Origin of the sequence: Paludibaculum fermentans (assembly GCF_051172195.1) — a bacterium.
Lineage (GTDB): Bacteria > Acidobacteriota > Terriglobia > Bryobacterales > Bryobacteraceae > Paludibaculum > Paludibaculum fermentans_A.
This window is the reverse complement of record NZ_JBPJAQ010000002.1, coordinates 979,482-1,036,741: the sequence shown is the minus strand read 5'-3', so window position 1 is coordinate 1,036,741 and position 57,260 is coordinate 979,482. Positions and strand designations below refer to the sequence as shown.

Sequence of the window (57,260 nt, the reverse complement as noted above, 5' to 3'; positions counted from 1 at the left end):
GAGTCGCCCTCCAGGATGGTCGAGTCCAGAAAGAAGACCCGGATCCCCTCCAGCTTTGACTTGACGCCGCTCTCGGCCAGCACGAACCGTCCGGTGACCAGCGGCGCGGGACTCATTGCGACAACGACGCCGTCGATATCGCCAGCAACACTGAGGGTTCCACGGCCGTATGCCTCCGGTCCGCCGGAGTTCACGTTGGCACGGATATCGTATTCGCCGGGCGGGACGGCCAAGTCAAATTCGTAGTCTGGCCCGCGGGTGGAAACGGAACCGCCATCCAGAGCGCCCTCCTCCCGAGGCACGAAGGCAACGGAAATGGTGGCCTGCGCTCCAGAGGGGGCGCCAATGACTTTTCCTTTGACATGCACCAAGCGGGAACGGGCCACCTTGACGAAGCGGATATCGATGCCGCCCACCTCGGCCCCAATGGCCACCTGGACCGGAGTGGCCGATTGACGGGAGAGCGAGTTGGGGTGGTAGACGGGCACGAAGGAAGCAGGCCTGGTGCCGGGTTGAGCGGGGTCGCCGTAGTGACTGTTAGCCTGCATCCGCCGGTTGACGGCCTGGAGGAGATAGGTACCCGGTGCAAGAGCGGGAACTCGGTATTCCCCCGCCTCATTGGCGGCTGCGGGCGTCTCGAGACGCTCCCAACGTTTCCGGCCCTGGCGATAGACCTGCCGGTACACCCAGACCAGTGCCCCCGGCGCAGGCTCGTCGTCGTCCTCCAGCACCCGGCCGCTGATTACACCTTGCGGCCGCAGACGGATGGCGGGCGCCGCGGCGTGGCCGGTCGATGCGAGCGTCACAGTGACCCTGGTTGGCCGCGGCAAATACCCGGCGTGGCTGGCGGTAAGCTGGTAAATCCCCGTGGGCAGCCCGGTGAACTGGAACTGCCCGGCTGCATCGGTGTCGGCGTTGAGAAGGATCGATCCGGCGGGTTGCGTGAGGGTGACGATCGCCTTGCGGATGGGGGCTGCGGTGAGCGAATTCACCACGAGGCCGTCGACTGACCCAAAGTAGGAGTTGGACTGTGCGAACGCTTGGACAACCGCGAACCCAGCCAGCAGGAGGCGCGTCATTTGGTGCTAATTTTATGACTAATGCCGCAGGATTGTCGAGGATCTCGGCAAAGCCATGAACACGGTTGGGGTCCAGCCGTGGAGTGCTTCCGGCGGAAGAGGCTGGCCGGCTACTCAGCCCGTAACGCCGACATTGGATCGATTCGTGTGGCTCGCCGTGCCGGCAGGCAGGTAGCCAGCAGAGTTACCAGTAATACGAGAAGGCCCGCGATGGCGTACACTTCGGGGCCGGCGAGGTCGAGGCCGGATTCGACGGTACTCGAGACCACCCGGGCGGCCGCGATGGCGGCGGCCACACCAGCGAACAGCCCCGTCAGCGTCAAGACCAGGGCATTGTTCAGCACCATCGCGAACACCTGCCGCCGCTGCGCCCCCAGGGCCATGCGCACACCGATCTCCCTCGTGCGTTCATTGACTGCATAAGCCATCACGCTGTACAGCCCGACCGCGGCCAGCAGCAGGGCCAGCAGGGCGAGAGCGGAGAGCATCGCGGCGGCGACGCGCTCGCCAAACAGGCCCGCCTGGGTCTGCTCGGCCAGCGTCGAAGGCTCATACAACGCACGGTTGCTGTCCATCGCCTGGACTTCCCGCCGCAGCGTTTCGCGGGCAGAGTCGAAGTCGCGGGTGCGGATGAAAAGGAAATTGTTGTGGCCGGAGTAGAAACTCTGGCCGAATGACGCGAAGACTGCCGGCGTTGCGCCTTCGCGAGGACTGCGGATTTTGCTGTCCCTCGCGATGCCGATGACGGTGCATTCGTCATTGTTCACGCGCAGCTTGCGGCCGATGGCGTTCAGGCCCGGGAAGAAACGCTGGGCCAGGGTCTGGTTGACGATGACGACCCGGGGGTGCGTGGCGTCATCCTGTGCGGCGAAATCGCGGCCCTCCAAGAGCGGAATCTTCATCAGGTCGAAGTAGCCAGGGGAGACCGCGGTCGCATAGACCGAGACCACACCCTGCGTATTTGCCGTGCCGGGGACGCGAATCCGATCGCTGGTGGAACCGAAGATGGACAGCGGCATCCCGTTGGCGTAGGCCACCTGGTCGATGCCCGGGGCAGACCGCAGGCGGGCACTGAGCTGCTGGGAGAAGGCCCGCTCCTGCTTGAGCGAATAGCCATTGGTGGAGAGGTGGAACTGCGCCGTCAGCACGTTGCGGGGCTCAAAGCCGAGGCGGGCGCGGGACAGCTTCTGGAAGGCATTGACGGCCAGGCCCGCCCCCACCAGGGCCATGGAGGCGAGGGCCACCTCGGCCACCACGAGCACGGCGCGGGCACGGTGGGTGCGGACACCAGGGGTGCCGCTTCGCGAGCCGTCCTTTAGAGATTCGTTGACATCCACCCGGGCGGCGTACAGCGCAGGCAGGAGGGTGGAGCAAAAGGCGGCCACGATCGCCACCAGGGCCGAAAAGGCAAGGACCATTGGACGCGGCTCCGGGCGCAGCAGCGGCTCGATCGCCTCGCGGAGCGTCGGGTCGAAGATGGGCATCACCTGGAATAGCGATTCGCCCAGCCACTGCGCCAGCAGAACTCCGACCACGGCTCCGGCACCCGCCAGGACGAGCACTTCAAAGAAGATCTGCCGCAGCAGCGCGGTGCGGCCGGCACCGAGGGCGATGCGGATGCCGAACTCCCGCTGGCGGCTCACGGAACGCGCCATCAGCAGGTTGGCCACATTGGCGCAGGCAATCATCAGGACCAGTGCGCATACTGCCATCAACAGGCGGAGGGGACTGCCGAGGCTGGCCTGCAGTCCAAAGGTGGCATCGGCCATGGGAACGACCGTGGCCCCAATGCCGCGGTGCGTATCGGGAAAGGCGGCGGCGATGCGCGCCCCGACCGCCGCAGCTTCCGCCCGGACCTGGGCCAGTGAGGCGTCGGACTTGCGGCGGATGATGACATCCAGGAAGCGGGCATTGCGGTCAGCGGCGGCCCACGTATTCAGGGCGCCGGCCTCCACAATGCGGCTGAGTGGAATCCAAACGTCGAACGCGGCTCCGCCATAGGTGCCGGCGAAGTTGGCTGGCGCGACGCCCACGATCACATACTGCTGGCCGTTGATGCGGGCCGACCGCCCCACCACGCCGGGATCGCCGCGGAAGTAGCTCACCCAGAAACGGTGGCTGATCACGGCGACGGCGTAGGCGCCTTTTTCGTCCCGGTCCTCCGCGGTGAGCAGCATGCGGCCGAGGGCCGGTTTGACCCCGAGGACATCGAAGTAGTTGGCCGACACCACTTGTCCCAGTACGCGCCGAGGATGGTCGACGGGGCCTACGGTGAAGAAGGCCAGGTGGGAAGCGACGACGCCGGCGGCGGACGTCATCTGGCGCTGGAAATCGCGGAAGTCAGGATGCTGGAGCTGGCCAATGCGGGGGTTGGTGGGCGAAGAGGCCTCGACGGCAAGCAATTCGTCAGGCTGGACGACACCCGGAATCGGCCGCAGCAGGAGCGAATCCACCCAGGCGAAAACCGTGGTGTTGGCGGCAATGCCCAGGGCTAGCGTGCCCACGACGATCGCCGAGAAGGCAGGCCGATTGCGCAGCAGGCGAATGGCAGAACCGAATTGCGTCCAAAGGTACCACATGTCACTAATTCAGACCGGCACGTCTGCTGCCACCATCTTATCTATTGATTCTATTGAGCTGAGAGGCGACGAAAGTGTGCGATTCCGGGACGCCGCCGTTCAGTTGCGCAGAGCGGCCGGCGCGTGCGGACGGCCCAGGCCGGTAGCTGGCCCGGTGGGTCAGAGTCCGGCCAGGAACTCCAGAAGCAGCCGATTCACCTCGTTGGGGCGCTCCTGCTGCGTCCAGTGACCCGCGCCGGGCAGCAGGACCTTTTTCGTCAAGTTCGGCACGTTTTCTTCCAGCGCATCATATTCGGGACGGAGAAACTCCAGTACAGGATCCTGCTCGCCGGCGATGAACAGCGCGGGCTGCAGGATCTTCGCACCGTCCAGAAACGGCGTCAGCGCCCAATTGCGATCCATGTTGCGGTAGTAGTTGAGGCCACCGGTGAAGCCGGTGCGCTGGAACTCGCCGGCGAAGACATCCACGTCTTCCTCGGTGATCCACGAAGGGCACTTGGCAGGAGGGGGGCTGGACGGAGGACCGGGTTCGCGAACCGGCTGAAAGCGCTCCTCGGGACCTGCTTCCGCGGACAGCGAATAGAGCCCGCGCAGAATGCTGGCACGGACATCGTATTTCAGGTACTGGTCGACCATCGGCGACCGGAGCCCGGCCTGATAGAAGACCTTGCCCGGGTAGGCCTGCTGTTCCCACTGGGTCTGATTTACTGGACGGCGCGGGACATAGGGCACGCTGAGCAGCGCAAGCGCGCGGAACATGTCCTGGCGCAGCAGGGCGAGGTGGGCAGCGATCCAGGCGCCCCAGTCGTGCCCAACGATGACGGCTGTCGATTCGCCCAAAGCATGGACCAGGCCGACGATGTCACCCGTGAGTTGAAAGATGTCGTAGGCCTCCAGCGGCTCGGGACAGCTGGTTTGGCCGTAGCCCCGCAGATCGGGTGCGACGACGCGGTAGCCCGCCGCGACGAGCGGCTCAAACTGGTGACGCCATGCGTACCAGAGTTCGGGGAAGCCGTGCAGGAGCAGAACCAGGGGTCCAGAGCCCTGCTGGGCATAGTGCATGCGAATGCCATTGGTTTCGGCAAATCGATGAGCGGGAAGCATGGGGGTCCAGATCCACAGGATAATCGCCGCAGCACGCGCGCTGCCACTCTGAGTTCAGAGCGGCCGCAGGGGCAGACACATCTCGATGTGGTAGCGGCCTTCCGGGTCCGTATCCGGATTGTTGAGATAGAACTCCATCGCAGGCCGGTGATCGGGCTGATAACCGCTGGCGGGCAGCCAGTCCGCGACCAGGGCATCCCACTGGGCGGCATAGTCCTGCAATTGGACGCGGACCTGCGCGGTGGCGTAGAGACCGCCCTCCAAGGTCCGGACCCCAATCTCGCCGCTGGGCGCCGTGCCCGCAGGCACCACGAGGGCAACTTCCAGGCGCTGCCTGGCGGCGGGTGTGAGGTTGGGGTTGTCCTGAAACAGGCTGAGGTAACGGAAGTCCGGCGGCATGAGGCCGCGCGGTCCGGCCCAAGTGAAGAGCTTGGTGAAGAGGCGGCGGAACAGCTCGGTGTCGCCCTTGTAGGCGCCGATGTGGCGGAGGTAGGCAATGGTGAGCGGCGCCAGGCGGCGCACTTGAACGTGCAGGGTAGTGTTGGTCATGGGATGCTCCTGGTGGCGGGCGGGATGGCCCGGCAGTTTCGAGAATCCCAGGGATGCAGGCGTTTCCGCTTCGCACGGCTTGCTATTCGTTTGACAGATCTTGCGATTCCGCCATTCGCCGGCGGGTACACCGTAGCCGGCCTTGAAGGCGCGGGCAAAGGCACTGGCACTGGAGAAGCCGCATTCCACGGCGATGTCCGAGATGCTGCGGAGGCGATGGAATACCAGCAATTGAGCCGCGCGCTCCAGGCGCAGCCTATGCACAAACGACTGCAGGGTCTCGCCCATCCAGGCGCTAAACAGGCGATGGAAGTGAAAGGGGCTGAAGCAGGCGACAGCCGCCAGGCGCTCCAAATCGAGGGGTTCGGTGAGATGGGCCTGGACGTGGTCCACCACCCTGTTCATCCGCGCGGCATATTCACGCCGGGTGGATTCAGAAACTCCTTCGACCATCCATCCACCATATCAATGCGGGGGTGCCGCGCTCCAAGCAGGCGGCCTCCGCGCAGCCTTTGCGGGATCTCTGCGTCGATGATCAAGCGGCGGCGTTGGTCGACCCCGGTGACTGTCGCGCCACCGGAGAGTCCTCCCCCGCGCGCTCCGCTGTTTCGGGCCGCTGCTTGATCCGAGCCACGAGCTTCATGCCTTCCACGATCCACAACACGCTGCTGGCGACGGCAATGGAGCGGAACCAATCCCCGCCACTCAACCTCACCGTGCCAAAAGCGGCCTGCAGAAATGGCACATAGATGACCAGGAAGTGCAGGGCAATAGACAACCCCACGGCAGCCCACATCCAGCCATTCCGAAATAGTCCGCGGAAAGCGCTCTGCGCATCCGATCGCGCGTTGAAGGCGTTGAACAACTGGAACAGCATCAGGGTGGTGAAGGCCATGGTCCGCCCGTACTCGATACCACCGGGCCCTTCAAAGAAACCGCCGGGTAGCGCCGCGTCGAAAACCAGCAGCGTACCGGCCGCCATCACCAGGCCCACAATCGCGATGTCCCAGCGCATCTTTGCGTTGATGACACCCTCGCTCCTGGGGCGGGGCGGCCGTCGCATCAGATCCGGCTCAGCAGGGTCGACTCCGAGTGCCAGCGCCGGGGCTCCGTCGGTCAGAAGGTTGATCCAAAGGATCTGTGTGGCCAGCAGCGGCAGGACCAGTGTTCCCTTGTCGCCAAGCCCCAGCGGCCGTGCCAGCACCACGGACAGGAAGACCGTCAGTACCTCGCCTGCGTTCGACGACAACAGGTACTCGAGAAACTTCCGGATGTTGGAAAAGACCGCCCGGCCCTCTTCCACCGCCGCGACGATGGTGGCGAAGTTGTCGTCGGTGAGCACGAGATCCGCCGCTTCCTTCGAGACGTCGGTGCCCGTGATCCCCATGGCTACCCCGATATCGGACGACTTCAGCGCCGGGGCGTCATTCACACCATCGCCGGTCATGGCGACAATCTCGCCATTGCCCTGCAATGCTTTCACAATTCTCAGCTTGTGCTTGGGATTGACGCGCGCATAGACGGAGATCTCTTGGGTGGCCTTTGCCAGTTCCGGCTCGGACATCCGTTCGAGCTCCGTGCCCGTGAGGACTCGATCGTCGGACGAGATGCCTAGCTCCCTGGCGATAGCAACCGCCGTACCGGGGTGGTCGCCGGTAATCAGCATGGGCCGGATCCCGGCAGCCTTCGCCCGCTCGACGGCCGCGCCTGCCTCAGGACGTGGCGGATCGATCATCCCAATCAAGCCCAGAAAGGTGAGGCCGTGCTCGAACTCAGAGGCCTTCCGCCCTGCCTCCTTGGCGGAGTCTTCGGAGTCCAACGACCGGGAGGCGGTGCCCAGTGTGCGCAGGGCCTCCGCCGCCATCTCCTCCGTGATCAGGAGAATCTGCGCCCTACGTTCCGGTGTCAGTGGCACTGCCTTCTCGCCGGAGAGTTCGTGTGTGCAGCGTTCCAGCAGCGTACCCGGTGCGCCTTTCGTGAAGAGGAGGCGGTGTCCAGAGGGTCCGCCGTCCTGATTCACGGTACTCATCAGCTTGCGCTCAGACGAGAACGCCGCTTCCGAGAGCCGCGGAAATCTCCCGCGGGTCTCACCGGCCTCCAGGCCCGCCTTCCGTGCCGCCGAAAGCAGTGCACCTTCGGTTGGATCTCCCTGGATACTCCAGGCACCCTGCTTCTCATTGAGCTGGGCGTTGTTGGCCAGAACGGCCGCCTGCAGCAACTGATCCGTCTCCTGCTTCCAGGCGCCCGATAGCTCCTGCAAGCCCTGCGGCAGCAAAGCTCCCTCAGGCGAGTAGCCCGTACCGGTCACGTCCACTCGCCCGGCCGCGGTGACCAATACCCGCACTGTCATCTCATTCCGAGTCAGCGTGCCGGTCTTGTCAGACGCGATGATGGTGGCGGAGCCCAGCGCTTCCACGGCTGGCAGTTTGCGCACAATCGCGCCGCGCCGAGCCATTCGTTGCACCCCCATCGCCAGCACCACGGTGACCACGGCCGCCAGCCCTTCTGGCGCCGCCGCCACGGCAAGCGCCACGCCGAACATTAGTACCTGAACAACCGTGGCCGCGTCGTGTGCTCCGTACAGCATCAGCAGGGAAGCCACCACCACCGCGGCAATGACAACCACGGTGGTCCCCAGTTGCTTACCCAGCCGGTCGAGCTCCCGCTGTAGCGGCGTCGTAGGGGACTTCGTGGTCTTCAACATGCCGGCGATCCGGCCCAGTTCCGTGCTCATCCCCGTGGCGGTCACCACTGCCCGGCCGTGCCCAAAACTGACGGTGGTGCCGGCGAAGATCATGTTCAGACGGTCGCCGATGCCAGCATCACTCGCTACCGGCTGAGTGCTTTTGGTAACGGGCGAACTCTCGCCGGTGAGAGAAGCCTCCAGCGTCTGCAGTTCGGCCACGGCAAGGAGCCGCGCGTCGGCAGGCACGGTGTCGCCTTCATTGATGATGAGCAAGTCGCCCGGCACCAGGTCGCGGGTGACTAGCCGGCGCTGTACTCCGTCCCGGACCAAACTGGCCTCGGGCGCTGCCATCGCCCGCAAGGAGGCCAAAGCCTTCTCCGCTTGCCCTTCCTGGAGGAATCCGAGAATCGCATTCAGGAGCAGAATCGTGATGATGACCAGGCCCTCGTAGGGCAGACTGGTTTCCCGCTCAACGGCCCAAACGATACACGAGATGACCGCGGCGGCCACCAGCAGCAGGACAAGGGCGTCTTTGAATTGCAGTAGAAACCGCCGCCAGGCGGAGACAGCGGCTTCGCGCTCCAGTTCATTGGCGCCGAGGCGTTCGAGGCGTGCCTGGGCTTCGGATGAGCTCAGTCCGGCGGTGGTGTCGGTACCCATTGCGGAGGCGACATCTGCCGCCACCCTTGCGTGCGGTGCAGTCTCTTCAGCGTTGAGGTTTTCAGGCATTGGGGTCTATAACAGGGCGTGTTTGCGGTAGAACCAGGTCTTCACGACCTGCACGACGAAAAGGTAAGTAATGGCCAGGGCGGTGATCGCGCCCAGCAGTGGCAGCGGAAGTGGGACGAGGCTCAACAGCCCGCCCAGGGGGGTATACGGCAACACAGTTGCGATGGCCACGATCGAAAACACGGCAATCATCAAAGGTGAGCTCGGCCTGCTCTTCAGCGGGTTACCGGCTGTTCGAATGACAAACACGACCAGCGTCTGCGTCGCCAGGGATTCGACAAACCACGCGGTGCGAAACAGCGAGGCGTTGGCCCACGCATGGAAGCCCCAAAGTAGAATTCCGAAGGTCAGGAAGTCGTAGACCGAACTGATGGGGCCAATGATCGTCATGAACTGGCGAATGAAGCCAATCTGCCATCGCTTGGGTTGGCGCAACAGTGCTGGATCGACATTGTCGCTGGGGATACTGATCTGCGAGATGTCGTAGAGGAAGTTATTCAGCAGGACCTGGGTCGGAAGCATCGGAAGAAATGGTAGAAATAGCGATGCGCCTGCCATGCTGAACATGTTACCGAAATTCGAACTCGTGCCCATCACTATGTACTTCATGATGTTCGCGAAGCAGCGGCGCCCCTCCACCACCCCCTCGTTCAACACCGCCAGGTCTTTCTCGAGCAGGATGATCTTGGCCGATTCCTTCGCTACGCCGACGCCATTCATCACGGAGATGCCGACGTCGGCTGTATGCAGGGATGGAGCGTCATTGATCCCGTCCCCCATATAGCCGACAACGTGTCCGCGCGCCTTCAGTGCAAGAATCACCCGGTTCTTCTGCTCTGGAGAGACACGCGCGAAAATTGCACCGTTCTCGGCTTGAACGGCCAAGGCTGCGTCGTCCATTGTGTCCACCTGGCCGCCAGTAACGATGATCTCTGCCGGCAACCCCACATCGCGGGCTACCTTCTGAGTCACATACTGGTTGTCCCCGGTCATCACGACAATCGAGACGCCATTCTGTTTCAGCGATTCGAGCACGGCGTGAATGCCCTCTTTGGGCGGATCGAGGAACGCCGCAAACCCGGCGAGCGTCATCTCCTGCTCCGCGACCGGGGCGTAGCTGGCCTGCCCCTCCACGTTCTTTACCGCCACCCCCAGCACGCGGTATCCGTCAGCACTCAGGCGCTGGAACGTCTCGGCCGCGTTCGCCTGGCGCGCGGCATCGAACGGCTGCACGGCACCATCCACGAGGACCGTCTGGCAGATGCCAAATACGCTCTCGGCCTCGCCTTTGGTCACCAACTGAATCTCTGCCCCGTGCTGCACCACCACAGATAGACGCTTCCGGCTGAAGTCAAAGGGAATCTCGTCGAGCTTTTCGTATTCCACTATCGAAGGACGTTCGTGCTTCAGGACCGCCTCGTCCAGCGGGCTCTTGATGCCGGCCTCGAAGTAGCTGTTCAAGTAGACCAGGCGCAGGACATTGTCATCATCCTTACCGTCCAGGTCCACGTGCCGGTCCAGGACAATCTCTCCTTCTGTGAGCGTCCCCGTCTTGTCGCTGCACAGGATCGTCACACTGCCGAAGTCCTCGATGGCCGAGAGCTGTTTGACCAGCACCTTCTTCTTCGCCATCCGTCTCGCGCCCTGGGCCAGCGTGACGGTAATGATCAACGGCATCATCTCCGGGGTCATGCCAACCGCGAGCGCTACTGCGAACAGGAATGATTCGAGCAGCGGCCGGTGCAGCAGGACATTCACCAGCAGCACAAACAGGACGAGCGCCATGATCACGCGCGTGATCATCATTCCGAACTGGCGTATGCCCCGCCCAAATTCGGTTTCCGGCGGCCGCGCGGCCAGTCGTTGGGCAATCCCGCCCAGGGCTGTGTCGCGTCCGGTGCAGACTACGACAGCCGTACCCAGGCCGGTCTGAACCGCCGTGCTCAGGAACACGCTGTTTCTCGCTTCCACAGCACTGTGCTTTCCAACTGGCAAGTTGTCCGCGGTCTTCTCCACCGGCAGCGATTCTCCGGTGAGGGCGGACTCGCGTACGTGCAGGTCCCTGACATCCAGCAGGCGGCAGTCCGCCGGCACAAGGTCCCCCGCATTCAGCCGGATAATATCGCCTGGAACCAGATCCGCCACCGGCAATTCCTGTTCCTTGCCATCACGCACGACGGCGGCGGTGGTGGCCACCTGCTTGCGGATCTCATCCACGGCGTGCTTCGCCTGGAACTCCATGAAGAAATTCAGCAGCACGCTGAGCAGAACCATGGCAATGATGATCAGGCCGCTCAGAGGGTCACCCATCACCAGCGAGACGGAGCTCGCGGCGATGAGGATGATCACCAGAGGATTGGCGAAACTGCGCAGGATGCTGATCAGCGTGGCGAAACGCGACTCCCGCACCAACGTGTTGGGACCATGTTGCCGCAGCCGCTGCCGCGCTTCCTCTGAATTCAGGCCGGCCGGCGTGGCCTGCAGCTGCTGCAGCAGGTCCGCGAGAGGCCGGTCCCAAAAGCTGTCAAACGGTGTTACTTGACCTTGCATCTCTGTCCAGCTTCAACTTCTCCGGACGCCCCTCTGCAGCTGCCACACACAGCCGGTCCTTCCTTGAGTGCTCGTGCGGACCGGGCACAGCACGTCCGCGGTCGTGGGGAGGCCGGCCACAGCGAAACAGTCTGTTGCCATCTCGAGATACCCTCAAGTCCTACGGAGTAAGCTCCGTTACGCGTGAATCTTCCGGTGTCGAGACGACTCAATTCGACTGCCCCTGATTCCCGAGCGAACTCCATTTCCAAGCCGGCACGGCTGTCCGCCCGTCTTCCTGAAGCGTGGAGAGATGCAATTCGCTCTCCACATCCATGCGTGTCGCGGAGCGCTGCCTGATCGCAGTGGACGTTCGAGTGGTTGCCGCTTCCCAGCCCATGCACCAGGCACACCCTCGGTTGCGGCCATTCTCGTGCTCTTGACAGCGCAGGCATCTACCTCAGTTGACAGCTGGTCACGATCACATATTGATGACTGGGCGGTCTGGAGGAGGGTAGAGTCGTCTCCCCGGCACAAAGCCTTCTATTCGGCGTGCCTATCCCAGGAAACGAAGGGAAGCCCCGCAAGGGGCTTCTCGGCTGAACGGCAAAATCACCTCGCGCGCCATGGATGTCTTTACCCCCACGTCCTGAACCGCGCGCGCGTTGGCCATCTGGCTAGTTCCCGGCCCGCGCATTCGTGCGGGCTGCAACTCACAACCAACCCTGCCCCAACCGTTTTCCAGCGCCCCCTTGCTGCTGCTATCGACCTCAACTGGTCAATTGACCAAATAGGGTCGCGGGATCAGCCTGGCCCACCAGTCTTTGCCGTGCGAGCGGCTACCCCTTCTCAGCCACCCCCTCGCTACGCCCCGCAGTTCCTCGCATTTCAGCAGCAAACTGGTCCGGCCCGTCCTGATCGTTGGCCTCGAACGTGCCCATCAAACCCTCAGTATGCAGAGGAAATCAGCCGCGTTGCTATTGCTTGGATCGTGTGCTTTGGCCGGCTTCGGAGCCTGGGTGTATCTCGAACAGAGCGGCGGCACACAATTCCGGACGGCCGCTGTCGAACACGGGGACATCAACGTAGCCATCTCGGCCACGGGCAGTCCCAACGCGGTGGTCACCGTACAAATCGGTTCGCAGGTTTCAGGCACCATCCAGTCGTTGTACGCCGACTTCAACACAAAGGTGACGAAAGACCAATTGATCGCCCGCATCGATCCGGCGGCCCTGCAGGCCAGGGTCGACCAGGGCCAGGCTAGCCTTGATTCGGCGCGCGAGGGTGTGGCCAACGCTGAGCATCGACGCGCTCCGCTACGAATAGATCGTGCGGCCCGCGGCTAGGGCAGTTCCACTTCGACAAGATCGCCATCCTGCAACGAATACGCATCGCGAAGCCGGATGTCCGTGGCGATTTCGATAAGGTTGCGGGGATGGTGGCCCGTTCCGTTCTCATTCTGGTCCGTCCGGAGCAGGAACGCGGATCGACCGAAAATGCGGCACGGAATGATGTTGACAGAGACCCGCCCGCCGTCCTCATGGGCCTCCAGTCGAAGGGGATCAGGTGGCAGCGAGTAGGGCTCCGGAAGTTCCACATTGAGCGTTCCGGGATATAGACGCATGCCGGTCTTCCGCTCATAATGGTCAGCCAACTGTCCAATCCAGTATCCGAAGTTGCCCAGGCCGCTGACGAGCCTGCCGCGCAGGAGTGGCATGCCACCAGGATATCGGGCACACAAGGCGCCCCGGGCTCCGGGCACGATGCAGCCCTCATTACACTTTGTCTTATTTCGGAGCTTTAACTCTTGAACTGGCGGGAGGCCGGGTATATACTCCACAGCCAGATACGACATGCGCCGCTTCCTTCGACTTCTTGCGGTGTACCTCTGTGGCTGTTTATGCGCCAAGGCAGGGGTCATTTCGCTGACAGGCAATCTCGACCCAGGCAATCCAAACGACGTCCTGCTCTTTGAAATCAACCTCGCGGCTCCGGGTTCCCTGATTGTCGAGAGCTGGGGGTTCGCAGGGGGCACGAATGCCGCAGGAGTTGTGATCCCCGCGGGCGGCTTCGACCCGTATGTCTCACTGTTCCAGGGCGCCGGTCCAGTTGCTGTGTTCCTGACTTCAAACGATGACAAATGCCCGGACCTGGACGACGCCTGCAGGGACTCCCGCTTGGAGTTGAGCGGGCTGGCGCCCGGCGTCTACACGATCGCCCTAGGCGTTTTCCTCAACATGTCCATCGCCGAAAACTATGGCGGCGGAACCCTAGGCGACGGCTTCACCGGCTTGGGCAGCTACTACGATTGGACCACTGGCTCCGATAGGAGCAGCGCGTACGCCATCGATATCACCGGCGACATCACCAGCGTCCCGGAACCATCGCCGCGCTCATCACTGTGCCTGGTTGCCGCCATCAGCCTGATCTGGCTGCGGCGCCACGCCTCCGGTCCTCGGTAAACCTGATTGCACTGATTGAACCGAAGTTCGTGCGCCTTCGTACGAAACCTGTCTTCCGTCTGGAGGACGGACGAGACTTACGCTTTTTCTTGTGGGAGGGAGGAGATTGACATGATGTTCCTGCAGAAAAACATCGGATGGATCGCGTGTGTCTTCGTGATCATCCTGGCTCTCATCCTGGGACTGCCTGGCACAGCCCAGACAGCGTCAGTCAAACCGGTGGTCATTCGCGATCTGGATAACGGCGACCGCGCGGAGCTCTACATTCGCGATATCACGGTTCTGCAATTCGACGGGCTGCGCGCCAGCGATGAGTGTCTGGATCTCGTGCCGGCAGGCAAGCGACTCATCGTGGAGCATGTCACGGCCCGGGTTCGAGTGCCCATCGGGCAATCTGTTTACGCAGGATTGAAGATCGGCGGAATTCGATTCGGCACCTTTGTGCCCCTGGTCTCGCAAGGGATCCTGGATGGGACTCAGCTGCTGGTGAGCTCGACTCCGGCCAAACTCCGCATAGGTGCTGGTGATCGAGGATGCATGCTGCTCGCCCGCGACCTGGCGGTAGGGCAGGCGACGGGCCTGTTCACCCTGTCGGGCTATGTGATCGACGTGCCGTAAACTCGCGACCGGCCCGCAGAGGAGCGGGGGATGGAACTGAAGGCCGCCGCTCGCAAGGAATACCCGGTTTGAGCGAAAATTGAAGTTGGGCTTGCATTCCATTCCCCTGCACATCCGCCCTTGAGGAGTCTATGGCCGTATTGATTGATGCGATCAGCGTGAAGCGTAGAACTTTGTTCGAGCACGAGAACATTCCGTACACCTGCCTGGAGGCAGAGGTCAACACGCCCACCGCGCGGGGCGGCCAGACGCTGGTTCGCCTGAAGATCCGCAACCTGCTCACCAACGCAGTGTTCGAGAAGACCTTTAAGGCGAGCGACAAGTTCAAGGAACCCGATCTGTCAAGAGTCGCAGCCTCGTTTCTCTACAGCACCGGCGACGGCGCGGAGTTCCTCGACCAGGAGAGCTTCGAGACGCATTCGCTCTCTGACGACATGCTCGGCGGAGCCAAGGATTTCCTCATCGCCGGCGCCATCGTGGAGATGCTCAAGTACAACGGCAATCCCATCGGGTTGGAACTGCCGGCCTTCGTCGAACTGGAAGTGACGTCGACTGAGCCTGGAGTGAAGGGCGATTCGTCCAGTGGCACGGTGACCAAGCCGGCCACCCTGGAAACCGGCCTGGAGATCCGCGTCCCACTCTTCATCAAGGAAGGCGAGAAGGTGCGTGTCTCGACGGAGACACGCGGCTTCGCCGGCCGGGCGTAACCCGATTTTCTGAGAGCGGATTGGGCGCGAACGGGCCCACGGAAGCCGCTGGGCTACAATGCGTCCAGAGGATGCAATGACTGCCCACACTGGCTCCGCACTTGGTCTGTTCGCACTCACTCTCGCGCTCCCCGCCCTGGCGGCCGACGTCCCGGGGTCGCAGGATCCCGCCGGGGTCAAGCGCTACACCGGCAGCGAAATCATCGGCTTCCGGGCCGCGAAGTTCGATGAGTTCGTGCTGCCGCTGGGCCCGCCCACCGAAATCAGCCCGCCGAAATTTGCCAAGAGCCTGAAGGTGGACGGGTTGATCAGCCGGTATACCTATGCGGCGCCCGCCGGCCGTTCGCCGGCCGAGGTGTTCCGCAACTACCAGCTCGAGTTTCAGCGACTGGGCCTGACGACGCTCTATCAGAAGGGCACTGCTGAGCGGGGCTGGTTCGGCCCCACCCTGAGCCAGGTCTCGGAGGAAGACCAGATCGGCCAGATCCTGGAGTACAACGAGGCGCAGGAGCGCCTGCTGGTGGCGAAGTCAAAGGACGCCAAGCCCACCTATTTCTACCTGTTCGTCACCAGTTATAAGGATGGGGTGATTCCCGAGCGGCTGCAGAGCGCGGTTCAGAAGGACATCGTGCTGGCCGAACTGATCGTCATTGCCCCGCAGGCGATGGAAAAGAACATGACGCTGCTGAATGCGGCGGAGATGTCGAAGTCGATCGACGATTTGGGCAAGGTCGTGCTCTACGGCATCAACTTCGATCTCGATAAAGATACGCTACGCCCGGATTCTGAGCCGACGCTGAAGGAGATCGGGAAGCTGATGACGGACAACCCGCGACTGAGTATTCATGTCGTGGGCCATACCGACAATCAGGGCAAGCCCGATTACAACCTCGATCTCAGCCGGCGCCGGGCGGCGGCCGTGGCCCGGGAACTCACCTCGAAGTACGGAGTAGCAGCCGCCCGCATGGATTCATTTGGCTGCGGACCTTATGCGCCCGCGGCGTCGAACACGTCGGAAGAGGAACGGGCCAAGAACCGCCGCGTCGAGCTCGTGCGCTGGTAGAGGCGGCGGGCTGGCCGCGTCCGGGCTGCCGCGCCGAAGCAACGTCAGCCTCCGGATGACCGTTTGGAGCCAGATCCAGCGGCTTGCGCGGCTTCGGCGACGCGGCCAAACATGCTCATCAGGACGTCCCATTCGCCCGGCGCCAACGAGGACCGCAGCCGTTCCTGTGCCCGCTGCCAGCCGGGTGTCGCAGCGGCAAGGATTGAGTCCCCCTCCGCCGTCAACCGATAGCCGCGCTCGCGGCGGTCCTCAGACCCGGCCAGTTCAATCCAGCGCCGCCGCAGAAGCACCCTGAGATTCCGCGAAAGCGTAGTCTTGTCGAGCCCCAGCATGCGCCCAAGCCCCGCCTGGCCGGTGGATTTGCTCACCTTGAGGGCAGTCAGCAAAGAGTATTGCGCCGGCTCCAGCGACGCGCTCATTTCCTCGCTGTAGAGTTGCGTCACCAGGCGCGCCGCACGCCTCAGATTGGCGCACATGCAGTGAAGATCGGGCAGCGGACGCGGCTCCGATTTGGCCTTTGGCGGCATCTGGATCCTAACGGGATGGCTGGGCGAGCAGTACGCGCAGCGGCGACAACGGCCCGAGAGGCATGTAGTCGAACGTCACATAGTGCGCCTTCACCAGCGGCAGGGTCTCCAGGATCGCCTTCGCTTCCTCCACCGTCTTGCAGTCCATCAGGAGGACAACACCCTTGCCGTCGCCCCGCGCGTACCATTGCTCGATCTTCCCGTCGAGGTAGAGCTGCACCGTGTCACGCACCTCGTGCTGCATCACAGTCGACACCTGCTCCCTCGTGATCCCGGGATTGACTGAAAGGGTCGCCAGGACGTGGGTCACTTTCGGCGCGGCCGGCGGCTGGGCCCACAAGCAGGTGGAGCCGATCAGCAGAAACAGAATACTGCGAAGATTCGTTAGTTGCATATACAACCAATATCACAGGTCCCAGGGAATTTGAATGAGAATGTGCGGATCGCCGATTTTTGTTGCAATTTTCCGGAAGGGGTGTCGAAATCGCGTGTCTGGCTTCGACTCTATTGCAGTACACGGGGCGCCCATCCGTCCCAGTGCGGGGCATTCGAGGCCCGCTCCCGCAAGGAGAATAGACAATGAATCCGTCCATTTCCAAGGCCCGGCGCGCAGGCGCCATTTTCGCGGGGTTCGTCTTCGTTGTAGTGACGTCCACCGCTGCTGACCTGCTGTTTCATGCCACCGGGGTCTTTCCCCCGATGGGGCAGAGGATGTCCGATCCCCTGTTTGCCTTCGCACTCGCTTACCGCTGCCTGCTCGCCATTGCCGGCAGTTACCTGACGTCGCGGCTGGCGCCAACCTGGGTGCTGCCGCAAGCCACCGTGATGGGGACAGTGGGCCTGGCAGTTTCCACGCTGGGCGCCGCTGTCACCTGGAACAAGGGTCCGGAGTTTGGGCCCCACTGGTACTCCGTCCTGCTCGCCCTGAGTTCGCTGCCGTGTTCCTGGGCGGGCGCAAGACTATTCCTCGTGCTGGGACCGGGCGGCGAAGCCTCACCCGCCCACTCGAGCCATGCATAACCTAACGATTTCAACCCAAGGAGAACCACCATCATGAATAAGATCACTCCCTTTCTCTGGTTCGACAACCAGGCCGAGGAGGCTGCGAAGCTCTATACGTCCCTCTTCAGAAACTCCAGGATCGTGAAGATCTCACGTTATGGCGAAGGGGGCCCCGGCCCGGCGGGCAGCGTCATGACCGTACAGTTCGAACTCGACGGCCAGCTGTTCACCGCACTCAACGGCGGGCCGCACTTCCACTTCACTGAAGCGATCTCATTCACCATCGACTGCAAGACCCAGGAGGAGGTGGACAAGTTCTGGTATGCCCTTTCCGAGGGCGGATCGGAAAGCCAGTGCGGCTGGCTGAAGGATAAGTTCGGCCTCTCGTGGCAGGTGATCCCCGAAGCCCTGGGCCGGCTGCTCAGCGGACCAGACCCGAAAAAGTCGAGGCAAGTCATGCAGGCGATGCTGAAGATGAAGAAATTGGATATCGCGGCGCTCGAAGCCGCGCACGCACAGGAGTAGCAACTGGACCACCGGAGCGGGCGGGGATCCGGCAGCCTGCGAGCCCGCTCCGCGCCGGGGTGCAACGTGATGGCTGTAACGTTTCGCGCCTCCTATTGACGATCGATATCGACCGTCGATATTATCGACCCATGTCAAAGCCCGCCGAGTTGCTGCAAGGCACTCTCGACCTCCTCATTCTCCGCACCGTCGAACCCGGAGCCCTGCACGGAGTCGGCATCTCCGACCGCATCGAACAGGTCACAAACGGCGTGTTTGTCGTGGGCCCCGGTTCGCTCTTCCCCGCCCTGCACCGTCTCGCCGAAAAGGGCTGGCTCGACGGTGAATGGGGCACACTGGAGAGCGGACGCAGGGCCAAGTTCTACTCCCTCACGCCCGAGGGCCGGACTCAGCTCACCCTGGAGAAGCGCAATTGGCGCAAGGTCTTCACCGCCGTGAACCAGGTGCTGGCCGAGGAGGCATAAGCCGTGGCGTGGACCAGCCGAGCCCGAAATCTGCTGCACCGCTGGCTGCGCCGCCGCCAGGTGGAGGACGAACTCGACGAAGAGGTCCGCACTTACTTCGAGATTCATACGGAGCGCCGCATGGCGAAGGGGCAGTCCCGCGAAGACGCACTGCGGGCCACGCGCCTGGAGTATGAGGGTCTGGAACAGGTGAAAGAAAAAGTTAGGGATGCACGCATGGGCTCCGCCATCGAGACGCTGATACAGGATCTGCGCTACGCCGCACGCGTGCTGCGCAAGAGCCCGGGCTTCACGTTCTTCGCTGTGTTCACCATCGCCCTGGCCCTCGGCGCAAACGCTGCCATCTTCAGCCTGGTGGACGGAGTGTTGCTGAAACCGGCCAGCTATCCCGAGCCCGAACGCATTGTGCAGATCTGGGAGAAACCGCCGGGTTACCAGCGAAATGGTGTCGCCGGGGGGAACTACCGCGATTGGGCGAAGCAGAGCCATTCATTCGAAGCGATGGCCGCGCTGACGGGCGGCAGCATGAGCTATTCCGGCGGCGGCGAACCGCGCTCGCTTCATGCGCAGAACGTCTCGGCGCCCTATTTCGAGGTGTTCGGCGCCCACGCGACACTGGGTCGCACGTTCGCCAGGGATGAGGACGAACCGGGCAAGGACAAGGTGGTGGTGGTGACCAACCGCCTCTGGCAGGGTGTCTTCGGCGGTGACCCTGGAGTGGTGGGGCGCCAGGTGAGACTGAATGGCAACTCCTACACTGTCATCGGCGTGCTGCCGGGCGGCACGGAGTACGATCGCGGCTGGGCCGACCTGTACGTACCGCTCGTGGTGGCGCCGGACGCGGCCCGCAACTATCACTACCTGCGCGTCGTCGCCCGCCTGCGCCGGGGCGTCACCATCGAACAGGCGCGTTCGGAAATGGAAACGCTGGCTACGCACATCGCGCACCTCTATCCAGCGGTGGGCAAAACGGATTGGAGTGCTACAATCGACCGCTATCTCGACCGCCTGGTGGGCGATCAGATGCGCAGCACCCTCGTGATCCTCATGTCCGCGGTGTTGGCTGTACTGCTCATCGGCTGTGCGAATCTGGCAAATCTCCTGATGGCGCGCTCGACGCTCAGGTCAAGGGAGATCGCGCTCCGCATGGCGCTGGGGGCGGGCCGCGGCCGCATGATCCGCATGCTGCTGACAGAGAGTCTGCTGCTGTCATCCGTAGGCGCCCTGCTGGGAATCGGGTTAGGCGCCGGCCTGCTGCGCTGGATCCAGAGCGTGCTGCCGCCCTACTATTTCCCGACCGAATCCAGCATCGCCCTGGACGGCCGGGCGCTCCTTTTCCTGGCCGCGGCGACCGTGCTCACCGGCATCGCCTTCGGCCTGACTCCAGCGATCCAGGCAGCCCGCGGCAATACGGCGGAATCGTTGAAAGAAGGCGGCCGCGGAGGCTCAGGCAGTCGCGGAAAGTTCATGGCCCGGCAGTCGTTCGTCTCCATCCAGGTGGCCATGGCGTTCATCCTGCTCACCGGCGGCGGCCTGTTGATGCGCAGCCTCCATCGTCTGCTGAATGTCGATGTGGGTTTCGACGAGACCGGAGTGGTCGCCGGCTTCCTGCCGCAGGACCGGCAGACGAAACCCCAGGCCGCAGAACTGATCCACTACGCGGACCAGGTGGTGGAGGAGGCGCGCAGTATGCCGGGCATCCAGGAGGCGGCATTGGCCAGCGCCCTGCCCATGCAGGGCTGGGGCGACGGTATGCCATTTCACTTTCCTGGAAAAGCCAGGGAAAACCGCTCCATCGGATTCAAAGTCGTCACACCAGGGTATTTTCCAGCCCTGCGCCTGCGTCTCATCGCCGGACGCGTCCTGAACGAACAGGACATCGCCGGCGGTCCACGCGTCATCGTGGTGAACGACTCGTTCGTGCGCAGCTATATGAAGGACCAGAACCCCATCGGCCAGCGCATCGTCGCCAACCGCCTGCTGCCGTCGCGCCGTGAGATCGGAGAAGAGGTCTCCTGGGAGATCGTCGGCGTGGTGAGCAGCGAAAAGAGCAATGGACTCGATGCGGCAACCAATGACGGCTGCTACGCCGCCTTCGCCCAGGTACCCGTGGTCGGCCTGGGCGTCGTCGCGCGCGGCAGCGGCGATCCATCCGTGCTCATCAAGTCGCTGCAGGCTGCCATCTGGCGTGTTGACAGAAACCAGGTGCTGGACCGGCCCATGACCGTGGCCCAGATGAAGGAAGAGATCGTGATGGATCGCCGCCTGCCGGCCCTGCTGCTGGGCGGCTTTGCCGTACTGGCCCTGCTGCTCGCGTGCGCGGGCATCTACGGAGTTCTCTCATTCGTCACAGCCCGGCGCACACAGGAAATGGGGATCCGCTCTGCGATGGGCGCGACGCGCGCCGATCTGATGCGACTGGTCGTCGGCGGCGGATCGGTACCGGTGCTGGCAGGCCTCGCCGCCGGCTTTCTGGGGGCGCTGGCCCTGGCCCGGTTTTTGCAATCCATGCTCTTTGCAACGTCGGTGATGGACGCGCTCACGTTGCTCAGCGTGAGCGCGCTGTTCCTGTGCGTCGCCTTGGCCGCCTGCATCCTGCCCGCCTGGCGCGCGGCACGGGTCGATCCCATGTCGGCGCTGAGGCAGGAGTAAGGCGGTCAAGCCAAACGTCGTTGCAAATTACTTCTGCGAAGCTTCGAGGGCCTGGCCGAGATCCCAGAGCAGATCTTCCAGGTCTTCCAGGCCAACAGACAACCGGATCAGGTCACCCGTCACACCGGCTGCCGTCTGCTGCTCCGGCGAGAGTTGCTGGTGCGTCGTCGAGGACGGGTGGATCACCAGCGACCGCGCATCGCCGACATTCGCCAGATGCGAAAACACCTTCAGGCTGTTGACGAACTTCACGCCCGCGTCATACCCGCCCTTGATGCCGAAGCTGAATACAGCCCCGGCGCCCTTCGGCATGTACTTCCGGGCCAGTGAATTGTACGGGCTGGATTTCAACCCCGCGTATTTCACCCATGCCACGGAAGAGTGCTCTTCCAGCCACTCTGCCACAACCTGGGCGTTGTGGACATGCCGGTCCATGCGCATGCCCAGCGTCTCGATGCCCTGCAGGAACAGGAATGAATTGAACGGGCTCAGCGCGGGACCCAGGTCACGCAGGCCTTCCACCCGCGTCTTCAGGATGAACGCAATGGCGCCGAAGGTCTCAGCGAAGTTCATGCCGTGATAGGCCGGCGAAGGCTGGTTGATCATCGGGAACGGCCCCTTGGACCAGTCGAACTTCGCGCCATCGACAATGATGCCGCCGATGGACGTGCCATGGCCGCCAATGAACTTGGTGAGCGAGTGCAGGACGATGTTCGCGCCCCAGTCGATGGGACGGCACAGATAGGGCGAAGCAAAGGTATTGTCGATCAGGAACGGCAGTCCGGCTTCGGCCGCGATTTTTCCGACAGCTTCGATGTCCAGGACGTTGCCGCGCGGGTTCGAGAGCGTTTCGCCATAGATGGCCCGCGTCTTGGGCGTGATGGCCTTGCGGAAATTCTCTGGATCGTCCGGCTCGACAAAGGTCACGTCGATGCCCATGCGGCGGAATGTAACGTCAAACTGCGTATACGTGCCGCCGTAGAGCGTACTGGACGATACAAAGTGATCGCCGGCCTGCAGCAGCGAGTTCAGCGCCAGGAATTGCGCCGATTGCCCGGAAGCCACGGCCAGTGCGGCTGCGCCATTTTCCAGCGACGCGACGCGCTTCTCCAGCACATCGGTGGTCGGGTTCATGATGCGCGTATAGATGTTGCCGAACTTTTGCAGCGCGAACAACTGGGCGGCATCGGCCGAGTCGTCGAACGCAAACGACGTGGTCTGGTAAATCGGTACGGCGCGCGCCTTCGTCGTCGGGTCAGGGTCGTAACCGGCGTGAAGAGCTCGCGTGTTAAAGCCCAGTTCGCGTTGCAGATCCTTCAGTTTAGACATTGTCCTTATGATGCCATGGCTCAGGACGTCGCGCAGGCACCCCTGTGCCGCCGGGGGCAAAGATACTCTGCGGAGGGGATAGGACCAGGCCTGAGCCCCGCCGCATACTGGGCACATCAGAGAAGCAGACGGGCAACGGACGATCGGAAGGGACGAAAATGCGGAACCTGGTGATCAAACGAGCGCTGTTCATTTTCCTGTTGGTGACTGGTGTGCTGGCGGGCATGGAAGCCTGGCACGTGATGAGGCATCCGAGTACGAGCCTCTTTGTGTTCTCCGGCCTGTTCGTGGCCGGGCCCGTGTATTGGGCACTGTTTGTATGGCTGTGGCTCAAGTATGATCTCACTGGCGCAGTCGCGGAAGTGACTCCGGCCAGCGCGGCCAGCGACGCGGAGGAGACCGAGGATTGGCGCAGATCCTCGGTGCTGGCGATCCGCCACAGCGCCATCCACGGACGGAAGCTGATCGGCTAGCTCCGCCCGTCGGGATGGACCACCGCTCCTCCTCGGGTAAGGAATAAGACTTGCCCGAGGAGCAGCATCTCTTTCAACGACTCCGTGCAGAGCCGCCCGCCTGGACCCGTCCGCCGCTGACCCACGAGTAGTGTGCCTGAACACGGTCCAGACCTGCCGGATCCATCAGGAACGCCGTCAGGAATTCCAGCGTCGCGCGCTGTGTCTCCTCCGGATCCCAGGAACCACCCACGGTGCGCGCCAGCAGCCACTGCCCCGGACGCGAAAAGAACAGCGGGAAATCGCTGAAGCTGTAGTGGCTGTTGCCTCCGAAAGTGTAGCGATACCCGGCAGCGCCCGACAAATTCCGGAGGATCCGCTGGTTGCCTGTCCGGAACGACTCGCTACTCTTCCCCATCGCGGGGTCGCTCACAATCATCATTACGGGACGATCCAGGTGCTTCTCCGGTAGCGATCCATACGGAGTGCCGTCGATGTTCACGGCAGCCTGAATCCGCCGGTCTTCGCCCATGGCCGCCAGGGAACTGGCGCCCCCAAATGAATGGCCGGCCGCCATGAGATGGCCAAAGTCGAGATGGGGCGCAAACTCGGTTTGCGCAATCCTGTCCAGTGCGAAGCGAATGTCCGCAACCCGGATGCCCTGCTGCCGCGTCATGTAGCCGATCAAGTCCGGATCGTTGGGCAGGCGTCTGACCACCGTACCCACCACCTCGCCCCCGGCCAGTTCTGCTACGCCGGCTTCATAGGGATGATCGATCGCCAGCACCACCAGGCCACGGCTCGCCAGTCCGGTAATCAGGCTGGTATAGAACGACCGCGTCGCACCGTACCCCGGCGAGAAGATCACCACGGGCCAGCGCTGCCCGCCTGGGGCGAAGGCCGCACCCGTCACGCTGTGTGTATCGATGCGATCAAAGTTCCTGAGGAGGAATCGAGGCAGCACCGAAACCCGCTCAGGCAGGTTGGAGAGCCCATCCATATAGACGGAATGCGGCCCCGCATCACCCTTATCCGTCGGATAGAAAACCTGTAGGATCACGTTGCGTCGGTCGTGTGGATCCTCTGTCGCCACCTCCGGGCGCGACTCGTCCACCCAGCGGAAGATCCGGGTCCCCACGCCGTACGGCCCGTCCGGTTCAATCATCCGCGGCGCCGGCAGCAGAATCCACACCGCAAGGGCCGCGAACCCCAGGAAGCTCAACACAGAGAAGCGAGTCTTTCGCCAGCGGGCGGGCAGCAGCCACATTGCGGCTATGAGCAGATAGAGCGGCCAGAACTGCCAGCTGAGGAGCATCCACATCTGGATGGATGACGGCCGGAAGTCTCAATTCTTACAGGTGCCGCAAAATTCCCGTCAGCGCTTGTACCCAATCTTTCTCAGCAGGCCGTGCCGCCACTCGACATCTTCCGGGCCTTCCACGCCCTTCGGCTTCTCGCCGTCGATGACGCCCAGCACGCCGCGCCCCTGTTCCGTCTCCGCCACAATCACTTCCAGCGGATTCGCCGTGGCGCAGAACAGCCCCACCACCTCCGGGACTTCCTTGATGCGCGGCAGCAGGTTGATGGGATAACCCTCGCGCATGCAGATGAAGAATGTATGTCCCGCCGCAACCGCCTGGGCATTCTGCACCGCCAGCGCCTTGAGTGCATCATCATTGCCGTCGGCCCGAATCAGGCAGGCGCCCGACGCTTCGCAGAACGCGATCCCGAACTTCATCTGCGGCACCGTATTCACAATGGCTTCGTAGATGTCCTCTACGGTCTTGATGAAGTGACTCTGGCCAACAATAATGTTGCCGTCCTCAGGAATACTCAGGCGCACCGATTTCAGTTCCATGGCAACGAATATGGTAGCGCGTCGGTTATCCTGACTCCATATGCGTCTCGCTCTGCTGCTACTCGCCAGCGCTCTCCTCGTTACCGCGGAAGAGCGCATCAACTCGGACGTCAACCAGAAGCTCCGCAAGGAAGAAGCCGCCAATTCGCAGGTCATGAAGACCCTGCACATCCTCACTGACCGCTATGGCCCGCGCCTTACTGGTTCCCCCAATTACGAGGCGGCGGCCAAGTGGGCGCGCGACAAGATGACCGAGTGGGGTCTCAAGAATGCCCATCTCGAAGCCTGGGAGTTTGGCCACCCCGGCTGGCTGAACGAGCGTGCTACGGGCTTTGTCACCGCTCCGATCAAGGACAACCTCGTGTTCGAGGTTCTCTCCTGGACCCCTTCCACCAAAGGCGCGGCAAAGTCGCTGGCCATCCTGGTGGAACCGCCCAAGACGCCCACGCAGGAAGAGTTCACCGCGTGGCTCGCAGCCAATAAGGATAAGGTGAACGGTCGCATCGTGATGGTGGGCAAACCCACCGTGATCCCCGTCAACTTCACAGCGGTAGCGAAACGCATGGACGACGAAGCCCTGCAACGCAGGCTCTCCGGCCAGGGTGGACCTGGTGGACCGGGCGGCCCCAATCGCACGCCGCCCGCCAAGCCCGAGTCCGGCAAGCTCACCGCCGCCCAGGTGAACACTCAACTGGATGAGTGGCTGGTCGCCAACGGCGCCCTGGTTCGCGTCAATGACGCAGCGATGGCTCACGGCATGGTGCGCGCGTTCAACAACCGCTCCTACGACCTCACGAAGGCAGTGCCCACCGTGGTCCTGCGCAATGAGGATTACGGCCGCATCGCCCGTCTGCTCGAGGATGGCGAAAAGGTGGAGATGGAGTTCGACATTGCCAATCACACCTATCCCGAAGGCAAGACAACTTATAACGTGGTCGCCGAGATTCCGGGCACCGACAAGGCGGACGAAGTCGTCATGCTGGGCGGCCACCTCGACTCATGGCACTCCGCCACCGGCGCGACCGACAACGGCATCGGATCTTCCATGATGATGGAGGCCTCACGGCTCATCCAGGCACTCGGCGTACAGCCCCGCCGCACCATCCGCATCGCCCTCTGGAGCGCCGAAGAACAGGGCCTGCTCGGTTCGCAGGCTTATGTGAAGCAGCACTTTGGTACGTTTGAAGAGCCAAAGGCCGAATTCGGCAAACTAGTCGCCTACTTCAACATCGACTCCGGCACGGGCCGCGTACGCATGGCCAATGTCTTTGGACCGCAGGAAGCAGCCGATGTCCTGAAGTCGGCCCTCGATCCCTTCGCCGACCTCGGCGTAGCAGGCGCTTCAGCCAGCAAGAGCCGCCGCACCGGGGGCACCGACAGCACATCCTTCAATGCAGCCGGCCTCGCGGGCATCGGTCTCGGCCAGGATCCCATCGAGTACTTCGGCACCACCTGGCATACGAATCTCGATACCTATGAACGCATCGTGCCGGAAGACGCCATGAACGCCTCCATCGTGATCGCTGGCGCCGTGTGGCACCTGGCCAATCGCGACGAGGTTCTGCCGCGGTTCACCAAGGAACAGATGCCGGAACCGGTGAAGCCGGGCCGGGATTAGCGGCCATCGCCGCTTCGTCACCCAACTGGAAGCTAGTGAGGGCCGGCCATGCGCCGGCTCTTACTTTTTCTCCTGCGCTTGCGCCGCCTGATACTCTTCGTACGTACCCGGGAAGTCTTCGATCCTGCCGTGGTCGAAGTGCCAGATGCGGGTAGCCACTTCTTCGATCACGTCGTGATCGTGCGTCACCAGCAACACCGTCCCGTCATACTTCTGCAGCGCAATGTTCAAAGCGTTGATCGATTCCAGGTCCAGGTGGTTCGTGGGTTCGTCCAGCACCAGCAGGTTCGGCTTCTGCAGCATCAGCCGGCAGAAGATGATGCGCGCCGCCTCGCCGCCCGACAGCGCCTGCGTCGGCTTCAACGCATCGTCACCGCTAAACAGCATCTGGCCCAGCAACCCGCGCAGCTCTTCCTGCGAAGCCCTCGGATCGAACTGGTACAGCCACTCGATCACCGTCATTCCGTGCTGGATCGACTCGCGATGATCCTGCGCGAAGTAGCCGACCGAAACTTCATGCCCCCAGGTGACCGTACCCGCATCAATCGCGAACGCCTTGTCCGCTTCGTCGATACCACCCGGAGCATTGCGCAGCACGCTGCGCAGCATCGTGGTCTTGCCGCAGCCGTTGCGGCCCATCAACGCGATCTTCTCGCCGCGCGCAATCTTCGCCGAAAACTTGTTGATCACCTTAAGATCGTCGTACGACTTCGACAAACCCTGGATCTCCAGCGGATGCCGTCCGGACGGACGCTCGATCTGGAAGCGGATAAATGGCCGTTGGATGTTCGATCGCGCCAGGTCGGAATTCTGCAGCCGCTCCACTTCCTTCTTGCGCGACGTCACTTGGCTCGATCGCGTACCCGCCGAGAATCGCGCGATGAATTCGTTCAACTGCGCAATCTTCTTCTCACGCTGCTCGTTCTGCGCTTCAATCCGCGACCGGATCTGCATCTTCGCCAGCACCATGTCGTCGTAGCCGCCGGTGTACGTGATCACCGTCTCGTAATCGATGTCGGCCGTGTGTGTGCAGACGCTATTGAGGAAATGCCGGTCATGCGAGATGACGATCAGCAGCCCTTCGTACTTGCACAGGTAATCCTGCAGCCAGTGCACCGAATCCAGGTCCAGGTGGTTTGTCGGTTCGTCCAGCAGCAGTACTTCGGGGTTGCCGAACAACGCCTGCGCCAGCAACACACGGACCTTCTGGCCGCCCTGCAATTCGCCCATCCGGCGCTCGTGCAGTTCGTCATCGACACCCAATCCCGACAGCAGGATCGCCGCATCACTCTCCGCGCTGTAACCGCCCTCTTCGCCGACAATCCCTTCCAACTCACCCAGCCGCATGCCGTCATCATCGGTCAGCAGCGTGTGATCCTTCTCGTACAACGCCTCGCGCTCCTGCATCGCCTGCCACAGCGGAGCGTTCCCCATGATCACCACGTCCAACACGCGATACGCATCGAAGGCGAACTGATCCTGCCGCAACACGCCCATGCGCTTGGGTTTAGTGACCGAGCCCTTAAAGGCATCCAACTCGCCGGTGAAGATCTTCATCAGCGTCGACTTCCCCGCCCCGTTGGGTCCTGAAATGGCATAACGCCGCCCGGGAAGAAACGTAGTGGTGACGTCTTCGAACAGAATCTTGGCGCCGAAGCGCATGGTGAGGTTGTTGACGGAAATCAAGGAAATACCATTTTAGCGAAAAGGCCCGTTTTTCGCTAGTTTTTCCTAAATCGCGGCCGTCAGGCGGCAGCCCGCCGTGGCACTGCCCCCTCGCCCTCCGCCTTACCCTGAAACCAACTCGAAGCGTAGAGCATCCAGCGAGTCAGGTAAAATCGCGCCGCCGCGGTTTCCGGGCAGCCTACTGGGAGGAGTCTTGGACCACAAGTCTTTGCGGGCAAAGACGCAGAAGGGCGCACAGATTCTCACCGGTCGTTTTCGCCGCTTCTTCTCTGAACTCGGACCAGGCCTCATCACTGGCGCCGCCGATGACGACCCCTCCGGCATCTCCACCTATTCCGTCACCGGAGCCGCGTTCGGCTACCAGCCGCTCTGGACCGCACTCTTCACCTTCCCCCTCATGTCCGCGGTGCAGATCATGTGCGCCCGCCTGGGGCAGGTCACCGGCCAGGGACTCGCCAGCCTCATCCGCCGCCGCTACCCGCGCTGGGTCCTGTGGATCGCCTGCGCCCTCTTGCTGGTAGCCAATATCGTCAACATCGCGGCAGATCTCGGCGGCATGGCCGGAGTCACGCAACTCCTCACCGGAATCAACGCCTACTACTGGACGCCCATCTACGCTCTATTCCTCGTCGGCATGCTGTTCTGGACCAGCTACCGCTCCATTGTGCGTATCTTCAAGTGGCTCACCCTGGCCCTGTTCGCCTATGTGGCCGCGGCTCTCCTGGCCCACCCGGATTGGAACGCCGTCCTGCGCGCGACATTCATCCCCAGTGTCCAATGGACCCCCGCCTTCTGGGCCACCTTGGTCGGCATCCTCGGCACCACCATCTCGCCGTACCTGTTCTTCTGGCAGGCCGCGCAGGAGGTGGAGGAGGAAGAGGCCCAAGGCCGCGTCACGGTGGAGCAGCGCAAAGGCGCCTCCCGGCGGGAGCTCAGCCGCTCCAGGAACGACGTGCTCACCGGCATGTTCGTCTCCAACCTGGTGATGTACTTCATCATCCTCACCTCGGCCGCCACGCTGCACGCACACGGCAAGACGTCCATCTCGACAGCCCAGGATGCAGCCGAAGCCCTCCGCCCGCTCGCCGGCGATGGTGCCTACTGGCTCTTCAGCCTCGGCCTGATCGGCGCCGGCATGCTCGGCGTACCCGTGCTCGCCGGCTCGTGCGCCTATGCCATCGCCGAGGCCGCCAACTGGGTGGGTTCCCTGGAAGTGCATCCGCCCCTCGCGCACGGCTTCTATGGCGTAATTGCCGTCGCCATGGCGCTGGGCCTCGGCCTCAACTACGCGGGCCTCGATGCAGTCAGAATGTTGTTCTGGTCTGCTGTCGTCAACGGCGTACTCGCCCCACCCCTGCTGATCCTCGTTATCCTGCTCACCAGCCGCGCCGACATCATGGGTGAACACCGCAACGGGCCCTGGCTGCGCGGCCTCGGGTGGACTTGCGCCATCACCATGATCGCCGCCAGCCTGCTGATGCTCGGCACCTCATTCAACAGTTGAACCAGGCCCGGCCCCGTCCATCCGCGCTAGTCTGAAATACATGACGCTGGTGCTTGCCCAATGATCGGACTCGTCGACATCCAAAAGGCCATGGCCCGCATCCGCGAGTCCATCCGCCTCTCGCCGCTCGTCCACTCCGAGTCCCTCTCCACGCTCTCCGGCAACGAGCTCTACCTCAAGCTCGAAAACCTGCAGCGCACCGGCTCGTTCAAGGAACGCGGCGCCCTCAATAAGATCCTCACCCTCACCGATGTTGAGAAATCGCGCGGCGTCATCGCCGCCTCGGCCGGCAACCATGCCCAGGCAGTCGCCTACCATGCCACCGCCCGCGGCATCCGTTCCCGCATCTGCATGCCGCTCGCCACCCCCCTCGTCAAAGTCTCAGCCACCCGCGGTTATGGCGCCGAAGTCGTGCTCCACGGCCGCAACTACGATGAGGCCTACCAGGAAGCCGTGCGCCAGTGCGAAGCCGAAGGCCTCACCTTCCTTCATCCCTTCGACGACGAAGCAGTCATCGCCGGACAGGGCACCCTCGGCCTGGAGATGCTCGCCCAGAACCCGGCGCTCGACGTCATCATCGCCCCGGCCGGCGGCGGCGGACTGCTGGGCGGCCTGGCCTGCGCCGTGAAAGAGATCAACCCGCGCATCGAGATTGTCGGCGTCGAAGCCGCCCGGCTCCCGTCCATGGCCGCCGCCCTCCACGCCTCGGGCCCCGTCACGGTCGATGCCGCCACCACCATCGCCGACGGTATCGCCGTCCGCCGTGTCGGCGAACTGACACTCCCCCTCGTCCGCAAATACGTCGACTCCATGGTCGTCGTCGAGGAAGAAGAGATCGCCAACGCCATCCTGCTCCTTCTCGAACGCGAGAAGACCCTCGCCGAAGGCGCCGGAGCCGCCGCCCTCGCCGCCGTCCTCCAACACAAAACCGCCTACAAAGGGAAACGCATCGGCCTGCTCGTCTGCGGCGGCAACATCGACGTCACCCTGCTCTCCCGCATCATCGAACGCGGTCTCGTCAAGGATGGCCGCCTCGTCCGCCTGCGCATCCACCTCACAGACCACCCCGGAGCCCTCCGCCGCCTCTGCGAAGTCATCGAGGAACAGAAAGCCAATATCGTCGAGACCATGCACGATCGCGCCTACTACGGCGTCAACCTCGGCGACACCGTCATCGATGTCACCATGGAGACCCGCGGCACCAGCCATATTCAGGAGTTGATGGCCGCCCTCAGCACCGCCGGCTATGTGCATGAACGCGTGCAATGATGTCAAAATGAAGACTTATGCGTCTTCTTCTTTTCCTGTGCGCTCTCAGTGTATGTCTACTGGCCCAGTCGCCATTGGGCACCGTAACAGGCCTGGCCGTCGACCCTAGCGGCGCTCCTATCCCCAGCGCCACCGTAGTCTTAACCAACGAGGCCACCGGCGTCCACGTGGAGACCGCCACCAATACCACGGGCAATTACCTCTTCCCCAACCTCGCCCCCGGCAACTACAAACTCGCCGCCGAAGCCAAGGGCTTCCGCAAGCTCGAGGCCGCCGGACTCTCGCTGGCCGCCTTCCGCACCCTGCGCCAGGACCTCCACTTCGCCCTCGAGTCCGCCTCGGCCGAAGTCACCGTCGCCGAATCCGCCTCCCCCGTCATCCAGACCGAATCGCCCAGCGTCTCGTTCAGCCTCTCCAAACAGCAGATCCAGGAACTGCCTTCCAACCTGCGCAGCGTCTATAACAACTCCGGCGACTCCGGCCTCATCGCCAACCTCATGCCCCTCACCGTACCCGGCGTCGTGCAGATGGGCAGCGGAGCCTATTGGATGGTGCCCGGCGGCGGTCCCAACGGCCTCAAACTCAAAGTCGACGGCATCGAAACCAACTTCGGCAACTTCGGCAGCCCCGATCCCGTCTCCCAACCCTCCATGGAAGCCGTCGAGGAGTTCACCGCCAACCTCACCACCAATCGCGCCGAATTCGGCGGCCTCGGCACCGTCACCACCGTCACGAAGTCCGGCACCAATCAGTATCACGGCGACCTCTTCTGGTATGGCAAGAACGCCGCCCTCGACGCCCGCAACCCCTTCCTCACCGCCCGCCCGTTCCAGAACATCCACGACTTCGGCTTCAGCGCCGGCGGCCCCCTCCGCAAGGACAAAACCTTCGCCTTCCTCACGTTTGAAGAGATCCGCGGCGTCCGCAGCTACCCGTTCACCTCCAGCGTCCCCACACTCGCCCAGCGCGGCGGACAGTTCAGCGCCGCCGTCCGCGACCCCTTCGCCAGCAACGCCCCCTTCACCGACAATAAGATTCCGGTCAGCCGCCTCACCCCCGAAGCACTGAAGGCCCAGGCGCTCCTTTACCCGCTGCCCAACTTCGGCGACGCCGCCCTCACCGCCGGCAACTATCGCGCGGCGTTCAACGGCCCGGAAGTCCACCATCTCTTCGAAACCCGCATCGATCACAACTTCACCAGCGCCCACTCCGCCTTCCTGCGCTACCAGTGGAAGTACGACGACTACGACATCCCCGGCGCCCGCGGCCAGTTGCCACCCGTCACCGAAGGCACCTCCAAGAACCTGCGCCAGATGAACTTCGTCAGCTTCGGCGATATCTGGACGGTCAGCCCCACCCTCTTCAATGAGTTCCGCGCCGGCCTCGTCGCCCTCGAATCGAAATCGTCCGCCGACGTGAAAGGCCAGAGCCTGCTCGACCAGATCGGCATCACCGGCCTGCCTGTCCGCTCCAGCGCCCCCGGCGTGCCGAACTTCGCCGTCACCGGCCTCAGCACCTACACCCAGAGCCTGCTCAACCCCGTCGTCGACAACCACTGGCAACTCGCCGACAACATCACCAAGATCGCCGGCCGCCACACGTTCAAGGCCGGAGCCGAAATGGTCCATTGGATGGTGAACAAGCACGTCACCTCCAACGCCGCCCTGTTCGGCAACTTCTCGTTCCAAAACCGCTACACCGGCCAGCCCTACGGCGACTTCCTGCTCGGCCTGCCCACCACCGTCACCCGCCTCGATCCCTACGCCGCCCAATACTTCCGCTGGACCGATGCCTCGTTCTACGTCCAGGACGACTTCAAGCTCAACGCGCGCCTCAGCCTGAACTACGGCATCCGCTACGAGTACAACCAGCCCGCCGCGGCCCGCGGTAATAACTTCTACAACTTCGACGTCGCCACCGGCTCTGCCGTCCTGCCCACCTCCGCCGCCCGCAGCCTCATCAGCCCCTACTACCCCTCCACCCTGCCCATCATCACAGCCGACTCCATCGGCCTGGGCCGCTCCCTGCGTACCTCCGACAACAACAACTGGGCGCCGCGCGCCGGCTTCTCCTATCGCGTCGACAACTCGGGCAAAACCGTCATCCGCGGCGGCGCCGGCATCTACTACGGCCACTACTCCGTCGGCGCGCTCGGCAGCCAGGTCGCCGGCCCCTTCGCCGTCTCCACCACCAGCAATAACGCCTTCGCCAACGGAGCCCCACTCTTCACCCTGGCCCAGCCCTTCGCCGCCCCGGGCAGCGCCGGCACGTTGAACCTGAATGGCCTGGCGTCCGACCTCAAGAACACCTACTCCCTGCAGTACTCGTTCACGCTCGAGCGCGAACTCTCCCGCGACTTCGGCCTGCGCCTCAGCTACATCGGCTCCAAGGGCACCCAACTGCCCTACATGCGCAACATCAACCAGCCCCGCGCCTCCTCCACCGCCTTTGCCCAGTCGCGCCGCCCCTATCCCATCTATAACAATGTGGTCTTTGCGGAAAACGGAGCCAATAACAGCTACCAGGGCCTCCAGACCGGCATCACCAAACGCATGTCGCGTGGCCTGCAGTTCAACTCCACCTGGGTCTGGGCCAAGGAGCTCAGCGAGGTCGACGACACCAACAATGCCGAAATCAACACCCAGATCGAAGACGCCTACGACCGCCGCCGCGACCGTGCCGATGTCTACTCCATCCCCCGCCATCAGTGGATGAATCAGGCCCTCTGGGAACTCCCCCTCGGCAAAGGCAAGCTCCTGGGCGGCTGGCAGCTCAACGCCCTCATCAACTTCAGCACCGGCAACTGGCTGAATCCGCAGTTCTCCGGCAGCGATCCCTCCAACACCAACACGGTTGGCGGCCGCCCCGACGCCATCAGCGCCGTCGCTTATCCGCAGACGCTCGCGGCCTGGTTCGACCGCACCACCTTCGCCGTGCCCACTGCCGGACGCTTCGGCAACGCCGCCCGCAACTCCGTCGAAGGGCCCGGCTATGTCGTCTTCAACGCCGGCATTATGAAAAAGGCGAGGTTTGAAAAGGCGGGCGAAGTGCAGATCGGGGCTTCGTTCCAGAACCTGCTGAACCACGTCAACTACGGTCAGCCCAACATGACCGTCAACAACGCCAACGGCGGCGTCATCACCAGCACCCACGTCTTCCTGCCGGCCGGCTCACCCCGCCAGGGTCAACTCAATCTGCGCTGGAAGTTCTAACAGAAAGCGGGGCAACCGGACCGCTCCGGCTGCCCCGCCCTCCTCATTGCTTCGAGAACTGGCGGTTCGGCACCACTCGCTGACTCGTCGTCAGCGGCGCTGCCCCGTCACCCGCAATCGACACCGTCACCGCGCGGCTGGTGAATTCCCCCACCCGCACCACCAACGGCACCGCACTGCCCGGTTGGATCTGGTCCGGTACGTGGATCCGGACATAAATCACCGGCCCTAGCAGGCCAGGGCGTCCGCCCGCGTACAAAACCTCCGCATCCACCCCACCAATACTCGCCGTCACCGTCAGCTTCGGCAGCGGGAAATTGAAAGGGACGTACGACTCGTCGATCGTGTCGTTCTGGGGATCCGTAACGCCCACACCGGTGATGAACCCCGAAATGGTCGTCGACGGATAGGCCGGGTTCTCCGGCGAGTTGGCCGTGGCGTCCTCATTGTCAAACGCGCCCGCCCCCACACCAGACCCATCCATCGTGGCGATGCCCGGATGCGCCTCCACCACCTCCAGCGTCTGCGGTTCCGTGGTCAACCCATCGTGCTGCAGGGTCACCGTCACATTGCCTTTGCCGATCACTGAATACGGCACCACCGCCACTGCCTTGGTGGAGGAAGCATAGACGATCGACGCCGGTTGGTCGTCGAACATCACCCGCACTCCACCCAGGATCTGCGGCAGCGTACCCGTGCTCGTGTCATCCGCCTTATACTCGACAGCCGTGGCCGGACCAATCCCGGTGCCCGTGATGGCCACCAGTTCTCCCGGCGATACCGCCCCGCCCTGCATACTGAACGCATTCGCCACGCTGATCTCGGAAAGCCCGTTGGTGCCGCCCGACCTCAGCCCGTACACGGCAATCTGGTTCGAGAAGGTCGGCACGTACACGCGCCCATTCGCCACCGTCGGGTTCCCGAACTTGGCAAAACTCGGCAACGTGTCACCGGCCGCCATGTCGCTGTTCCACAGCTCCTGCGTCAGGTCCGTGGCGTCGAACGCGTGAAACACGCCCGGCCAGGGCCGCCCCACGTTGCCGCCATCCGTGCTCGTGGTCCACAGGATCGCCGTCGACGGATCATCCTGGTTCGACGAGACCGTCATCCCCAGAAACGGGATCCCGCCCGAGTTCACCGATTCGTTCACCGGCGTCGTGTCGAACTTCCCGTCCTTCAACTGATAGGCCCGCACCGGGGCGCCGAATCCCTGCACAAACAGCAGCGGAGCCCCCGGCCGGTTCCAGTAGGCCATGTTGTACAAGCCCGCCTCGGCAATCCGGAAACTCTGCACCGCCAGCGGGTTGCCCTCGCTCATTTGGCCCATGTTGCCGCGCTTGATCACGTACAACACGCCCTCTTTACCGCCGCCGATCAGCAGGTCCGTGCCCGGCAGCGGAATCGGCGTGGTCGAGCCCAGGTCGTTGTCCACATCGTTCAGATACTGCCAGTTGTCCGGCGTGAACGTGTCCAGGATCCCCAGGTTGGCGTCCATCTTGAGGAAGCTCTGCCCGAAGTTCCGCTGCCCGTCGAAGGCGCCATTCGCCGTGGCTGTATAAATGTTGCCGTCTTCGTCCACCGACGGTCCGTGACCGGTCATCCAGAACGATGAACCTTCCCCGTCGGGCGACGCGTTCATGATCGAAACCTGCTGCGACAGGTTCGCCGCACTGTAGCCAAACAGCCAGCCGTGGTAAATTCCGGAATCGCCGTGCGACCCAAAGCCCACGTAAACCACGCCGTTGTGCAGCAGCAGCGCCGGACGCTGGATGTGCGCAAACGGCACGAACGGCACCACTCCGTCCTTGTTATCGCTGCCCATACCCGGCACTTCACCCGAAATGGTCACCGGTCCACCCGCCACCTGGATTCCGGTGGCCAGGTCCAGGCCGTGCAGCTTGAAGGAGTACGCCCGGTCGCTGTACGTAGCCGCGACCAGATAAATCGTCTTCGTCGTTGCGTCAATCACGGGCGTCGACAGAATGCCGACTTCCGGGCTGATGTCCGTGTAGTAGTACTCAATGCTGTAGTTCGCCGAAGGCACCGGCGTACCCAGGTTGACCTTCCAGAGCGGCGGAGTGGTGGGCGGAGCCGCCGCATCGAACGCATACACCGAGTTGTGCATCGTGGCCACAACCAGGATGTTCCGCTGTCCGTACCCCGGCACATCGACACCGGAAACGTAGAGCGGTTGGGCGTAAACCTGGCCATCCACCTGCAATGAGTAGAGTTTCCCAAACTGGTTTGCGTTGACGTTCGAGTGCTGCAAAACCGTCTCCGAATTCGTGGAATTCGTCCGGAAAGAATCGTAATTTGCAGTCAGAACGTTTACTTGAGCGTAGAGAGATCCCGATATTGCGCAGAGCGCCAGCAACGGAGCGAACCCCAGGCTTCGACGCCTGAAGACACCCCGGGTAGTCTGAAGAACATGCATGCTTCTTCATAAGACGCGGAAGAGGATGCGAACGGTGACAGGTAATTGTAATTAAAAGGTAAAGCTGCTGTCTGACATGACTATCTACCGATAGTCCCTATTGGAAGACTGCACTCACTTCCGCCGAAAACACCGAAGCCAATCCAGCCCCGGGCTGCCCCGTCAGGCGCTGCTCAAACACTTCAGCCAGTGACTGGTAATACCAGCGCTGCTGCTCGCGTCCGCGCCGGAACCGCTTCCAGGCATCTTCTCCGCGCAGGGCAATATCTTCACGGATTGACCGGATATTGTCGATTTTGTCCGCGATCGCCACCATCAGCAGATCTTCGTTGGCGCTCCGCAGCAGCTCGATCGTGTGCTCCTTGCGATGCTCCCACGAGGCCGCCTTGTCCGGTTCGCTCGCCCCGCGCACCAGCTCCGCCACCTCCGCGCCGAACAGCGCTTCAATCTGCTCGTAGGTGACGAAACAATCCTCCACCGTATCGTGCAGCATCGCCGCCACGGCCACGGTCTCACGGCATCCGGCGTCCAGCAAGGTGGCTGCCGCCCGCATCGGGTGGATCAGGTAAGGCACATTCGTGCCCTTGCGATACTGTCCCGAATGCGCAGCCGCCGCAAACTGGATCGCAAAAAAGATCAGGGGAGAATCCATCGCTGCTGTAACAACCAGTAAACCACAGGTACCGAGAACAGGCTCGAATCCACCCGGTCCAGCCAGCCGCCATGGCCCGGCAACAGGTTGCCGCTGTCCTTCACACCGGCCCCGCGCTTGATGGCGGATTCACACAAATCCCCCACCTGTCCCGCCACATTCGCCGCCAGGCACAGCAGCAGTGCCGGACCCAGGGCCACCTCCGGGAACTTCCAGTGCAGGAACAACGCGCCCAAAGCCATCGACGAGACGGTCGATGCGATCGTCCCCTCCCACGACTTACCCGGGCTAATCGATGGAGCCAGCTTGTGGCGTCCGAAGTTCTTCCCGAAATAAAACGCGAAAGTGTCGCCAATCCAGTTGATCGCCACGCCGAACAGCATCCACCACGGGCTCCGTCCATGCAGGAATACGGCACACCGCCACGCTCCGAAGATATACAGAACCCCCAGCACGCTCATCGAGGCGATCGGCAGAACCTGCGGCAGGGGCCGCCGCCGCATCGCCAGCACCCAGGCCAGCAGCGCAAACAGCGTCAGGTACAGGGCTTCGCTATTGGGCAGCACCAGCAGCAGCACACCCGCCAGGTAGCCGATGGGGCTGTGGCGTGGATCCGGCCCACTGCCCGGGAAGTGCGCGCCCACTATCCCTTGATACTCGTAATAACAGAGAGAGCCGACTACCGCCAGGACCGCCAGAAAGAACCAGTCCGGTGCGAAAACGACTGCATAGAAAAAGAACGGGGTAATGATCAGACCAGTGAGAAGCCGCTTCATCGAGTGGGTAAGCTGACGGCTTCCAACACGGGTTCGTCAGCGGCCGGTTGCGCCGGCGCCTGTCGAATGCCCCCGAAGCGGCGGTCGCGTTTCTGGTACGCCTTCAGGGCCTCCAGCAGCGCGATCCGATTGAAATCCGGCCAGTAAGTCTCCGTAACATAGAGCTCGGCGTACGCAATCTGCCAAAGCAGGAAGTTCGAGATCCGCATTTCGCCGGAGGTGCGGATCAGCAGGTCGGGTTCGGGCTGCCCGGCCGTGTACAGGTGGTTGCCCAGGGCGTCCTCGTCCACCTTCAATTCATCCAGGCGGCCCGCCCGCCTGGCTTCGTCGATCATGCGGTTCACCGCGTCGACAATCTCGCTCCGGCCGCCATAGTTGATAGCCAGGTTCAGAATCAGGCCGCTGTTGCCCGAAGTCGCCGCGATCGCCGAATCCAACTCTTTCCGGATCTCGACCGATAGTTCATCCAACCGGCCGATCGCCCACAACCGGATGTTGTTCTGCATCAGGTGCGCGACTTCCTTGCGCAGGTAGTACCGCAACAGACGCCACAACGTCTCCACTTCCGTGCGCGGGCGCTTCCAGTTCTCCACCGAAAACGCGTATAGCGTCAGGCTGTGAACATTCAGTTGCGCGCAGGTCTCCACCGTCATCCGCACCGGTTCAACCCCGGCTTTGTGTCCGGCCGCACGCGGCAGACTACGGCTGTTGGCCCAGCGGCCGTTGCCGTCCATGATCACTCCGATATGTGCGGGAAGACGCGCCGGATCCAGCGACCGCGCTAATACCCATTCGGGTGAGCCCGGCTTTAGCGTCTGCAGTAGCGCCTGCATGAATAAGGATTCTTTCACATCTTATCGCATCCGGCTCGCATAAGCCCCAATCCGGCGACTCAGTGGTCTCAGCAGACCACCTTAGGGCCCCAGCCTGAGCCAACTACATGAATCTTCTATCATTTCCGCAGATTTGTATTGTATTCGAAAACTCATTGTCACAGGATTTAAACAGGAGACAAAAATGTCCTTTTATCGCGTACTCTGCCTCGTTGGCGCCGCCCTCTCGGCCCACGCGGCGCAGGCTTCGCGAGTGGGCATCCTCGTCAGCGTTCCGCCCACCACCCCCGCCTCCGTCGTCGAGGCGCTGCAAGCCGAAACCGAAGAGGCCCTCAGGAACAACGGCGTGGACCTGCTGTGGACCTTCAGCCAGGAGGAAGCAGCCCGGGCAACCTACGACCGCGTCGTCAGCCTCCGCCTCACCGGACGCTGCGTGCCCATCCGGCCGGAAGTTTCGCGCAAATCGCGCGTACTCGGCTTTACCCACATCTCCGACGGCACGGTCCTGCCTTTCGTCGAGATCAGTTGCGACACTGTCCTGCGCGTCATGGAAGTCGGCAATCACCGCTCAACACCTTACTTTCCGCCCAACGTGTTCGGCCGTGCCCTGGGCCGCGTGCTCGTCCATGAGATGCTGCACGTGCTTACCGTCAGTTCCGCGCACGAACGGGAAGGCCTGACCAAACCCGCGTTCAACTCCAGCGACCTCATGCTCGGCAACCTGCGCCTGAACCCCGCCGCCCGGCAGCGCCTGCAGCACAGCCTCGGGCACGACAACCTACAGGCTGAGAATGGCGGCCAGCAGCGCGCCCACACCGAGGAATGAGCCGAACGGCAGCTCGTAACTATCGGAATTCTCGCGCTTGATCTTGATCCAGGCGAGCCCCAGCACCGTCCCCAACAGGGATCCCGCCATCAGCCCCACCAGCGCCGTCTCCAGCCCCAGGAACGCGCCCATCATCGCCACCATTTTGACGTCCCCAAAGCCGAGCCCTTCCTTGCCCCGGAACTTCTCATAGCCCCAGCCCAGAAACCAGAGCCCGCCCGAGAGCAGCAGCGCCGTCAGTGAGGAATTCAGAAACGAAGCCAACGCCCCGCTGCCCGCCGGATAGTACGCCCCCAGCATCGCCGGAATGATCCCATACGGCAACGCCACCACCGGCGACAGCATCACGCCCAGCGCAACACCCCACTTCGTAAACTCGTCCGGCAGAATCCGGCTTTCCAGGTCGGAAAAGATCAGCTCGATCAGGATCGCAATGAACAGGCACCACTTCACCGCCGCCCACCCGGCCCCCAGCCGGTACACCGCGGCTGCGAACAACAGGCCCGTAATCAGTTCTACAACCGGGTAGCGAAACGAGATCCGCTCCTTACAGCAGCGGCCTTTGCCGCCCAACACCACAAAACTCAGGACAGGGATGTTGTCATACCACTCGATCATCCTGCCGCAGCGCGGGCATTGCGACCGCGGCTCGTCTATGGAGTAGTCGTCCGGCAGCCGGCTGATGCAGACGTTCAGGAAACTGCCAATCAACAGCCCGAAGAGCCCGGCCAGAATCGTGTAGAGAAATGCTTCGCTCACCTCAGAACCTTCAGGTAGACCGCCAGCGTCTCGGCTGCCATCCGCTCCATCGTAAACCGCTGCTCGACCAGGGCGCGGCCCGCCGCGGCCAGCCGGCTCGCCAGCCCGGCATCGTTTAGAATCCGCCGCACCGCCCCGGCCACCTCTTCCACCGAATTCCGCACCAGCAAACCCGTCTCCTCGTGCCGCACAATCTCCGGCAAGCCTCCGACCTTGCTCGCCACCACCGGCACCCCATATGCCATCGCCAGCAGCGCGGCCGAGCCAAGCCCTTCCATCTCGGTTACATACACAAAGACGCGAGCCGTTGCGAAATCGACGGCCAAGTCCTGGCTGAATTGGATGTCGAGCCCCGTCTCGCGCAGCAGTGCCCCGCCCTTGCCCGGATCGTCCGAAGCAATGCTCACCACGCCGCCCGTCCGGTCGCTCATTTTCTCCGGAACCGGCGTGCCGTCATACACCACGCTGATCCGCTCCGCCCCCACTCCAGCCCGCAGCAGCGTCGCCTGGACCGCCTCGCTGATCGCCAGAAAATGCGCCGCACGCCGATACTTCCACCACGAAGGCAGCCCCCGCTTCACCGGAAATGCCACCCGCCGGCTCACCACAAAAGGACACCGCGACCGCAGCGCCGCCCAGGTGTGCGACCGCGCATCGTGGCAATGGATCAGGTCCACTTCCCTCGACCCCGCCCGCACCGCACGCCAACTGATCGGGTCCGCCGGAATCCCCAGCCCGCGAGCCGCTTCCAGCAGTGGACTCCCCTCCGCCGCCAGCAGCCGTGCCCCGTCTTTCAATCCACGCAACAGTTGCAGCACCTGGTATTGCCCGCCCCGCATGGTCACTCCCGTGTCCAGGTGCAGAACACGCGGCGCCGTCATCCGTTCAGCGCCCCCAGCCCATGAAGCGCGCTTTGGCATACTTCAGGAACGTGTACAACGAAGCCATGTAGGCGATCGCCAGCCCTTCCACTCCGTCCAGGAACCCGCGCTGCACGACATAGGTTTTGAAGAAGGTCCACGCCGGATCCAACAGCAGATGGCGGTAACGCACTGCCTTCTTGCGATACACCAGTTCCTCGGCCGCCAGGGTGGTGTAGCGGTCCATCGTCTTCAGGTGCTCGCTCAGGGACCCACAGGTGTAGTGCAACAGGTTGCCCTGCAACTCGCCGATACGGCCCGTGCTCACCACGGACTCATGCACGTATTCGCCCACCCACTCTGACTTGCGGCGGTCGAACAGCCGGATCTTCCGGTCCGGATACCAGCCTGAGTACAGGATCCACTTCCCGAGATACTGCGCCAGCCGCGGAAACGTGTACGCGTCGTACTCCACGCCATTCTTCTTCAGTTGCCAGATCTCGCCTTCCAGATCCTCGCTCAACGCTTCATCGGCGTCGATCGAAAGGACCCAGTCGAAAGCGGCCTGCTCCGACGCATAGTTCTTCTGTCCCGCATAACCGCGCCAGTTGGCTTCGATCACCCGCGCGCCAAACTTTTCGGCAATCTCCACCGTACGGTCTGTCGAGCCGGAATCCACGATGAGAATCTCGTCACAGCACCGCAGGCTCTCGATGGCCCGGGGCAGGTTTCGCTCCTCGTTGTAAGTGATGATGGTCGCCGAAATCTTCATCGCACGCGATTTAAGGCAAGAACGTCTGATCGCTATTGTACAGAACAGGCGCGGGGATGAAAGACAGTACGAAGATGAGCAGGGTCAGGGCCAGCAGTTGCCAACGGCCTTTACCCAACGGTCCAGATTCGAAGACCGTGAAGTGCCGGCGGCCCCAGAAGAACAGGATCACCGCCCAGAACCACCACGGCCAGTAAATAAACCCCAGCGGCACCAGCATCGCGATGACAGCCAGCGAGACCTTGGAATGCTTCTCACCGAAACAGGCGTAGACGATGTGCCCCCCATCCAATTGCCCGACAGGCAGAAGGTTGAGGGCAGTCGCCAGCAACCCCACCCAGGCGGCTCGCGCCACCGGATGCAGATACACATCCGCCGCCGCCGCACCCGGGAACAACCACAGCTCAATCAGCCGCATCAACACCGGGGTCCCCAACTGCATCTCACCCTGCAAACCGATGCCCGGCACCACCTTTGAGAGCGCCAGCCCGATGCCCATCGCCGGGATCGCAAAGGCAAATCCGGCCAGCGGCCCGGCCACGCCGACATCGAAGAGCTCCTGCCGCCCCTTCACCGCCGAACGAAAGCGGATGAAGGCGCCAAACGTGCCGATAAAGGTAGGAGCAGGCAGAAAGAAAGGCAGGCTCGCATCTATGCCGTGATACACGCAGGCAAACCAGTGCCCGAACTCGTGCGCCGTCAGGATCAGCAGCAAAGTGATCGAGTACGGCAAACCCTCCTGCAGAATCGCAGGATTCCGGAAAACCTGGAGAAAGACCATCAGGTCATGCTCCAGATCGAACGGCGGCAAATTGTGGGTGAAGTTAAACGCCAGGCGGGCGCCCAGCGTGGTGGTGCTGAATGCTGTCAGCAGGAATAACAGAACGTGGAGCCACAATCGACGGCGCCACACAGGTTGAACGGGTTCCGCCGGACGTGCCATCCAGTAGCGCGGCTCTCCGCCGGAACCCGATTCAAAGGACTGGGAATCCACCTGAGCTGAGCCGCCCTATTCCAGCGACTGCAACTCCTTGCCCGGCTTGAAACGCACGGCCTTTCCGGGCGGAATGGCCACCTCGGCGCCAGTACGCGGGTTACGGCCGATGCCGGTCTTGCGCGGCCGGACGTTGAATATTCCAAAGCCGCGGAGTTCGATGCGCTCTCCCTGGGCCAGGGCTCGCTTCATCGACTCAAACACGGTTTCGACAGCCATCTCGGCTTTCGTTTTAGTGATGCCGGTCCGGTTGACAACCTCGTTGACGATGTCCAGCTTGATCAAGGGCGCCTCCTAAACAAGTGAGCGGGGAGCTTTGCCAACCACGGCCCCTTCCGCACCGCAAAGCCTATGATAAGATTAGGGTTTTAGCCTTGTCAAGCCAACGCTTACACAGTTCTTCAGTGGAAGACCTCAAACTGGACCCCAACCTGTTCCGGCGCGCCTGTGGTGCGTTCGCCACCGGCATCACTGTCGCCACCGTCCTCGGCCGCGACGGCAAACCGCACGGGCTCACCGCCAATTCCTTCTCCTCTGTTTCGCTCGATCCGCCCCTCGTGCTCATCTGTGTCGCGCATAAAGCGGCCACCCACGGCCCATTTGCCAGCGCTCATTCTTTTGTAATCAATATCTTAGGATCGAATCAAAAGGACTTATCCGTCCGCTTTGCTTCGTCCCATCCCAACCGCTTTGAGGGCCTCGATTGGACCCTCGGCGAGGTCGGCGCACCGGTTCTCTCCAACAGTCTGGCCGTGATTCAGTGTCATACAAAGCGCAAAATCGCAGCCGGAGACCACACTATTTTCCTCGGAGAAGTGCGCCATGCGGAGGTTCGCGAGGGAAAACCACTGCTCTACTTCGCTGGAAACTACCTCGGAACCCGGTAGCGGAAATGGGTCTCTTTCGATATGTAGACGCCAAAACGCGGGGTGCCGCCGCCTCATGCGGCCCGAAACACCCCGCGTCCGTAAGTCAAAACTAGCCAGCCAGTTCCTTCGCTTTGGCCAGCGCCGTGTCATAGTCGGGGTGCTCCGCGACTTCCGGCACATACTCCACATGCTGGATCTTGTTGTTCTGGTCGATCACGAAGATGGCCCGTGACTCGACGCGCCAATCCTTGATCAACGTGCCATAGTTCTCGCCAAAGCTGGCGAACTTGTGATCGCTGATCATCTTCACGTTGTCCACACCGAAACTGTTGCACCAGCGGTTCTGGGCAAACGGCAGGTCTACGCTGATCGTGTAGAAACCGATGTTGGGCAGCTTGCCCGCCTCGTCGTTGAACTTCTTGGTCTGCATGTCGCAAACCGGAGTGTCCAACGAAGGTACTACGCTAAATACGCGCACACCGGAGGTCGATTCCAGCGAGACGGGCTGCAGCGACTTGTCCACGGCATCGAAGTCAGGCGCTGGATCGCCCACCTTCAGCTCAGGTCCGGCCAGTTCCAGCGGCATTCCCTTAAAACTAGTTGTACGGGGCATGAATCCTCCAAGTCTACGCCTCTTAGTTTGAACAAATCGGAGGCGCTTGTCACCAGAGGCGGCTATACAAACTCACCTGGCCCCTCCTTCACCCTGGCCGGCGCTCGAAAGGGCTTTCGCCGCCCTCCCGCTCGAAATCGCCCTCAGGAAGGGCAACGCCACAAATTAGAAGTTGCCCTGCGAGCTCACAATCGGAGTTGGGCCCAGAAGCTGGCTCAGTTCTTCCGCCGTCGCCACCGCGGGCTGGCACACAAAGTCTTCACACACCATCGCCGAGGCTGCGCCGGTTCGATCCCAATGCACCGAAGTGAACGGCCGGAAGTGCTTGCGGAACTCCTGGATGAGCGGCTCCGCCTCCCCCGTGAACTTCACTTCCGACTTCGGAGCCTGGCTCTCCAACACCGCGCACAGCATCCGCGGAATCGTCACACCCTGCTGGTTGATGCGCGAAGCGAACGCCGCCAGAGTATCGCCCGCGGCCTCCTTCAACGGCTCCAACCCGCAGTATTCCGCCAGCCGCAGCAGCGCGCCGGCCGCCACCGAATTGCCTGCCGGCTCCGCCCCGTCGTAGTCTTCCTTCAGCCGCAAAACGAGTTCGTCGCTGTCGCCCGCCGTCGAATAGAATCCGCCATTCTGCTTGTCCTCGAACAGCTCCAGCATCGACAGCGCCAGCGTCTTCCCAAATGCGAGCTGCGCTTCATCAAACGTCGCTTCATAGACATCCACGCAAGCCTGCGCCAGGGCCGCATAGTCGTCCAGGAACCCCGCAACCGCTGCTTCGCCGTCGCGCCAGCGCCGCATCAGTTTGCCATCCACCATCAGCCGCCCCCGAATGAACCCCAGCGCCTTGAGAGCCGCATCCAGATAGCGCCGCTCATTCAGGACCTGCCCGCCCTTCGCGAACGCCGAGATCATCAGACCGTTCCACGACGCCAGAACCTTATCGTCCAGGTGCGGCCGGATCCGTTTCGACCGCGCCTCCAACAGAATCTGCCGCTCCTTCCCAAACTCCTCAGCCGGATACGAGTCCTTCAGGAACAGAATGTTCTTGCCCGTGAACTCGGCATGTGGATCGTTGTCCACATTCCCGTTCTCCCGGCAGCCGTACTTCTGCGCGAACGCCAAAGCCCGATCCGCCCCCAACAACTGCTTCAGCTCCTCCATGGTCCAGACATAGAATGCGCCTTCGCCCTTTTCATGCAGGTTCGCCGGATCGATCACACTGTCGGCATCCTCCGCCGAAAGGAACCCGCCTTCGGGATGAGTCATGTCCCGCAGGACATACTCAAAGATCCCGCGCGCCACATCTGCGAAGGCCTCATCCCGCGTGACCTGATACGCCTCCAGGTAAGAACTGGCGAGTTGCGCCTGGTCGTATAGCATCTTCTCGAAGTGCGGAACGAACCAACGCTCGTCCACGGAATAGCGGTGGAATCCGCCGCCCAGGTGATCGTGCATCCCGCCCTTCGCCATCTCGCGCAGTGTCGTCAGCGCCATTTCGCGCGCCTCTTCCTCCTTCGCCGTCACCGAGTAGCGAAACAGGAAGTCCAGCACGCTGGGCCGCGGAAACTTCGGAGCCTGGCCAAACCCACCGTGATGCGTATCGAAGGTCCGCCGAAAATAGTGATAGCTGGAATCGAACGCTCCGCGCTCAATCTCGGTCCCGGCCGACTGGACCTGCGAGTGGCTCTCCAACTCGCCCAGAATCGAGATGCTCGACGACACCAGCTTCTCGCGCTGCTCTTTCCACGCCTGCGCGAGCTGTTGCAGGACATAGCCGAAGCCCGGCCGTCCATAGCGATTGTCTGGCGGAAAGTACGTGCCGCCGTAAAACGGCTTCAGGTCCGGAGTCATCCACACCGACATGGGCCAGCCGCCGCTGCCCGTGGTGGCCTGCACAAACAGCATGTAGATGCGATCGATGTCCGGCCGCTCTTCCCGATCGAGTTTCACAGCCACGAAGTCCCGGTTGATCTGCGCCGCGATGGCTTCGTTTTCGAAGGATTCACGCTCCATCACATGGCACCAGTGACAGGTGGAGTAGCCGGCCGACAGGAAAATCGGCTTATCTTCCTCGTGCGCCTTCCGGAAAGCCTCCGCACCCCAGGGATACCAGTCCACCGGATTGTGGGCATGTTGCAGCAGATAGGGACTCTTCTCGTGTATCAATCGATTTGTATGCATGGGGGTAAGACCAGAAGGTGCGGGAAAGGACTATTCTAACGGACGAGAGGTTGGATTCATGCCTGATATCGAAAGCTTCAAGAAACAAGCGCTTGACGAGCTCATCGAACTGCTCAAGATCCCAAGTATCAGCACTTTGCCGGAGCACGAGCCGGATATGCGCAAGGCCGCCGACACCGTCGAAGCCGCCCTGCTCCGCGCCGGCATGACGCGCACGGAACAGATCCATCGCGCGAATCACCCGCTGGTCTACGGAGAATGGCTGGGCGCCCCCGGCAAGCCCACACTCCTGCTCTACGGCCACTACGACGTGCAGCCGGCCGACCCGCTGGATGAGTGGAAGTCGCCCCCCTTCGAACCCGAGATCCGCGACAACAACATCTATGCTCGCGGAGCCACCGACGACAAAGGCCAGACTTGGATTCTCGTCAAGGCCGTCGAATGGCTCATGCAGCGCGACGGCAAGCTGCCCATCAACATCAAGTTCCTGGTCGAAGGCGAGGAAGAGTGCGGCGGCGAGGCCATCGAGGCGTATGTGGCCGAGAAACCCGCCCAGCTCGCCGCCGACGCCGCCATCATCTGCGATAGCGAAATGTTCGCCCCCGGCCTGCCCTCCATTTGCATCGGCCTGCGCGGCATCGTCTATGGCGAACTGCACGTCGAGGCCGCCCGCCAGGACCTGCACTCCGGCGTCTACGGCGGCGCCGCCCCCAACCCCATCATGGCCATCGCCGAGATCCTCACGGCCCTGAAGGACAAAGACGGCCACATTCTCATCCCCGGCTTCTACGACCGTGTGGTGAAACCCGCTCCGGCCGAGGCCGAAGCCTGGGCCAGCCTGCCCTTCGATGAAAAGGAGTATCTCGAAAAGGAGATCGGCGCCACCGCTATCACCGGCGAACCCGGCTTGTCCGTCTTCGACAAAACCTGGGCCCGGCCCACCCTCGAAGTCCACGGCATCCGCGGCGGCTTTGTCGGCGAAGGCGCCAAAACCGTCATCCCGGCCCGAGCCGTAGCCAAGATGTCCATGCGCCTGGTCGCCGACCAGCGCCCGGACGAAGCCATCAGCCAGTTGAAGGCCGCCATCGCCACCGTCACCCCCAAGGGCGTCAAGGCGGAGTACAAGTTCCTCCACGGCGCCGGCCCGTCCCTGGTGAACCCCGACAACAAGTTCATTCACGAGTCGGCCCTGGCCATGGAAGAGGTCTTCGGCAAAAAGACCGTCTACATCCGCAGCGGCGGCTCCATTCCCATCGTCGGCCTGTTCGACACCCACCTGGGCATCCCCAGTGTTTTGATGGGCTTCGGGCTACCCGACGACAACCTCCACTCGCCCAACGAGAAGTTCCACGTCCCCAACTTCTACAACGGCATCGATGCCGTCATCCGCTACCTGGAGCGTCTCGGCGCCTAACGGCCCAGAGGGGAGCGAAACAGCCGTTTCGTTCCCCACCTCCAGCCAAAACTCACTATTTCACCACTTTAATACAACCATACTTACACTAATCACCACTTTTAGTGCTATTCTCGCCTCATGGAAGTCTCTGCCCAAGAACTCGCCGCCGTCCTGGGCCGCTTCAATCCCTGGTGGCGCGGCCAGCCCATGCTGGAACTGCCTCCCTGGCGCCGGGCTGCCTGGCACGAACTCCAGATCTGGCTCAAAAAGCCCCCAGCCCCGCGAGCCGTACTGCTCACCGGCGCCCGCCAGGTCGGCAAGACCACTCTCCTCCTCCAGGCCGTCGCCGCACTCCTCGCCGACGGCGTACCAGCCGCCAATATCCTCTACGCGACCTTTGACCACCCGCTCCTGAAACTGGCCGGAATCGACGCAGTCCTCGAAGCCTGGCGGCAGCGCGAACCGCGCGCCGATGGCCCCGAGTACCTCTTCCTCGACGAGGCCCAGTTCATCCGGGGCTGGGGCACCTGGATCAAACTCCAGATCGATTTCACGCGCGACCGCCGCATCGTCTTCACCGGTTCGGCCATGCCGCTGGCCGTCACCGATCCCGAATCGGCCGTTGGCCGCTGGCACGCCATCCGCCTCTCAACCCTCTCTTTTTACGAATATTTACAGATCAAACGGCTGGTGCTGCCGACCCTGCCGCGCTTCAGCAGCCTGGCCGAACTGTTCGACTGGAAGCCCGGCGAACTGCGCGACATCCAGGAACTCGCCGAGCCCTATGTAGGCCATTTCCACGAATACCTGATGCGCGGCGGCTTCCCCCAAACTGCCCAGGTGGAGAGCATCACCAGCGCCCAACGCCTATTGCGCGAGGACATCATTGACAAGGTGTTGAAGCGCGACATGACCGCGCTGTTCGGCGTCCGCCGCGTCCTCGACCTCGAACAGACCTTTCTCTACCTGTGCCTGCGCGACGGCGGCCTGCTGGATATGCCGGACCTCTGCGGCAACCTCGAAGTGAAGCGGCCCACGGCCCAGCACTTCATCGAACTGCTGGAGGCGACGCACCTCATCTACCGCCTGCAGCCCTTCGGTTACGGCAAGGACGTGCTGCGCGGAAAGTTCAAAATCTACCTCGCCGACGCCGCGCTGGCTCCAGCAGTAATGCTGAAAGGAAAGGGGTTGCTGGACGATCCAACCGGCCTGGGCATCGCCACCGAGACCGCGGTCTTCAAACACCTCTATGCCCGGTACTACTCCATGCAGGTGCGATTCACTTACTGGCGAGGAAAGAAGGATCGGGAGGTAGACCTCATCGCCGACCTCGGCGGCAGGCTGATCCCCTTCGAAGTGAAGTACCGCGCCCAGCACACCGGCCTGCGCGACCTGAAAGGCCTACTGGAGTTCTGTGCCGAGAAGGAGGTGGAGCGCGGTTACGTCGTCACGAAGTCGCCCTCGGACCTCGGCCTGCTGCCGGGCACCCCGCAAGGCGCCGCGAAAATCATGCGCATTCCCGCGCCGCTGCTGTGCTTCTGGATGGGCGAATCGGAGACCAGGCCGTCACAGCAAGCGCCGTAGATACTTCACATTACGGCGCAGATCCTCTTCCACGTCCTTTGACGGAGCGTTGGTTTCCAGGGTGACATAGCCCTCATAGCGGATGTCGTTCAACGCTGCCAGGGCCGCCTTCACGTTCACATCACCCTCGCCCAGATAGCCCTTGTCCTTGAAGTGCAGCTGGCAGATCCGTTCGCGGCCCAACTGGCGGATCTCCTGCGCCGGATCCACCTTATATTGATTCGTCGCATTGCCGATGTCGTACCAGATCTTCAGCGCCGGTGAACCCACCTGGTCGAGGATCCTCAGGTCATCGCCGGCCGGAATCGTGTTCTCAAACCCGAGCGTGATGCGGGCCTTCTCCGCCTCGCGGCAAAGCTCCTTCAGCGGACCCACCACCGCGTCCATCTCGCTTCGAGAGGTCAGGGCGCAGTTCCCGAAGAAGACCAGCATCAGGATCTTGGCGTCCAGCCGCCGCGTGATATCGATCCCCTCGACACCCCACTTCACCGCCTGCGGATCGCTCTTCAGGCAGCTCGCATGCAGGATGTCGATGTAAGTGGCGACCAGCGGGAGCTTATATTGCTTGGAGTTAGCCAGAAATTGCCCCTGCAGGGCGGCGTTCGCCAGAACCAGGTGCCCATCTGACGACTGGCGCCCCAGGGTGATCTGCAACCCTTCTGCGCCCGCCCGGCTCGCGATCTCGACCGAAGCCGGATCCGACCGTTTGCCCACCACCCCATCCATCACCCCAATCTTGATCTTGGCGCGATTGGCGGCAGCCAGGGGCGCGGCAGCGGCGGCGGCGGCGAGCAGGGATCGGCGGGTAAGCATCGAAAGAGTCATATCATGGCAGGCCGCCGCGGCGCCAGCGGAAAGGCGGATCGCCAAAGCCCAAGTGGTATACTCCGATGTATTGGGAAGCCCTTTGGGCTGAGCCCAATCGCAGGCCCGGAGAGGTTCAGGAAACCTGCCGGACCGGGTGGCCGTCTAGGTTGTTTCGCACTGATACGGGCAATGCTGCCACAGGTGCGAATTTGGGGAGAAGGAAGGACCTTTGCGAATGTCGATTGCTCGATTTGGCGGTTTGAAGCGGAAGTTTGCCGGCGCCCTGGTTGGCGGCGGCCTGCTGCTGGGGCTGCCACTCGTTAGTTCCGCCCAGTCTGTCCCCTCCTATGTGATTTCGACTTTCGCCGGCACCGGCGCCAACGACGCAGAGGAGTTCGCCGGCGACGACGGCCCTGCCACCTCCGCCCAGTTGAACAACCCGTATAGTATCGCCATCGATTCCGCCGGCAACGTCTACATCGCTGACCAGGTGCACCACCGCATCCGCAAAGTCTCCACCGCGGGTATCATCACGACCATCGCCGGCACCGACACCGCGAGTTGGACGGGCGACGACGCAGTGGCCACCAGTGCGACACTGAACGCCCCGTGCGGACTTCTGGTGGATAGCGCGGGCGACATCTATATCGCCGATACGCTGAACCACGTGATCCGCAAGATCACCGCCTCGACGGGCAAGATCTCTACCTTCGCCGGGACCAATGTTGCCGGTTTCAGCGGCGACGGAGATGGCGTCGACGACGGCGAGGACGAAACGGATCCCGTGGCCACCAGCGCCCAGTTGAACCGGCCCACTTCCCTCGCTCGGGATTCCAAGGGAAACCTCTACATCGCGGACACCTATAACAGCCGCATCCGCAAGATTCTGGCCAGCAATTCCACCATCGACACGGTTGTGGGCGATGGCGCGCAGCGCCGGTACGGCGACGGCGGCATTGCTACTTCAGCTTCGGTGTTCGATCCCCAGGGCATTGCATTCGACGCGGCCGGCAATCTGTTCATTGCCGACACGAACAACCATGTCATCCGCAAAGCCACCCCGCGCAGCGACGGCGAGTTCGACATCCAGACCGTTGCCGGCAGCGGCGTCTACGGCTACACGGGCGACGAAATCCCGGCCACCCAGGCGTCCTTGTTCTATCCCAAGTGGGTCGCGGTCGATACCGCCGGCAACCTGTTCATCGCCGACTCATTCAACATGCGCATCCGCATGGTGACCACCGACGGCATCATCCATACCATCGCCGGCAACGGCACCTATGGACTCAGCGGCGACGGCGGCCCTGCGATCGACGCGGAATTGCGCTTCCCTTCCTCGGTGACTCTCGGCAGCGGCGGCAAGATCTACGTCACCGACAACCAGAATCACCGCATCGCGCTGCTCACCCCTGTGGTGGATCTTGGCCTCTCGGCGCCCACCTCGCTGAACCTCGGCGGCAAACAGTATGTGAACGCAGTGCTCGATGACAACCAGACCCTGGTGCTGCCCACCGACGCCCTGGCCGGCACGGCTTCCCGCCCGGCACGCATCGGCGAGACGGTCACCATGTTCGCCAACGGTTTGGGCGATACCGATGAGCAGGTGAACGACACGCTCAGCCGGATCCGGATCTACTTCGGACACCTGGCGGCGGAAGTCAGCCTGGCGGGTGACGCCGGCGACGGCTCCGGAGCCAAGCGCCTCAACGTCGTGGTACCGAACATCGAAGACAACGACGCCATCCCGGTGATGCTCTTCAAGGACGGCACCGTGGCGCAGAAGGCCATCTACACGGCGGTTCGCTCCAACTAACTGAGTCTATGCGGCTTGCGGCGCTGCTCGAAGCTGGCCGGCTGGACTTCCTGGACGCCCTGTCCGGCATCACAGAGGAGCAGTCCGCCATCAGGCAGGACGAGAACCACTGGTCGGTGCTCGACTGCATCGAGCACATCATCATCGTCGAAGAGCGCCATCTGCGGTGGATCGGCATGGGCCGCTCCATCGAACCGCAGCGGGACCATGACCGCGAACTCCGCCTGTTCACCATCATGCGGAATCAGTTCGAAAAGCGGGAGGCACCGTCCGCCCTCCGTCCACAGGGCCGCTTTCAGACCCTGGCCGAAGCCTGCGAAACGTTCCTGGAAACCCGCGACCGGGCCATCCGGCTGGTAGACCAACGCGGTGACTCGCTCTACGGCATCGGAGTGAAGCATCCCTTCTTCGGACCAACGAATGGTGCGGAACTCGTCCAGTTGATGGACGGTCATGCCCGCCGCCACGCCGACCAGATCCGGGCGCTGGCTGCACCGGCCCCATATCTCCCTGCCCCTGTCGAACCCGTTGCGGTCAAACGCAAGGACTCGTCCGCACCCCGAATTGAACCGCAACTGGGGGCGGAGCTTGCGGCTCCGGCCGATCCGCACAGCCTGTTCACCAAGGGAGCCAAAGTCACCCTGGACGCGCAGCACCTGCGGAGCGGGAATGCGAGTGGCGTAAAGGCCGCTAGCTTCGCGGCGTCGGGCTCGGTCGTGGAACTCACCAGCTTCGCCGGCGCCGAATTTGAATCCATCGTCCTGAAGGATGTCCGGCTGGTGACCTGCGATCTGGCGCACCTGAAAGTTCAGCGGATGGTTCTGGAACGGGTGGAGTTCATCGACTGCCGCCTGATGGGCCTCGCAGCGGAGTCGCTCGACGCCCGGGACGTCCTCATTCAGAACTCAGACGTACGCTATGCCAGCCTCCCAGCGGCAAGCCTCCGCAACTGTGAGTTCGAAGGCTCAAAGTGGCAGGAATCCGACCTGCGGTCCGCCGACCTCAGCGGCACAGTGATCCGCAACTGCGACCTGGCCCGGGCCGACCTGCAGGGCGCCACGCTGCGCGACACCGACTTCCGCACCTCTCAACTGGAAGGCATGCAAGTGGGGATCAACGACCTGCGAGGAGCCATCGTCGAACCCAGCCAGGCAATGATCCTGGCCCAGGTGCTGGGCGTACGGATCGTTTAGCTGTCACAGCATCCGGTACATGACGTAAGCATCCACGAACCCGAGCGAGGGGTGCTGGAACGCTTCGGGCAGCCGGCCTACGATCTCGAAGCCGAGATGCTGCCACAGCCTGACGGCGCGCTCGTTTGTACTGACAACAAAGTTGAACTGCATGGCGCGGTAGCCCCGGCTGCGGGCATGCTCCTGGGAATGCAGGCACATCGCTCGGGCCACTCCGCGGCCAGTCGCCCGCGCCGCCGTCATGTAGCCGCAGTTGGCTACATGGGCTCCGCCGCCCTTCTGGTTGGGATGCAGGAAGTAAGTCCCGACGGCTTGCCCGTCGTCCTCGGCCAGAAAGACCTCGTGGTCCGCTGCGAACCAGTAGGTGAGCGCGTCTTCGCGGCTCATATCCCGGGCTAGAGTATAGGTTTCACCGGCCCGGATCACCGGCTCCAGAATGGCCCAGACGGCATCGGCGTCATCCATACCGGCGAGTCGGAGGGTCAACATACGTCCAGGATCGCAAGTCCCGCGGGCCTAAGTCAGGCGGACTCGCGTCCCGCCCGCCGGACCGCGCGGCACCTCGTCCAGGGTATGACGGCCGGTGTCGCGCCGCTGGACCAGCCCGGTCTGGAACCGCAAGACCGCGTCGATCATTTCCGGGAGATCCTCCTCCTGGATTCTTTCATCTGTGGAACTCTCCCGTTGGAGGAAAGGACTGAGCCTACAAGCTAGGCGGATAGTCAGAGGTCCCATCCGACTGTTGACGCCCAGGGGAGTCAGCCCTAACCGCTTCAAACGAGCATCCTGGCAGAGCACGTATCGTAAACTGGTAACACGATGATCGTGGCCTATTTCGACGAAAGCGGCAACGACAGTCAGTCAACAGTCTTCGCGATGGCTGGTGTTTACCTTAGCCACTCTTCGTCATGTTATTTTGCTTTCGATTGGATGAAGTTGCTGAAACAATTCGACATCCCAGAGTTCCATGCATCCGATTTCCACGGCCGCCGCAAGAGTTTCAGAGGATGGAGCGAAGCGCGCTGTACTGACTTCCTGGAGGCCGCGATTCGGCTACTTCTCAAGTGGAGAGTGAAGCACGGAGGAGTGACCATTTCGAGGGCGGACTTCAAGCGATCCTTTGTGGATACAGGCTTCCATCTTCGCCTTACACCTGCCGTAACGAAATGGAAGAAACCATATTTGCACGCTTTCCTTCACCTCGTGCACGATCTTCGGGAATATGCAGGTCACCAGGCGCGCGGAGTACGAATAACGCCGGTGTTCGATGAGTGCCAGGAGTTCATAGGCCAAGCTCGACAGGAGTACCTCCTGCGCAACAAGGATGGGAAGCTTGGCGCATTGTGTGTTGGGAACTCGCAAAGCCACGTCCAGATTCAGGCTGCGGACCTAATTGTCTGGGAGTATCGCCGAGCGCATGAGAGGCAACTGCAAACTGGCCAGTGGGAAGTATCCCGCGTGATGGAGCCACTTTTGCCCCATATGTTCATCGCCAGAACATGGACTTTCGACTACCTTGAGTACTTGAGGGAGCGTGTAGAGGCAGAAGCTGAGGGTCTCGATCCAGAGGCTGTTGAATTCAGAATCACCGCACCTGCATTAGTCCCCGCCGAGACCTTGGCACGGGAAGTCGAGTGAATAACCAGGACCTTCTCAATCAATGTCCGCTACCTTGACAATACCCGGCTCGAAAGATCCCTGCTGTTCAGGAAGGCGAGACGAGAAGGCCAATTGCTGACATCCTAAGTCAGGCGGACTCGCGTCCCGCCCGCCGGACCGCGCGGCACCTCATCGAGCGTGTGGCGGCCGGTGTCGCGCCGCTGGACAAGCCCGGCCTGGAACCGCAATACCGCGTCGATCATTTCCGGGAGCTCCTCCTCCTGCAGTGCGACCCGGATCGTCTCGGACGCAGCCTCGAACTCGCCAATGCGGCGCAGGATGTCTACTGCCAGGGCGAGCTCTTCGGACGGGGTGTCAAGGAAGTCATGACCCGCCGCCTTACTTGCCTGGAATAGACGGATTGCTTTACGACGGCAGCGCGCGGCATCCTCCTGATGGCCGCCATCCTCATGATTCCACGCAGCTTGGAGGGCAATCCAACCCGCATCCGCCAAATGGCCGAGTTGCTCAAGAAGCCAGGCGTGACGTTCGAACCCAATTGGCAGGGACTGGTAATCGGACGTTCGAACCCAATCCGCAACTCCTTCGGCCGCATAGCTGAGGTCGGGCGCCGCATAGCCGCAGGACGGGCACGACTGCATCCAGGTGGCCAGGGTCGACCGCAGCGGCTCGCCGGGCCGGGTGTCCAGATCGGGTGCAAACTGGGGTGAAACCGAGGGGGCCGCCGGCTGCTCCGACACGGCTCCACAAACCGAACAATGATTCCTAGGCATCCGACGCTGGTTTTAGCACAATAGAGGGGATGATTGTTGAGATCGACGGCGTACCCCTGCATCTGGCTCACCCCGACGCACTTTCCGTGAAGTGGGTGGGGCAGGAAGAGGTGATGAGGCAACTGCTGGCCGCCTGGCTGGTGGTGGACGAGCGCGACATCCCGATGAATCCGCGGCTGGTGGGCAAACCCGGCGTGGGCAAAACGACCCTCGCCTATGCCGCCGCCTCGCGCCTGTCCCGTGAAATCTTCATCATGCAGGCCACCGTCGACACCCGGCCGGAGGACCTGATTGTCCAGCCGGTGATCGAGGGCCCCGGCCAGTTGCGCTATGTCGCTTCGCCGCTGGTGACCGCCATGCTGCGCGGCGGCATTGTGATCCTGGACGAAGGCAACCGCATGTCGGAGAAGAGCTGGGCCAGCCTGGCTCCGCTGCTCGACACGCGCCGCTATGTGGAAAGCATTGTGGCCGGCATCAAGATCCAGGCCCATCCGCTGTTCCGGCTGGTGGCTACGATGAACGACGACAGCTCGACGTTCGATCTGCCCGAGTACATCCACTCGCGGCTGCAGCCGCAGATCCTGATCGACTTCCCTGAGCGGGATGAAGAGCTCTCCATCCTGCGCGAAAACCTGCCCTTCGCCGACGACAAGATTCTGGAATATGTCACGGACTTCCTGCAGCAGGCGCACAACAATGACGAGCGCTTCACCGTCCGCGACGGCATCAACATCGGGCGTTATGCGATCAAGTTGATGACCACACTGGACGGGCGCGCCGACTTCACGCATGCGGTGCGGTTCTCCATCGACAAAGTGCTCGGCGAGGAAGCTCTGCGCTATGCCCGGCGCCCCTGAGACTCCAACGGGCGAACTTTCCAGCCTGCAGCGCGGACACCTGCGCTATTTCCCGGTCGTGCCCGGCCGCCTGGAGTTTGCGGCGGCCATCCGGCGGGAGTTGCTGGCCACCAAGCCCGCGGTGGTGGCGGTGGAATTGCCCGCCTGGCTGCAACCTTTATATGTAGAGGCGCTGGACAGGCTGCCGCAATTCTCCGTCGTGGTTTACCCCGAGGGCGGCGAGAGCGAGCGCGGGGTCTATGTCGTTGTAGAGCCGGCCGATCCATTTGTCGAGGCGTTGCGGACCGCCCAGGAGATTGGCGCCGAATTCCTGTTCCTGGAGCCGAACGCCATAGACCGGCCGCATCTCCCCGATCTCTATCCGGATTCGCACTCACTGCGGGCGATTGCGCTGGATCAGTACATCGAAGCCTACCGGCTGTTTCCCCAGGCGAGAAACGAC

At 62.6% G+C, this 57,260-nt stretch carries 50 protein-coding genes (2 of these 50 cut by a window edge); 23 read left to right on the top strand and 27 right to left on the bottom strand.

Annotated features, from left to right (window positions below; genetic code table 11):
* The 6 genes from ACR9Y2_RS30820 to mgtA all read right to left on the bottom strand — a co-directional run.
* Nucleotides 1-1,079 carry the 5' portion of an MSCRAMM family protein gene (locus ACR9Y2_RS30820; protein WP_435045719.1) on the bottom strand. Its footprint begins 505 nt before the window's first position, so only the first 1,079 of its 1,584 coding nucleotides appear in the window; the start codon lies at nt 1,077-1,079; the stop codon falls past the left edge of the window.
* A 110-nt stretch (nt 1,080-1,189) separates the two neighbouring features.
* Nucleotides 1,190-3,658, bottom strand: coding sequence for an ABC transporter permease (locus tag ACR9Y2_RS30815; RefSeq protein ID WP_435045718.1), 2,469 nt, complete (start codon nt 3,656-3,658; stop codon nt 1,190-1,192).
* 159 nt (nt 3,659-3,817) lie between these two features.
* Nucleotides 3,818-4,762, bottom strand: coding sequence for an alpha/beta fold hydrolase (locus tag ACR9Y2_RS30810; RefSeq protein WP_435045717.1), 945 nt, complete (start codon nt 4,760-4,762; stop codon nt 3,818-3,820).
* A 54-nt stretch (nt 4,763-4,816) separates the two neighbouring features.
* Nucleotides 4,817-5,764, bottom strand: coding sequence for an AraC family transcriptional regulator (locus ACR9Y2_RS30805; protein ID WP_435045716.1), 948 nt, complete (start codon nt 5,762-5,764; stop codon nt 4,817-4,819).
* An 82-nt stretch (nt 5,765-5,846) separates the two neighbouring features.
* Nucleotides 5,847-8,726, bottom strand: a complete 2,880-nt coding sequence (locus tag ACR9Y2_RS30800; protein WP_435045715.1) for a cation-translocating P-type ATPase — start codon at nt 8,724-8,726, stop codon at nt 5,847-5,849.
* Between the two features lie 6 nt (nt 8,727-8,732).
* On the bottom strand, nt 8,733-11,276 hold the full coding sequence (gene mgtA, locus ACR9Y2_RS30795; RefSeq protein ID WP_435045714.1) for a magnesium-translocating P-type ATPase: 2,544 nt from the start codon (nt 11,274-11,276) through the stop codon (nt 8,733-8,735).
* Nucleotides 11,277-12,208: 932 nt separating this feature from the next.
* On the opposite strand from mgtA, the gene ACR9Y2_RS30790 reads away from it, so the two are divergent.
* Complete coding sequence (locus tag ACR9Y2_RS30790) at nt 12,209-12,601, top strand: biotin/lipoyl-binding protein (protein WP_435045713.1); 393 nt, start codon at nt 12,209-12,211, stop codon at nt 12,599-12,601.
* Here the strand turns inward: ACR9Y2_RS30790 and ACR9Y2_RS30785 are convergent.
* Nucleotides 12,598-12,972 (bottom strand): DUF120 domain-containing protein, encoded by a 375-nt coding sequence (locus tag ACR9Y2_RS30785; protein ID WP_435045712.1) that lies wholly within the window; start codon nt 12,970-12,972, stop codon nt 12,598-12,600. The two genes, ACR9Y2_RS30790 and ACR9Y2_RS30785, sit on opposite strands and share 4 nt — an antisense overlap.
* Nucleotides 12,973-13,108: 136 nt before the next feature.
* Between ACR9Y2_RS30785 and ACR9Y2_RS30780 the strand changes: the two genes are divergently transcribed.
* The 4 genes from ACR9Y2_RS30780 (at nt 13,109) to ACR9Y2_RS30765 (ending at nt 16,105) form a co-directional block, all read left to right on the top strand.
* Nucleotides 13,109-13,717 carry a DVUA0089 family protein gene (locus ACR9Y2_RS30780; protein WP_435045711.1) on the top strand — a complete coding sequence of 203 codons (609 nt, stop codon included), beginning with the start codon at nt 13,109-13,111 and terminating at the stop codon, nt 13,715-13,717.
* Between the two features lie 111 nt (nt 13,718-13,828).
* Nucleotides 13,829-14,335 carry a hypothetical protein gene (locus ACR9Y2_RS30775; protein WP_435045710.1) on the top strand — a complete coding sequence of 169 codons (507 nt, stop codon included), beginning with the start codon at nt 13,829-13,831 and terminating at the stop codon, nt 14,333-14,335.
* Nucleotides 14,336-14,466: 131 nt separating this feature from the next.
* Nucleotides 14,467-15,042, top strand: a complete 576-nt coding sequence (locus ACR9Y2_RS30770; RefSeq protein ID WP_435045709.1) for an elongation factor P — start codon at nt 14,467-14,469, stop codon at nt 15,040-15,042.
* A gap of 76 nt (nt 15,043-15,118) precedes the next feature.
* Nucleotides 15,119-16,105, top strand: coding sequence for an OmpA family protein (locus ACR9Y2_RS30765; RefSeq protein WP_435045708.1), 987 nt, complete (start codon nt 15,119-15,121; stop codon nt 16,103-16,105).
* 44 nt (nt 16,106-16,149) lie between these two features.
* Here the strand turns inward: ACR9Y2_RS30765 and ACR9Y2_RS30760 are convergent, their stop codons facing one another.
* Nucleotides 16,150-16,632, bottom strand: coding sequence for a MarR family winged helix-turn-helix transcriptional regulator (locus ACR9Y2_RS30760; RefSeq protein ID WP_435045707.1), 483 nt, complete (start codon nt 16,630-16,632; stop codon nt 16,150-16,152).
* A 7-nt stretch (nt 16,633-16,639) separates the two neighbouring features.
* Nucleotides 16,640-17,026, bottom strand: a complete 387-nt coding sequence (locus tag ACR9Y2_RS30755; protein WP_435045706.1) for a hypothetical protein — start codon at nt 17,024-17,026, stop codon at nt 16,640-16,642.
* A 185-nt stretch (nt 17,027-17,211) separates the two neighbouring features.
* Here ACR9Y2_RS30755 and ACR9Y2_RS30750 point away from each other — a divergent pair, with 185 nt between their 5' ends.
* From ACR9Y2_RS30750 to ACR9Y2_RS30735, 4 genes are all read left to right on the top strand, one after another.
* A complete protein-coding gene (locus tag ACR9Y2_RS30750; RefSeq protein ID WP_435045705.1) occupies nt 17,212-17,652 on the top strand; it encodes a hypothetical protein in 441 nt (146 codons plus the stop codon).
* Nucleotides 17,653-17,685: 33 nt separating this feature from the next.
* Entirely contained in the window at nt 17,686-18,159 is a 474-nt protein-coding gene (locus tag ACR9Y2_RS30745; RefSeq protein WP_435045704.1) for a VOC family protein, read from the top strand.
* A gap of 131 nt (nt 18,160-18,290) precedes the next feature.
* Nucleotides 18,291-18,623, top strand: a complete 333-nt coding sequence (locus tag ACR9Y2_RS30740; protein ID WP_435045703.1) for a PadR family transcriptional regulator — start codon at nt 18,291-18,293, stop codon at nt 18,621-18,623.
* 3 nt (nt 18,624-18,626) lie between these two features.
* Nucleotides 18,627-21,275: an ADOP family duplicated permease gene (locus tag ACR9Y2_RS30735; RefSeq protein ID WP_435045702.1), complete on the top strand. Its 2,649-nt coding sequence runs from the start codon at nt 18,627-18,629 to the stop codon at nt 21,273-21,275.
* Nucleotides 21,276-21,302: 27 nt separating this feature from the next.
* Here the strand turns inward: ACR9Y2_RS30735 and ACR9Y2_RS30730 are convergent, their stop codons facing one another.
* On the bottom strand, nt 21,303-22,604 hold the full coding sequence (locus ACR9Y2_RS30730; RefSeq protein ID WP_435045701.1) for an O-acetylhomoserine aminocarboxypropyltransferase/cysteine synthase family protein: 1,302 nt from the start codon (nt 22,602-22,604) through the stop codon (nt 21,303-21,305).
* A gap of 158 nt (nt 22,605-22,762) precedes the next feature.
* Here ACR9Y2_RS30730 and ACR9Y2_RS30725 point away from each other — a divergent pair, with 158 nt between their 5' ends.
* Complete coding sequence (locus ACR9Y2_RS30725) at nt 22,763-23,077, top strand: hypothetical protein (protein WP_435045700.1); 315 nt, start codon at nt 22,763-22,765, stop codon at nt 23,075-23,077.
* Nucleotides 23,078-23,150: 73 nt separating this feature from the next.
* On the opposite strand, the gene ACR9Y2_RS30720 is transcribed toward ACR9Y2_RS30725, so the two are convergent.
* Nucleotides 23,151-24,371 carry an alpha/beta hydrolase family protein gene (locus ACR9Y2_RS30720; RefSeq protein ID WP_435045699.1) on the bottom strand — a complete coding sequence of 407 codons (1,221 nt, stop codon included), beginning with the start codon at nt 24,369-24,371 and terminating at the stop codon, nt 23,151-23,153.
* Nucleotides 24,372-24,431: 60 nt separating this feature from the next.
* Nucleotides 24,432-24,914 carry an adenosine-specific kinase gene (locus tag ACR9Y2_RS30715; protein WP_435045698.1) on the bottom strand — a complete coding sequence of 161 codons (483 nt, stop codon included), beginning with the start codon at nt 24,912-24,914 and terminating at the stop codon, nt 24,432-24,434.
* A 40-nt stretch (nt 24,915-24,954) separates the two neighbouring features.
* Between ACR9Y2_RS30715 and ACR9Y2_RS30710 the strand changes: the two genes are divergently transcribed.
* Nucleotides 24,955-26,532, top strand: a complete 1,578-nt coding sequence (locus tag ACR9Y2_RS30710) for a M20/M25/M40 family metallo-hydrolase (RefSeq protein WP_435045697.1) — start codon at nt 24,955-24,957, stop codon at nt 26,530-26,532.
* Nucleotides 26,533-26,592: 60 nt separating this feature from the next.
* Here ACR9Y2_RS30710 and ACR9Y2_RS30705 read toward each other — a convergent pair whose 3' ends face one another.
* On the bottom strand, nt 26,593-28,218 hold the full coding sequence (locus ACR9Y2_RS30705; RefSeq protein ID WP_435045696.1) for an ABC-F family ATP-binding cassette domain-containing protein: 1,626 nt from the start codon (nt 28,216-28,218) through the stop codon (nt 26,593-26,595).
* A 193-nt stretch (nt 28,219-28,411) separates the two neighbouring features.
* Here ACR9Y2_RS30705 and ACR9Y2_RS30700 point away from each other — a divergent pair, with 193 nt between their 5' ends.
* The 3 genes from ACR9Y2_RS30700 to ACR9Y2_RS30690 are packed head-to-tail and all read left to right on the top strand — an operon-like array spanning nt 28,412 to nt 34,203.
* Entirely contained in the window at nt 28,412-29,722 is a 1,311-nt protein-coding gene (locus ACR9Y2_RS30700; RefSeq protein ID WP_435045695.1) for an NRAMP family divalent metal transporter, read from the top strand.
* Nucleotides 29,723-29,782: 60 nt separating this feature from the next.
* Complete coding sequence (locus ACR9Y2_RS30695) at nt 29,783-30,991, top strand: threonine ammonia-lyase (protein WP_435045694.1); 1,209 nt, start codon at nt 29,783-29,785, stop codon at nt 30,989-30,991.
* Between the two features lie 17 nt (nt 30,992-31,008).
* A complete protein-coding gene (locus tag ACR9Y2_RS30690) occupies nt 31,009-34,203 on the top strand; it encodes a carboxypeptidase regulatory-like domain-containing protein (RefSeq protein WP_435045693.1) in 3,195 nt (1,064 codons plus the stop codon).
* A 43-nt stretch (nt 34,204-34,246) separates the two neighbouring features.
* Here ACR9Y2_RS30690 and ACR9Y2_RS30685 read toward each other — a convergent pair whose 3' ends face one another.
* The 4 genes from ACR9Y2_RS30685 to ACR9Y2_RS30670 all read right to left on the bottom strand — a co-directional run bounded on the left by ACR9Y2_RS30685 (nt 34,247) and on the right by ACR9Y2_RS30670 (nt 38,898).
* Complete coding sequence (locus ACR9Y2_RS30685; protein WP_435045692.1) at nt 34,247-36,472, bottom strand: hypothetical protein; 2,226 nt, start codon at nt 36,470-36,472, stop codon at nt 34,247-34,249.
* A gap of 262 nt (nt 36,473-36,734) precedes the next feature.
* The gene (locus ACR9Y2_RS30680) at nt 36,735-37,289 is read right to left on the bottom strand and encodes an HD domain-containing protein (RefSeq protein ID WP_435045691.1); all 555 of its coding nucleotides are present in this window, start codon (nt 37,287-37,289) and stop codon (nt 36,735-36,737) included.
* A complete protein-coding gene (locus ACR9Y2_RS30675; RefSeq protein WP_435045690.1) occupies nt 37,274-38,065 on the bottom strand; it encodes a phosphatidate cytidylyltransferase in 792 nt (263 codons plus the stop codon). The genes ACR9Y2_RS30680 and ACR9Y2_RS30675 overlap by 16 nt, the downstream gene beginning before the upstream one ends.
* Nucleotides 38,062-38,898, bottom strand: a complete 837-nt coding sequence (locus ACR9Y2_RS30670; protein ID WP_435045689.1) for an isoprenyl transferase — start codon at nt 38,896-38,898, stop codon at nt 38,062-38,064. Before ACR9Y2_RS30670 ends, ACR9Y2_RS30675 begins: the two co-directional genes overlap by 4 nt.
* A 184-nt stretch (nt 38,899-39,082) precedes the next feature.
* Between ACR9Y2_RS30670 and ACR9Y2_RS30665 the strand changes: the two genes are divergently transcribed.
* Complete coding sequence (locus tag ACR9Y2_RS30665) at nt 39,083-39,724, top strand: hypothetical protein (RefSeq protein WP_435045688.1); 642 nt, start codon at nt 39,083-39,085, stop codon at nt 39,722-39,724.
* Here ACR9Y2_RS30665 and ACR9Y2_RS30660 read toward each other — a convergent pair.
* The 5 genes from ACR9Y2_RS30660 to ACR9Y2_RS30640 all read right to left on the bottom strand — a co-directional run bounded on the left by ACR9Y2_RS30660 (nt 39,677) and on the right by ACR9Y2_RS30640 (nt 43,394).
* Nucleotides 39,677-40,483, bottom strand: coding sequence for a prepilin peptidase (locus ACR9Y2_RS30660; RefSeq protein ID WP_435045687.1), 807 nt, complete (start codon nt 40,481-40,483; stop codon nt 39,677-39,679). The genes ACR9Y2_RS30665 and ACR9Y2_RS30660 overlap by 48 nt on opposite strands.
* Nucleotides 40,480-41,364: a glycosyltransferase family 4 protein gene (locus ACR9Y2_RS30655; RefSeq protein WP_435045686.1), complete on the bottom strand. Its 885-nt coding sequence runs from the start codon at nt 41,362-41,364 to the stop codon at nt 40,480-40,482. The genes ACR9Y2_RS30660 and ACR9Y2_RS30655 overlap by 4 nt, the downstream gene beginning before the upstream one ends.
* A gap of 4 nt (nt 41,365-41,368) precedes the next feature.
* On the bottom strand, nt 41,369-42,115 hold the full coding sequence (locus tag ACR9Y2_RS30650) for a glycosyltransferase family 2 protein (protein ID WP_435045685.1): 747 nt from the start codon (nt 42,113-42,115) through the stop codon (nt 41,369-41,371).
* Between the two features lie 10 nt (nt 42,116-42,125).
* The gene (locus ACR9Y2_RS30645; protein WP_435045684.1) at nt 42,126-43,058 is read right to left on the bottom strand and encodes a site-2 protease family protein; all 933 of its coding nucleotides are present in this window, start codon (nt 43,056-43,058) and stop codon (nt 42,126-42,128) included.
* Nucleotides 43,059-43,124: 66 nt separating this feature from the next.
* Entirely contained in the window at nt 43,125-43,394 is a 270-nt protein-coding gene (locus ACR9Y2_RS30640; RefSeq protein WP_194450401.1) for an HU family DNA-binding protein, read from the bottom strand.
* Between the two features lie 119 nt (nt 43,395-43,513).
* On the opposite strand from ACR9Y2_RS30640, the gene ACR9Y2_RS30635 reads away from it, so the two are divergent.
* Nucleotides 43,514-43,996: a flavin reductase family protein gene (locus ACR9Y2_RS30635; protein ID WP_435045683.1), complete on the top strand. Its 483-nt coding sequence runs from the start codon at nt 43,514-43,516 to the stop codon at nt 43,994-43,996.
* Nucleotides 43,997-44,087: 91 nt separating this feature from the next.
* Here ACR9Y2_RS30635 and tpx read toward each other — a convergent pair whose 3' ends face one another.
* Together tpx and ACR9Y2_RS30625 are read right to left on the bottom strand one after the other, a co-directional pair.
* Nucleotides 44,088-44,591 carry a thiol peroxidase gene (gene tpx, locus ACR9Y2_RS30630; protein ID WP_435045682.1) on the bottom strand — a complete coding sequence of 168 codons (504 nt, stop codon included), beginning with the start codon at nt 44,589-44,591 and terminating at the stop codon, nt 44,088-44,090.
* Nucleotides 44,592-44,756: 165 nt separating this feature from the next.
* Nucleotides 44,757-46,760, bottom strand: a complete 2,004-nt coding sequence (locus tag ACR9Y2_RS30625; RefSeq protein ID WP_435045681.1) for a thioredoxin domain-containing protein — start codon at nt 46,758-46,760, stop codon at nt 44,757-44,759.
* A 73-nt stretch (nt 46,761-46,833) separates the two neighbouring features.
* Here ACR9Y2_RS30625 and ACR9Y2_RS30620 point away from each other — a divergent pair, with 73 nt between their 5' ends.
* Entirely contained in the window at nt 46,834-48,189 is a 1,356-nt protein-coding gene (locus ACR9Y2_RS30620) for a dipeptidase (RefSeq protein WP_435045680.1), read from the top strand.
* Nucleotides 48,190-48,309: 120 nt separating this feature from the next.
* Nucleotides 48,310-49,755, top strand: coding sequence for an ATP-binding protein (locus tag ACR9Y2_RS30615; protein WP_435045679.1), 1,446 nt, complete (start codon nt 48,310-48,312; stop codon nt 49,753-49,755).
* On the opposite strand, the gene ACR9Y2_RS30610 is transcribed toward ACR9Y2_RS30615, so the two are convergent.
* Nucleotides 49,738-50,568, bottom strand: coding sequence for a sugar phosphate isomerase/epimerase family protein (locus tag ACR9Y2_RS30610; protein ID WP_435045678.1), 831 nt, complete (start codon nt 50,566-50,568; stop codon nt 49,738-49,740). The genes ACR9Y2_RS30615 and ACR9Y2_RS30610 overlap by 18 nt on opposite strands.
* A gap of 229 nt (nt 50,569-50,797) precedes the next feature.
* On the opposite strand from ACR9Y2_RS30610, the gene ACR9Y2_RS30605 reads away from it, so the two are divergent.
* Together ACR9Y2_RS30605 and ACR9Y2_RS30600 are read left to right on the top strand one after the other, a co-directional pair.
* Nucleotides 50,798-52,375, top strand: coding sequence for a hypothetical protein (locus tag ACR9Y2_RS30605; protein ID WP_435045677.1), 1,578 nt, complete (start codon nt 50,798-50,800; stop codon nt 52,373-52,375).
* An 8-nt stretch (nt 52,376-52,383) separates the two neighbouring features.
* Nucleotides 52,384-53,568, top strand: a complete 1,185-nt coding sequence (locus tag ACR9Y2_RS30600) for a DinB family protein (protein WP_435045676.1) — start codon at nt 52,384-52,386, stop codon at nt 53,566-53,568.
* A 3-nt stretch (nt 53,569-53,571) separates the two neighbouring features.
* Here ACR9Y2_RS30600 and ACR9Y2_RS30595 read toward each other — a convergent pair whose 3' ends face one another.
* Entirely contained in the window at nt 53,572-54,057 is a 486-nt protein-coding gene (locus tag ACR9Y2_RS30595) for a GNAT family N-acetyltransferase (RefSeq protein ID WP_435045675.1), read from the bottom strand.
* Between the two features lie 330 nt (nt 54,058-54,387).
* Here ACR9Y2_RS30595 and ACR9Y2_RS30590 point away from each other — a divergent pair, with 330 nt between their 5' ends.
* Nucleotides 54,388-55,206, top strand: a complete 819-nt coding sequence (locus ACR9Y2_RS30590; protein ID WP_435045674.1) for a DUF3800 domain-containing protein — start codon at nt 54,388-54,390, stop codon at nt 55,204-55,206.
* 104 nt (nt 55,207-55,310) lie between these two features.
* On the opposite strand, the gene ACR9Y2_RS30585 is transcribed toward ACR9Y2_RS30590, so the two are convergent.
* The gene (locus ACR9Y2_RS30585) at nt 55,311-55,928 is read right to left on the bottom strand and encodes a hypothetical protein (RefSeq protein WP_435045673.1); all 618 of its coding nucleotides are present in this window, start codon (nt 55,926-55,928) and stop codon (nt 55,311-55,313) included.
* A 62-nt stretch (nt 55,929-55,990) separates the two neighbouring features.
* Between ACR9Y2_RS30585 and ACR9Y2_RS30580 the strand changes: the two genes are divergently transcribed.
* On the top strand, nt 55,991-56,818 hold the full coding sequence (locus ACR9Y2_RS30580) for an AAA family ATPase (RefSeq protein ID WP_435045672.1): 828 nt from the start codon (nt 55,991-55,993) through the stop codon (nt 56,816-56,818).
* Nucleotides 56,802-57,260, top strand: the 5' end (the start) of a protein-coding gene (locus tag ACR9Y2_RS30575) for a hypothetical protein (protein WP_435045671.1). The gene runs 1,371 nt beyond the window's last position; 459 of the gene's 1,830 nt are visible here — the first part of the coding sequence; its start codon is at nt 56,802-56,804; its stop codon lies off the right edge, out of view. The genes ACR9Y2_RS30580 and ACR9Y2_RS30575 overlap by 17 nt, the downstream gene beginning before the upstream one ends.

Excerpts from the sequence above, each read along its gene's own strand:
- ACR9Y2_RS30650 (WP_435045685.1), bottom strand. The coding sequence starts at position 42,115 with ATGAAGATTTCGGCGACCATCATCACTTACAACGAGGAGCGAAACCTG.
- ACR9Y2_RS30610 (WP_435045678.1), bottom strand. The coding sequence starts at position 50,568 with ATGCTTACCCGCCGATCCCTGCTCGCCGCCGCCGCCGCTGCCGCGCCC.
- ACR9Y2_RS30740 (WP_435045703.1), top strand. The coding sequence starts at position 18,291 with ATGTCAAAGCCCGCCGAGTTGCTGCAAGGCACTCTCGACCTCCTCATT.
- ACR9Y2_RS30600 (WP_435045676.1), top strand. The coding sequence starts at position 52,384 with ATGCGGCTTGCGGCGCTGCTCGAAGCTGGCCGGCTGGACTTCCTGGAC.
- ACR9Y2_RS30655 (WP_435045686.1), bottom strand. The coding sequence starts at position 41,364 with ATGACGGCGCCGCGTGTTCTGCACCTGGACACGGGAGTGACCATGCGG.
- ACR9Y2_RS30620 (WP_435045680.1), top strand. The coding sequence starts at position 46,834 with ATGCCTGATATCGAAAGCTTCAAGAAACAAGCGCTTGACGAGCTCATC.
- ACR9Y2_RS30770 (WP_435045709.1), top strand. The coding sequence starts at position 14,467 with ATGGCCGTATTGATTGATGCGATCAGCGTGAAGCGTAGAACTTTGTTC.
- ACR9Y2_RS30615 (WP_435045679.1), top strand. The coding sequence starts at position 48,310 with ATGGAAGTCTCTGCCCAAGAACTCGCCGCCGTCCTGGGCCGCTTCAAT.
- ACR9Y2_RS30725 (WP_435045700.1), top strand. The coding sequence starts at position 22,763 with ATGCGGAACCTGGTGATCAAACGAGCGCTGTTCATTTTCCTGTTGGTG.
- ACR9Y2_RS30775 (WP_435045710.1), top strand. The coding sequence starts at position 13,829 with ATGATGTTCCTGCAGAAAAACATCGGATGGATCGCGTGTGTCTTCGTG.
- ACR9Y2_RS30710 (WP_435045697.1), top strand. The coding sequence starts at position 24,955 with ATGCGTCTCGCTCTGCTGCTACTCGCCAGCGCTCTCCTCGTTACCGCG.
- ACR9Y2_RS30675 (WP_435045690.1), bottom strand. The coding sequence starts at position 38,065 with ATGAAGCGGCTTCTCACTGGTCTGATCATTACCCCGTTCTTTTTCTAT.
- ACR9Y2_RS30745 (WP_435045704.1), top strand. The coding sequence starts at position 17,686 with ATGAATAAGATCACTCCCTTTCTCTGGTTCGACAACCAGGCCGAGGAG.
- ACR9Y2_RS30605 (WP_435045677.1), top strand. The coding sequence starts at position 50,798 with ATGTCGATTGCTCGATTTGGCGGTTTGAAGCGGAAGTTTGCCGGCGCC.
- ACR9Y2_RS30815 (WP_435045718.1), bottom strand. The coding sequence starts at position 3,658 with ATGTGGTACCTTTGGACGCAATTCGGTTCTGCCATTCGCCTGCTGCGC.
- ACR9Y2_RS30780 (WP_435045711.1), top strand. The coding sequence starts at position 13,109 with ATGCGCCGCTTCCTTCGACTTCTTGCGGTGTACCTCTGTGGCTGTTTA.
- ACR9Y2_RS30590 (WP_435045674.1), top strand. The coding sequence starts at position 54,388 with ATGATCGTGGCCTATTTCGACGAAAGCGGCAACGACAGTCAGTCAACA.
- ACR9Y2_RS30665 (WP_435045688.1), top strand. The coding sequence starts at position 39,083 with ATGTCCTTTTATCGCGTACTCTGCCTCGTTGGCGCCGCCCTCTCGGCC.
- tpx (WP_435045682.1), bottom strand. The coding sequence starts at position 44,591 with ATGCCCCGTACAACTAGTTTTAAGGGAATGCCGCTGGAACTGGCCGGA.
- ACR9Y2_RS30755 (WP_435045706.1), bottom strand. The coding sequence starts at position 17,026 with ATGCAACTAACGAATCTTCGCAGTATTCTGTTTCTGCTGATCGGCTCC.
- ACR9Y2_RS30690 (WP_435045693.1), top strand. The coding sequence starts at position 31,009 with ATGCGTCTTCTTCTTTTCCTGTGCGCTCTCAGTGTATGTCTACTGGCC.
- ACR9Y2_RS30810 (WP_435045717.1), bottom strand. The coding sequence starts at position 4,762 with ATGCTTCCCGCTCATCGATTTGCCGAAACCAATGGCATTCGCATGCAC.
- ACR9Y2_RS30580 (WP_435045672.1), top strand. The coding sequence starts at position 55,991 with ATGATTGTTGAGATCGACGGCGTACCCCTGCATCTGGCTCACCCCGAC.
- ACR9Y2_RS30760 (WP_435045707.1), bottom strand. The coding sequence starts at position 16,632 with ATGCCGCCAAAGGCCAAATCGGAGCCGCGTCCGCTGCCCGATCTTCAC.
- mgtA (WP_435045714.1), bottom strand. The coding sequence starts at position 11,276 with ATGCAAGGTCAAGTAACACCGTTTGACAGCTTTTGGGACCGGCCTCTC.
- ACR9Y2_RS30790 (WP_435045713.1), top strand. The coding sequence starts at position 12,209 with ATGCAGAGGAAATCAGCCGCGTTGCTATTGCTTGGATCGTGTGCTTTG.
- ACR9Y2_RS30695 (WP_435045694.1), top strand. The coding sequence starts at position 29,783 with ATGATCGGACTCGTCGACATCCAAAAGGCCATGGCCCGCATCCGCGAG.
- ACR9Y2_RS30715 (WP_435045698.1), bottom strand. The coding sequence starts at position 24,914 with ATGGAACTGAAATCGGTGCGCCTGAGTATTCCTGAGGACGGCAACATT.
- ACR9Y2_RS30785 (WP_435045712.1), bottom strand. The coding sequence starts at position 12,972 with ATGCCACTCCTGCGCGGCAGGCTCGTCAGCGGCCTGGGCAACTTCGGA.
- ACR9Y2_RS30720 (WP_435045699.1), bottom strand. The coding sequence starts at position 24,371 with ATGCTCCTCAGCTGGCAGTTCTGGCCGCTCTATCTGCTCATAGCCGCA.
- ACR9Y2_RS30595 (WP_435045675.1), bottom strand. The coding sequence starts at position 54,057 with ATGTTGACCCTCCGACTCGCCGGTATGGATGACGCCGATGCCGTCTGG.
- ACR9Y2_RS30680 (WP_435045691.1), bottom strand. The coding sequence starts at position 37,289 with ATGGATTCTCCCCTGATCTTTTTTGCGATCCAGTTTGCGGCGGCTGCG.
- ACR9Y2_RS30750 (WP_435045705.1), top strand. The coding sequence starts at position 17,212 with ATGAATCCGTCCATTTCCAAGGCCCGGCGCGCAGGCGCCATTTTCGCG.
- ACR9Y2_RS30730 (WP_435045701.1), bottom strand. The coding sequence starts at position 22,604 with ATGTCTAAACTGAAGGATCTGCAACGCGAACTGGGCTTTAACACGCGA.
- ACR9Y2_RS30670 (WP_435045689.1), bottom strand. The coding sequence starts at position 38,898 with ATGCAGGCGCTACTGCAGACGCTAAAGCCGGGCTCACCCGAATGGGTA.
- ACR9Y2_RS30765 (WP_435045708.1), top strand. The coding sequence starts at position 15,119 with ATGACTGCCCACACTGGCTCCGCACTTGGTCTGTTCGCACTCACTCTC.
- ACR9Y2_RS30645 (WP_435045684.1), bottom strand. The coding sequence starts at position 43,058 with ATGGCACGTCCGGCGGAACCCGTTCAACCTGTGTGGCGCCGTCGATTG.
- ACR9Y2_RS30800 (WP_435045715.1), bottom strand. The coding sequence starts at position 8,726 with ATGCCTGAAAACCTCAACGCTGAAGAGACTGCACCGCACGCAAGGGTG.
- ACR9Y2_RS30805 (WP_435045716.1), bottom strand. The coding sequence starts at position 5,764 with ATGGTCGAAGGAGTTTCTGAATCCACCCGGCGTGAATATGCCGCGCGG.